This is a genomic window from Paraburkholderia ginsengisoli NBRC 100965, assembly GCF_000739735.1.
GTDB classification, from domain to species: Bacteria; Pseudomonadota; Gammaproteobacteria; order Burkholderiales; family Burkholderiaceae; genus Paraburkholderia; species Paraburkholderia ginsengisoli.
In genome coordinates this window covers 456,188-513,858 of the sequence record NZ_BBJF01000005.1, presented here as the reverse complement: position 1 = coordinate 513,858, position 57,671 = coordinate 456,188, and the positions used below count along the sequence as shown (strand labels likewise).

47 protein-coding genes, 1 pseudogene and 1 riboswitch (1 of these 49 cut by a window edge) are annotated in these 57,671 nt (G+C 63.8%); of the genes and pseudogenes, 22 read left to right on the top strand and 26 right to left on the bottom strand.

What is annotated here, in order from left to right:
* Together BGI01S_RS11525 and BGI01S_RS11520 are read right to left on the bottom strand one after the other, a co-directional pair.
* Positions 1-128, bottom strand: partial view of a hypothetical protein gene (locus BGI01S_RS11525; protein WP_157004155.1) — the beginning only. The gene continues 772 nt to the left of window position 1, outside the view; 128 of the gene's 900 nt are visible here — the first part of the coding sequence; it begins with the start codon at positions 126-128; the stop codon falls past the left edge of the window.
* Positions 129-529: 401 nt separating this feature from the next.
* Positions 530-1,429 (bottom strand): DMT family transporter, encoded by a 900-nt coding sequence (locus tag BGI01S_RS11520; RefSeq protein WP_042325367.1) that lies wholly within the window; start codon positions 1,427-1,429, stop codon positions 530-532.
* 357 nt (positions 1,430-1,786) lie between these two features.
* Here BGI01S_RS11520 and BGI01S_RS11515 point away from each other — a divergent pair, with 357 nt between their 5' ends.
* Complete coding sequence (locus tag BGI01S_RS11515; RefSeq protein ID WP_232624401.1) at positions 1,787-4,099, top strand: PA14 domain-containing protein; 2,313 nt, start codon at positions 1,787-1,789, stop codon at positions 4,097-4,099.
* Positions 4,100-4,205: 106 nt separating this feature from the next.
* Here BGI01S_RS11515 and BGI01S_RS11510 read toward each other — a convergent pair whose 3' ends face one another.
* Both BGI01S_RS11510 and BGI01S_RS11505 read right to left on the bottom strand, forming a co-directional pair.
* Positions 4,206-5,024, bottom strand: coding sequence for a class I SAM-dependent methyltransferase (locus BGI01S_RS11510; protein WP_042325365.1), 819 nt, complete (start codon positions 5,022-5,024; stop codon positions 4,206-4,208).
* Between the two features lie 84 nt (positions 5,025-5,108).
* Complete coding sequence (locus BGI01S_RS11505) at positions 5,109-5,960, bottom strand: alpha/beta fold hydrolase (protein ID WP_042325363.1); 852 nt, start codon at positions 5,958-5,960, stop codon at positions 5,109-5,111.
* Between the two features lie 145 nt (positions 5,961-6,105).
* Between BGI01S_RS11505 and BGI01S_RS11500 the strand changes: the two genes are divergently transcribed.
* The 4 genes from BGI01S_RS11500 to BGI01S_RS11490 all read left to right on the top strand — a co-directional run bounded on the left by BGI01S_RS11500 (position 6,106) and on the right by BGI01S_RS11490 (position 8,946).
* On the top strand, positions 6,106-7,011 hold the full coding sequence (locus BGI01S_RS11500) for a LysR family transcriptional regulator (protein ID WP_042325361.1): 906 nt from the start codon (positions 6,106-6,108) through the stop codon (positions 7,009-7,011).
* 134 nt (positions 7,012-7,145) lie between these two features.
* Positions 7,146-7,535 carry a GFA family protein gene (locus BGI01S_RS29535; RefSeq protein ID WP_084585340.1) on the top strand — a complete coding sequence of 130 codons (390 nt, stop codon included), beginning with the start codon at positions 7,146-7,148 and terminating at the stop codon, positions 7,533-7,535.
* Positions 7,536-7,668: 133 nt separating this feature from the next.
* Positions 7,669-8,232, top strand: a complete 564-nt coding sequence (locus BGI01S_RS11495; RefSeq protein WP_408638623.1) for a cysteine hydrolase family protein — start codon at positions 7,669-7,671, stop codon at positions 8,230-8,232.
* 132 nt (positions 8,233-8,364) lie between these two features.
* Positions 8,365-8,946, top strand: a complete 582-nt coding sequence (locus BGI01S_RS11490; RefSeq protein ID WP_042325358.1) for an alpha-ketoglutarate-dependent dioxygenase AlkB — start codon at positions 8,365-8,367, stop codon at positions 8,944-8,946.
* 94 nt (positions 8,947-9,040) lie between these two features.
* Here the strand turns inward: BGI01S_RS11490 and BGI01S_RS11485 are convergent, their stop codons facing one another.
* The 4 genes from BGI01S_RS11485 to BGI01S_RS11470 all read right to left on the bottom strand — a co-directional run bounded on the left by BGI01S_RS11485 (position 9,041) and on the right by BGI01S_RS11470 (position 12,365).
* Positions 9,041-9,676: a carbonic anhydrase gene (locus BGI01S_RS11485; RefSeq protein WP_042325962.1), complete on the bottom strand. Its 636-nt coding sequence runs from the start codon at positions 9,674-9,676 to the stop codon at positions 9,041-9,043.
* A 469-nt stretch (positions 9,677-10,145) separates the two neighbouring features.
* Positions 10,146-10,454 (bottom strand): DUF4148 domain-containing protein, encoded by a 309-nt coding sequence (locus BGI01S_RS11480; RefSeq protein WP_042325355.1) that lies wholly within the window; start codon positions 10,452-10,454, stop codon positions 10,146-10,148.
* Between the two features lie 183 nt (positions 10,455-10,637).
* Positions 10,638-11,792 (bottom strand): porin, encoded by a 1,155-nt coding sequence (locus BGI01S_RS11475; RefSeq protein WP_042325354.1) that lies wholly within the window; start codon positions 11,790-11,792, stop codon positions 10,638-10,640.
* A 312-nt stretch (positions 11,793-12,104) separates the two neighbouring features.
* Complete coding sequence (locus BGI01S_RS11470; protein WP_042325352.1) at positions 12,105-12,365, bottom strand: DUF1488 family protein; 261 nt, start codon at positions 12,363-12,365, stop codon at positions 12,105-12,107.
* Positions 12,366-12,572: 207 nt separating this feature from the next.
* Between BGI01S_RS11470 and BGI01S_RS11465 the strand changes: the two genes are divergently transcribed.
* The gene (locus tag BGI01S_RS11465) at positions 12,573-14,066 is read left to right on the top strand and encodes an MDR family MFS transporter (RefSeq protein WP_042325351.1); all 1,494 of its coding nucleotides are present in this window, start codon (positions 12,573-12,575) and stop codon (positions 14,064-14,066) included.
* Positions 14,067-14,086: 20 nt separating this feature from the next.
* Here BGI01S_RS11465 and BGI01S_RS11460 read toward each other — a convergent pair whose 3' ends face one another.
* Complete coding sequence (locus BGI01S_RS11460; protein WP_042325350.1) at positions 14,087-15,010, bottom strand: LysR family transcriptional regulator; 924 nt, start codon at positions 15,008-15,010, stop codon at positions 14,087-14,089.
* Positions 15,011-15,164: 154 nt separating this feature from the next.
* Here BGI01S_RS11460 and metE point away from each other — a divergent pair, with 154 nt between their 5' ends.
* On the top strand, positions 15,165-17,456 hold the full coding sequence (metE, locus tag BGI01S_RS11455) for a 5-methyltetrahydropteroyltriglutamate--homocysteine S-methyltransferase (RefSeq protein ID WP_042325349.1): 2,292 nt from the start codon (positions 15,165-15,167) through the stop codon (positions 17,454-17,456).
* Positions 17,457-17,534: 78 nt separating this feature from the next.
* Here the strand turns inward: metE and cobM are convergent, their stop codons facing one another.
* The 4 genes from cobM to BGI01S_RS11435 are packed head-to-tail and all read right to left on the bottom strand — an operon-like array spanning position 17,535 to position 21,373.
* Positions 17,535-18,263 (bottom strand): precorrin-4 C(11)-methyltransferase, encoded by a 729-nt coding sequence (gene cobM, locus BGI01S_RS11450; protein ID WP_042325348.1) that lies wholly within the window; start codon positions 18,261-18,263, stop codon positions 17,535-17,537.
* A gap of 16 nt (positions 18,264-18,279) precedes the next feature.
* The gene (locus BGI01S_RS11445) at positions 18,280-19,047 is read right to left on the bottom strand and encodes a cobalt-precorrin-6A reductase (protein WP_042325347.1); all 768 of its coding nucleotides are present in this window, start codon (positions 19,045-19,047) and stop codon (positions 18,280-18,282) included.
* Positions 19,044-20,141 carry a cobalt-precorrin-5B (C(1))-methyltransferase gene (locus BGI01S_RS11440; protein ID WP_042325346.1) on the bottom strand — a complete coding sequence of 366 codons (1,098 nt, stop codon included), beginning with the start codon at positions 20,139-20,141 and terminating at the stop codon, positions 19,044-19,046. Before BGI01S_RS11440 ends, BGI01S_RS11445 begins: the two co-directional genes overlap by 4 nt.
* Complete coding sequence (locus BGI01S_RS11435; protein ID WP_042325345.1) at positions 20,141-21,373, bottom strand: bifunctional cobalt-precorrin-7 (C(5))-methyltransferase/cobalt-precorrin-6B (C(15))-methyltransferase; 1,233 nt, start codon at positions 21,371-21,373, stop codon at positions 20,141-20,143. Before BGI01S_RS11435 ends, BGI01S_RS11440 begins: the two co-directional genes overlap by 1 nt.
* An 83-nt stretch (positions 21,374-21,456) precedes the next feature.
* Positions 21,457-21,635, top strand: a riboswitch (cobalamin riboswitch).
* An 81-nt stretch (positions 21,636-21,716) separates the two neighbouring features.
* Between BGI01S_RS11435 and BGI01S_RS11430 the strand changes: the two genes are divergently transcribed.
* Genes BGI01S_RS11430 through cobJ form a run of 4 tightly spaced genes read left to right on the top strand, consistent with a single transcriptional unit; the run spans position 21,717 to position 26,411 of the window.
* Positions 21,717-23,291, top strand: coding sequence for an oxidoreductase (locus tag BGI01S_RS11430; protein WP_084585354.1), 1,575 nt, complete (start codon positions 21,717-21,719; stop codon positions 23,289-23,291).
* Positions 23,284-23,910 carry a precorrin-8X methylmutase gene (locus BGI01S_RS30535; RefSeq protein ID WP_042325343.1) on the top strand — a complete coding sequence of 209 codons (627 nt, stop codon included), beginning with the start codon at positions 23,284-23,286 and terminating at the stop codon, positions 23,908-23,910. The genes BGI01S_RS11430 and BGI01S_RS30535 overlap by 8 nt, the downstream gene beginning before the upstream one ends.
* Positions 23,911-24,642 carry a precorrin-2 C(20)-methyltransferase gene (locus BGI01S_RS30530; RefSeq protein WP_042325341.1) on the top strand — a complete coding sequence of 244 codons (732 nt, stop codon included), beginning with the start codon at positions 23,911-23,913 and terminating at the stop codon, positions 24,640-24,642. It begins immediately after the preceding gene.
* The gene (gene cobJ, locus BGI01S_RS11415; protein WP_084585339.1) at positions 24,639-26,411 is read left to right on the top strand and encodes a precorrin-3B C(17)-methyltransferase; all 1,773 of its coding nucleotides are present in this window, start codon (positions 24,639-24,641) and stop codon (positions 26,409-26,411) included. The genes BGI01S_RS30530 and cobJ overlap by 4 nt, the downstream gene beginning before the upstream one ends.
* A 64-nt stretch (positions 26,412-26,475) precedes the next feature.
* Here the strand turns inward: cobJ and BGI01S_RS11410 are convergent, their stop codons facing one another.
* Both BGI01S_RS11410 and BGI01S_RS11405 read right to left on the bottom strand, forming a co-directional pair.
* Positions 26,476-29,103 (bottom strand): AAA family ATPase, encoded by a 2,628-nt coding sequence (locus tag BGI01S_RS11410; RefSeq protein ID WP_042325338.1) that lies wholly within the window; start codon positions 29,101-29,103, stop codon positions 26,476-26,478.
* The gene (locus BGI01S_RS11405) at positions 29,100-30,242 is read right to left on the bottom strand and encodes a metallophosphoesterase family protein (RefSeq protein WP_042325336.1); all 1,143 of its coding nucleotides are present in this window, start codon (positions 30,240-30,242) and stop codon (positions 29,100-29,102) included. Before BGI01S_RS11405 ends, BGI01S_RS11410 begins: the two co-directional genes overlap by 4 nt.
* Before the next feature lie 288 nt (positions 30,243-30,530).
* Between BGI01S_RS11405 and BGI01S_RS11400 the strand changes: the two genes are divergently transcribed.
* The 4 genes from BGI01S_RS11400 to BGI01S_RS11385 all read left to right on the top strand — a co-directional run bounded on the left by BGI01S_RS11400 (position 30,531) and on the right by BGI01S_RS11385 (position 36,208).
* Positions 30,531-31,811, top strand: coding sequence for a DUF445 domain-containing protein (locus BGI01S_RS11400; RefSeq protein ID WP_042325333.1), 1,281 nt, complete (start codon positions 30,531-30,533; stop codon positions 31,809-31,811).
* A gap of 153 nt (positions 31,812-31,964) precedes the next feature.
* Entirely contained in the window at positions 31,965-33,914 is a 1,950-nt protein-coding gene (locus tag BGI01S_RS11395; protein ID WP_042325332.1) for an AI-2E family transporter, read from the top strand.
* 309 nt (positions 33,915-34,223) lie between these two features.
* Positions 34,224-35,963, top strand: a complete 1,740-nt coding sequence (locus BGI01S_RS11390; protein WP_042325330.1) for an FAD-dependent oxidoreductase — start codon at positions 34,224-34,226, stop codon at positions 35,961-35,963.
* Between the two features lie 20 nt (positions 35,964-35,983).
* On the top strand, positions 35,984-36,208 hold the full coding sequence (locus BGI01S_RS11385) for a hypothetical protein (RefSeq protein WP_042325328.1): 225 nt from the start codon (positions 35,984-35,986) through the stop codon (positions 36,206-36,208).
* A 254-nt stretch (positions 36,209-36,462) separates the two neighbouring features.
* On the opposite strand, the gene BGI01S_RS11380 is transcribed toward BGI01S_RS11385, so the two are convergent.
* Positions 36,463-36,846, bottom strand: a complete 384-nt coding sequence (locus BGI01S_RS11380; RefSeq protein WP_042325326.1) for a nuclear transport factor 2 family protein — start codon at positions 36,844-36,846, stop codon at positions 36,463-36,465.
* A 408-nt stretch (positions 36,847-37,254) separates the two neighbouring features.
* Complete coding sequence (locus tag BGI01S_RS11375; RefSeq protein WP_042325958.1) at positions 37,255-38,811, bottom strand: cellulase family glycosylhydrolase; 1,557 nt, start codon at positions 38,809-38,811, stop codon at positions 37,255-37,257.
* 908 nt (positions 38,812-39,719) lie between these two features.
* On the opposite strand from BGI01S_RS11375, the gene BGI01S_RS11370 reads away from it, so the two are divergent.
* A complete protein-coding gene (locus BGI01S_RS11370) occupies positions 39,720-40,139 on the top strand; it encodes an ester cyclase (protein ID WP_042325324.1) in 420 nt (139 codons plus the stop codon).
* 292 nt (positions 40,140-40,431) lie between these two features.
* On the opposite strand, the gene BGI01S_RS29530 is transcribed toward BGI01S_RS11370, so the two are convergent.
* Positions 40,432-40,620: a hypothetical protein gene (locus BGI01S_RS29530; protein ID WP_084585338.1), complete on the bottom strand. Its 189-nt coding sequence runs from the start codon at positions 40,618-40,620 to the stop codon at positions 40,432-40,434.
* A gap of 383 nt (positions 40,621-41,003) precedes the next feature.
* Here BGI01S_RS29530 and BGI01S_RS11365 point away from each other — a divergent pair, with 383 nt between their 5' ends.
* The 4 genes from BGI01S_RS11365 (at position 41,004) to BGI01S_RS11350 (ending at position 47,531) form a co-directional block, all read left to right on the top strand.
* A complete protein-coding gene (locus tag BGI01S_RS11365; RefSeq protein WP_042325322.1) occupies positions 41,004-41,453 on the top strand; it encodes an ester cyclase in 450 nt (149 codons plus the stop codon).
* A gap of 1,324 nt (positions 41,454-42,777) precedes the next feature.
* Positions 42,778-43,845: a glycosyltransferase family 2 protein gene (locus tag BGI01S_RS11360; RefSeq protein WP_042325320.1), complete on the top strand. Its 1,068-nt coding sequence runs from the start codon at positions 42,778-42,780 to the stop codon at positions 43,843-43,845.
* Positions 43,846-44,296: 451 nt separating this feature from the next.
* Positions 44,297-45,916, top strand: a complete 1,620-nt coding sequence (locus BGI01S_RS11355) for a glycoside hydrolase family 43 protein (protein ID WP_042325318.1) — start codon at positions 44,297-44,299, stop codon at positions 45,914-45,916.
* Between the two features lie 310 nt (positions 45,917-46,226).
* Entirely contained in the window at positions 46,227-47,531 is a 1,305-nt protein-coding gene (locus BGI01S_RS11350; RefSeq protein WP_042325317.1) for an MFS transporter, read from the top strand.
* Between the two features lie 153 nt (positions 47,532-47,684).
* On the opposite strand, the gene BGI01S_RS11345 is transcribed toward BGI01S_RS11350, so the two are convergent.
* The 8 genes and pseudogenes from BGI01S_RS11345 to BGI01S_RS11310 form a co-directional block, all read right to left on the bottom strand.
* Positions 47,685-48,008 (bottom strand): RidA family protein, encoded by a 324-nt coding sequence (locus BGI01S_RS11345; RefSeq protein WP_232624402.1) that lies wholly within the window; start codon positions 48,006-48,008, stop codon positions 47,685-47,687.
* Between the two features lie 38 nt (positions 48,009-48,046).
* Positions 48,047-49,480 (bottom strand): FAD-dependent oxidoreductase, encoded by a 1,434-nt coding sequence (locus BGI01S_RS11340; protein WP_042325314.1) that lies wholly within the window; start codon positions 49,478-49,480, stop codon positions 48,047-48,049.
* The gene (locus BGI01S_RS11335; protein ID WP_042325312.1) at positions 49,477-49,785 is read right to left on the bottom strand and encodes a (2Fe-2S)-binding protein; all 309 of its coding nucleotides are present in this window, start codon (positions 49,783-49,785) and stop codon (positions 49,477-49,479) included. Before BGI01S_RS11335 ends, BGI01S_RS11340 begins: the two co-directional genes overlap by 4 nt.
* Positions 49,763-50,866 carry an NAD(P)/FAD-dependent oxidoreductase gene (locus tag BGI01S_RS11330; RefSeq protein WP_157004154.1) on the bottom strand — a complete coding sequence of 368 codons (1,104 nt, stop codon included), beginning with the start codon at positions 50,864-50,866 and terminating at the stop codon, positions 49,763-49,765. The genes BGI01S_RS11335 and BGI01S_RS11330 overlap by 23 nt, the downstream gene beginning before the upstream one ends.
* On the bottom strand, positions 50,863-51,657 hold the full coding sequence (locus BGI01S_RS11325) for an ABC transporter permease (protein WP_042325308.1): 795 nt from the start codon (positions 51,655-51,657) through the stop codon (positions 50,863-50,865). Before BGI01S_RS11325 ends, BGI01S_RS11330 begins: the two co-directional genes overlap by 4 nt.
* A pseudogene (locus BGI01S_RS11320) lies at positions 51,654-52,552 on the bottom strand (ABC transporter permease). The gene BGI01S_RS11325 and the pseudogene BGI01S_RS11320 overlap by 4 nt, the downstream one beginning before the upstream one ends.
* 14 nt (positions 52,553-52,566) lie before the next feature.
* The gene (locus BGI01S_RS11315) at positions 52,567-53,631 is read right to left on the bottom strand and encodes an ABC transporter ATP-binding protein (protein ID WP_042325305.1); all 1,065 of its coding nucleotides are present in this window, start codon (positions 53,629-53,631) and stop codon (positions 52,567-52,569) included.
* A gap of 85 nt (positions 53,632-53,716) precedes the next feature.
* Positions 53,717-54,745 carry an ABC transporter substrate-binding protein gene (locus tag BGI01S_RS11310; protein ID WP_174447399.1) on the bottom strand — a complete coding sequence of 343 codons (1,029 nt, stop codon included), beginning with the start codon at positions 54,743-54,745 and terminating at the stop codon, positions 53,717-53,719.
* A gap of 140 nt (positions 54,746-54,885) precedes the next feature.
* Between BGI01S_RS11310 and BGI01S_RS11305 the strand changes: the two genes are divergently transcribed.
* Positions 54,886-55,785, top strand: coding sequence for a LysR substrate-binding domain-containing protein (locus tag BGI01S_RS11305; protein ID WP_232624403.1), 900 nt, complete (start codon positions 54,886-54,888; stop codon positions 55,783-55,785).
* A gap of 272 nt (positions 55,786-56,057) precedes the next feature.
* Positions 56,058-57,650: an NAD(P)/FAD-dependent oxidoreductase gene (locus tag BGI01S_RS11300; RefSeq protein WP_042325302.1), complete on the top strand. Its 1,593-nt coding sequence runs from the start codon at positions 56,058-56,060 to the stop codon at positions 57,648-57,650.
* Positions 57,651-57,671: the final 21 nt, after the last annotated feature.

Sequence of the window (57,671 nt, the reverse complement as noted above, 5' to 3'; positions counted from 1 at the left end):
CGAGATTCGACGGAGCCCGACGTGATCACGCCACTCATGATGTCGCCGCGCCCGGAACGCGCCGGCTCGTCATGCACGAGGCCGAGTTCGTCGTCCGCGGAGTCGTCGTCGGACTCTGCTACATACACGAAAGCGCCAATCGCAACGGCGCTGAGGACGACGCCCGCAAAAACCACCTTTCTAGGATCGCTAAACAAGACGTGTCCCCTTCCAATCGTGGACAGACGCGTTGCGACGTGCGTGCTGCAACGTGCCCGAATTCATCAGAGGGTTAGCGACGATCGATACGATGGATGCCGCCGAAACGGCCGCAGCTTCCGGCCGATCAACTCACGTACGAAAACGCGCGCGAACTGGATGCACCCAATTCTGGATTTATATTTCGCGAATGTCGAATCGTCGGATTAAGCAGGCCCGTTGGCGGGAAAAGCCAGCCACCGGTTTCTCCTCCGACGATTGAAAATTGACGGTTTGAACTCCGAACTAATTTCCCGCGCACGGTTTATCTCGCCGTTGCGGGCAACGCCAGCTAGACGAGCGGACCTTCTTCCGGCTTCCTGCGCATCGCGACCGCAATCGAACTGCCGACGATCAGCGCGATGCCGAGCAGCGACATCGCGCCGATCGTCTCGCCCCACACCACATAGCCGAATAGCGCGGCCCACACGATGCTCGTGTAGTTGTACGGCGCGAGCGCACCGGCATCGGCCTGACGGAACGCCATCGTCATCAGCAACTGTCCGGCAGTCGCGAACACGCCGAGCAACGCCATCACCGCCAGCGCGTTGAACGACGGCGTGCGCCACGCGAAGAACAGCGACGCGCCCGTGACGAGCGTGCCGACCGCCGTGAAGTACAACACGGTGGTGGCGGAGTCGTCGGTGGCGCGAATGCGTTTGATCTGGATGATCGACAGCGCGCCGAACAACGCGCTCGAAATCAGCAGAACAGGACCGAGCCAACTCGAATGCGAACCGTCCGGGCGCACCACGAACAGCACGCCGACAAAGCCGATCGCGGCCGCGAACGCATCGCGCGGTTTGAGCACTTCCTTCAACAACAACGGCGCCAGCACGATCACCAGCAGAGTCTCCGAATAGACGATCGCGACCGCTTCGCTGAGCGGCATGTACGGCAGGCCCGCGAAGAACAAACCGGACGCGCCGAGCAGCGTCAGCGAGCGCAGGGTCTGCCCGCGCACGTCCATCTGTTTGAGACGCACGGTGAGCGGCTTACCGCGCACGCACATCGCTACCGCCGGAAACAGGCCGAACAGCATGCGGAAGAACGTCACTTCGTTGGCCGGATACGCGAGCGCCACCGATTTGGCCAGCGCGTCGACGACCGCGAAACAGAACATCGACACGAGGATCAGCGCGACGCTGCGCAGCGGCACGGCGGTGTGACGGACGGCGACAGTAGGCGGCATGAGTGGTCCTGAGAAGCGCGCGAAGGGCGCGTCACCGGGTTCGCTATAGCGCGATGGCAGCGCATCGCACAGCGTATGCGAGCGGCGGGAAAACGGATTATGCCCGCTGACGGATGAGCGATCGACAACGACTTATCGCACTTGATCCATTGCGCATTATTTGCCGCGTCTCCCTCGCGCGTATCGCGCCGGCCTTCTTCCGACAATTGCGGGTATGTACTGATACAGCCCGGCCAAACTAATAATATTATTCATATCGATTTCCGCATCGATACGGCCGGCCCCTCAATCTATGGCCGTATGCGGATTTAATAATAATTATGACCATCAATTAAGCGGGGACATCAGGAGATAAAGGTGCGCAATTACTTTGTGCTGGCGACGCTCGCCATGTTGGGCGCTTGCGGCGGCAATGACGGTTCGCCAAACGTGTCCGCGTCGGCGGATAAGCAGGTCAACGCAGTCGATTCCTCGGCGTCGGCGGCGGCCGCCGCCTCCGCCGCCGAGCAGGCCGACGCGGCCAAGGTCCAGAGTGAATTCAAGGCCGCGAAGACCGTTCCGCTCGGGATGAAAACGACCACGCCGCCGCTCGTGATCGCCGACCCCACGCTCGACCTGCCGCCCTACACACCGCCCGCCCCCCCGACGCCGGTTTCCACGACCACCCTTTCGTTCGGCGACTTCACGAACTATCTCGCGCCCGGCTCGACCGAAGGCTGGGGCCCCGGCACGAGCAACTCGAGCATCACGATCCCCGCGCCGGCGACCAATGGCACCGGCGCCGGCGACAAAACCGTCGCGCTGGCGAGCACCTACGCGACCGCGTCGTACGAAGCGGACGTGACGGTCAGCGCGCCGGTCGGCACCGGCGCGGCGAACGCGGGTTTCATCGTTCGCACGACCAACCCAACGGCCGGTGGTCCCGACAGCCTGACCGGCTATTTCATCGGCCTCGACACGGGGACGCACTCGGTCGTCGTCGGCCGCCAGAACAACAACTGGACGAACTTCATCTCGTATCCGGTGAGCACGATCGTCGGCGGCAGCACGCATCATCTGAAGGTGACGACGAGCGGCACGGCGATTACCGTCGACCTCGACAACCAGCGCGTGATCAGCGTCAACGACGCGACCAACGCGCTGCCCGCCGTGTTCAAATCGGGCAGCTTCGGTCTGCGGCGCTTCGGCGTCGGCGCAACGTTCAGCAACATCACGATTCGCGCCTATCCGACCGTGACGTCGCCGAGCTTCGATTTCTCGAAGGTGGTCGGCGCGGTCTACACGCCGTCCAATGCGGTGAACGCGATCGACTTCTGGGAGAACTACGACCCGGAGATCATCAACCGCGAATTGACCTACGCGCAGACCTACGGCATGAATACGATCGCCGTGTACCTGCACTACCTCGTTTGGGCCAACGATCGTGTGGCATTCCTCAGCAAGTTCGAGAACCTGCTGAAGATCGCCGCGCGCCACGGCATCAAGGTTTCGCCGATCTTCTACGACGACTGCTGGAACCCGACGCCGCAATACGGTCCGCAGCCGGCGCCGGTGTGGGGCGTGCATAACAGCCAGTGGGTGCAGTCGCCGGGCACCCCGGTCGAACAGGCTTACTTCCAGCCGAGCGCGTCCAACTCCGCCGTGACGTACAAGCAGAGTCTCGCGAGCTACATCACCGACTTCGTCGCGCCGCATCGCAACGACCCGCGCATCATCTTCTGGGAGCCGATGAACGAGCCCGGTTGCAGCGGCAACGGCGCGTTGCAGAACACCCGCGCGGTGATGATGAACGACGCGCGCATCGCGATCCTGAATGCGGGCGCGACGCAGCCGATCAATTCGCCGCAAGTACAGGAGGATGAAGGCTCGTACTTCTCGGACTTCTACGCGTTCCATCCGTATGGCAACCCGTACGGCGCTCCGGCGAACGGCAGCAATGTCAGCGCGCTGAACTCCGAAACGCTGCAACGCGGCTTCACGGGCACGGCGGGTCAGACCATGCCGGGCATCGTCGCGAACTATGGCGGGACCACGGGCTTCATCGTGTGGGAGCTGATGATCGGCCGCACCAATACGCGCTTCCATTGGGGCCAGGTGCCGAACGCGCCCGCTTCGGTCGAACCGGCAACGCCGTTCCAGGGGACGATCTATCCGGACGGCCATCCGTGGCAGACCTCGGAAACGCAGGCGTTGACGGGCGGCTTCAACGTCAAGCTGCCGGTGTTGCAGGTCGGGTACTACAACGATCCGACCTTCAACAGCGCGCCGGTGAAAACGTCGATTACGCCGATGATCGATTTCGATCTGAACACCGAGCGCGGCACCGATTCGCCTGACGCCTCCGCCGGTGTGAACGCGAGCGGCTATGGCGTGCGGTGGACCGGCGCGATCCAGGCGGCGAAGGAAGGCACCTATACGTTCTCGATCGACAGCGATAACGTCGCGCGTCTGTGGATCAACGGCGTGAAGGTGATCGACAAGAAGAAGTCCGGGCAATCGACGGTCAGCGGCAAGGCCTGGCTCGCCGCAAAGCAACGCGCGTCGATCAAGGTCGAGTACGTGCACGATACGGGACCGGCCAGCATGCATCTGCGCTGGTCGAATCCGGATGCGGACAATCCGGGCGCGCTGAAGATCGTGCCGTCCGATGCGCTAGTGACGTCGAACTGAGCGTGGGTTGAACGTAGGTGGCCGGGGATCGTTCGCGACTGCCGGCCAGATTGCGCGGCGCACCGGGTTCGGTGCGCCGCGTCTTTCGTTTGGACGCGTGGCACGCTCAGCGCTCGACGATAACCACATGCGCCTGAATCTTGCCGTCGATCGGTCCTGTGCCGAACCGCCCGGCGAGTGCAGCCTCGGATGCCGACGTCGCCGCGTCGATACCTGTGCCCGAACGGGCCTCGATCTCGTTGCGCAAAGGCGTGCCCTGGCAATAGGCGACGGCGGCCGCGCGAGCCGAACTCGCGCGGCTGCGCGCCGCCATCGTCTCGATGCGCGGCGTGGCGTTGAAGCCCGCCTTCTCGAGGTCACGCGAAATCACCTGCGCATCGAAATAGCCATGCGGAATGCGCACCATGAAAAGCGGCGGATCCGCTGGGAAGAGACCGGCAAGCGCTGACGTGACGGTGTCGGCGAACTCGTTCTCCTCGATGCGATCCCAGACGTTGAACAACAGCACGCCGCCGCGCCGAAGCACACGCCGGGCTTCGGAAAACGCCCGCGCTTTGTCCGGGAAGAACATCAGTCCGAACTGGCAGACGACGATGTCGAAGCTCGCGTCGTCGAACGGCAAGCGGCTTGCGTCGGCCTGTTGCCACCTCACCGGCCTCGACGTGCCGATGGTCGCGGCACGGTCGAGCATCGGCTGACTCAGATCGGTTGCAATCAGCTCGACATGCGCGGGCAACGCGTGCGCCATCGCACGCGTTACCACGCCCGTGCCGGCGGCGGTTTCGAGCACCCGTGACGGTTGACGCGCAGCCACCCTCTTCGCGAGATCCGCGGCGTACGGTTCGAAGATCAGCGGAACGAGTTGGCTGTCATAGAGCTCGGGGATCGAGCCGGCGAAACGGGTGTCGGAATCCAGACCGGTCATGGCGCCTCCTGCGTGCTCTTGCGAAAAGCTTAGGCGCAGCGAGTCGAAATGAACAGCCGTGGCGCGGATGTGAACCCGTACCGTCTAAGCCGTCGCGCTGCATCCGGCGGCCTGCGTGCTCACTGCAAGCGCGCCGACAGGCGGCGATCGCAAGAACTTCACGACCGCGTCGACGAATTCACGCGGAAACTCGACATTGGTGAGATGCACCGCAGGCAGCACGAGCAACGTCGCGCCCGGAATAGTCTTCGCCATCCGCACGCTGTAACTCGGTGCCGTCACCGTATCGTGCTCGCCCGCGATCACGAGCGTCGGCCGTGTGATGCGCGCAATATCCTCTCGCATGTCGGCTTCCTGCACGGCGCGCCACGAACCGACGAGACCATGACGGTTGGTCGCGAGCAGCGTTGCGCGGAAAGTTTCCACCACCGGATTCGGCGCCTCCAGCATGCTCGCCGGAAACCAGTTGCGCAGGAACGTCCCGGCGGTCGCGGTCATATCGTCGGCCTGAAGAGCCTCGGTGATCGATGCATCGAATCTCTCCGCCGGTCCGAGATAAGGCGCTGTATTGCTGAGCACGAGTCGGTCGATGCGTGTCGGCGCATGTATGCCCAGCCATTGACCAACGATGCCGCCCAGCGAGAGCCCGAGGAAATGCGCTCGCCCGATGCCGAGCATATCCATCAGTTCGAGCACATCCTGGCCCAGCCGCGCGAGAGGATACGGTCCGGCCGGCACGCTGGACGCGCCATGTCCGCGAGCGTCGTAACGCAGCACTGAAAAATGACGGCTCAGCTCGGGCACCTGTCCGTCCCACATGCGCAGCGTCGTGCCGATCGAATTGGACAGCACCAGCACTGGCTGACTGCCGTGACCTTCCATCCGGTAGGCAATGCTCGCGCCATCGGAGGTCGTGAAGTAGGAAAAGTTATCCATAACGTTCTCTCGCAACGAAAGCGCCGGGTCGCGAGGCCCTCGTGGCCTCGCATCGTGACGGCGCGGGTTCATGGCATCGAGTATGGACAACGTCTGCTTCCGATAAAATTACAAAATCCGGATGCTCTCTGTCAGGAAAAATGACATGAACGATTTTTCGCTGCACGACCTGAAATGCTTCGATGCCGTGATTCGCACGGGCAGCTTCCAGGCCGCGGCGGCGGCTCTGCATCGATCCCACCCGGCTGTGTTCGCCGCGGTCGCGCGGCTCGAAAGCGAGGCGGGTCTGAACCTGCTCGATCGCGGCGGCTACCGCGTCAAGCTGAGCGATGCGGGGCGGTCGTTCCATGAACGCATGCAGCCGCTGCTTTCCGAAGCCGAGGGCTTGCGTCAACACGCGGCGCAATTGGCGATGGGCGAAGAGAGCGAATTGCATGTGGTGTTGGGCGACCTGTGCCCACGTCCGGCTGTACTCGGGCTACTCGCGCGCTTCTTCACGACGTGCGTGCATACGCGATTGCATCTGCATTTCGAAACCGTTAGCGGTCCGGTCGAACGTCTGAAGGCGCGCGACGCCGACCTGATGTTCCACCGCGTCGACGCGACGGACCCGCTGCTGGAGTCGATCGCGCTTTGCAAGATCCGGCTGGTGCCGGTGATCGCTCCGAACCTGCTGCCGGCGGCGCTGCCCAAAACTTTGCGCCCGGAACATCTGCGCGACTACACGCAGTGCGTGATGCGCGATTCGGCTCGCGCGCCGCGCGACGAGCATTTCCTGGTGATCGAGGGCGCGCATCAGATCACGGTCGCGGATCAGTTCATGAAGAAGGATGTCATTCTGCAGGGGCTCGCGTGGGGGCATCTGCCGGACTTCCTGATCGACGGCGAAATTCGTCACGGCACGCTCAGGTCGATTGCGGGACGGTACTTTCCCGGCCGCACGGAAACGGTGGTTGCCGCTCGCCGCCGCGACGGCGCACAGGGTCCGGTCGCCGAGCGGCTGTGGGCATATTTGCAGGCGAATGCGCCGATTGTCGCGTCAGGGGCGTGAACGGGTAGCGGCTACTCGTTGTGCGTTCGGCTGGGAGCGAGGCGTGCGTTGAACGCCGAGTCCCAGTTTCAATCGCTCGACAAGCCGCTCCACATTGCCGACAATCTGTCCCGGAACGAAAGCCGAGGGGTTCGATGCTGACAGGTGGATGCTATTGCCGTGCTGTCCGGTATGAAATTCATTCAAGCCCGTTCTACACGACGCTTTGTCACTGCGCGACCTGCCGGAAAGTATCGGCGGCGCCGGCGGTTGCGTGGTTCAGCGTAAGCAGGGGCGGACTGAGTTGGGTACAAGGCACACCGAAGACGTTTGAATCCAGCCCCGGGGTGCTTCGCACCTTCTGCGGCGACTGCGGGACGCCGCTGACGTACGCAAAGGTTGACTCGGCGGATTCGGTCGACGTTTCGACCTGCTCTCTCGACGAGCCCGCCGATGTTCCTCCGGCGAGTCACACGTGGTGCAGGCACCGGCTACCCTGGGACAACACAATGGACGGTCTGCCTGAATATCCCGAAGCCGGCTAGCGCTTCGTTGCTTCAGTTGCACGAAAGGATGGTATCGCCGTCATCGTGACATTCGTGCGCGGACAAGCCATGACATTGATCAACCTCACACCTGCCTCGACCTATGCACCCCCACCTTCCGCCTCCCGGCGCCGTGCTTCTGCTGATCGACCTGCAACGCGCGATAGATCATCCCAGTTGGGGCACGCGAAACAACCCTGATGCAGAGATGAAAATTGGCCGCCTGCTTGCCCACTGGCGCAGCCGCGGCTGGCCGGTGTGGCACGTTCGGCACGACTCGACCGACCCGCGATCCCACTATCGTCCGGGCCAGCCAGGGCACGAATTCAAGCCCGCGGTTGCGCCGATAGCCGGCGAACCCCTCATTCCGAAACAGACGAACAGTGCATTCATCGGCACCGATCTGGAAGCTCGGCTTCGATCTGCAGGCCACGACACATTGGTCGTGGCGGGCGTCATCACCAACAATTCGGTCGAGGCAACGGTGCGCATGGCGGGCAACCTCGGCTTCCATACTTATCTCGTCGCCGACGGTTGCTTCACGTTTGCGCGGACCGACTGGAACGGGACGCCTCGCAGTGCCGAAGACGTTCACGCGATGTCGCTGGCCAATCTGCACGCTGAATACTGCACGGTGGTTACTTCGGATCTGCTTTCCAGCATTTTCAGTTCGGGCGCTAATCCCAACGGCGGTTGAAGATGCAGACCGCCGCAGTCCATTCTTCCGGCCCGACCCCGAAACACTGTATAAAAACACAGTACAATGTGCTACCACTAACCCCTCGGCGTCCGCCCTACCTCGCAGGCGAGAACGCGCCGCCCACCAGCCATGGCTTCGCAACCAAGCCTGTTCGCCCCCGAGCCCGTCCCCCTTCTCCGCGACAAAGAAGGTGGCATGCGCTATCTGCCGGAAGCAATCGCACCCGCAATAGCACAGCGATGGTTTAACGAGGCGCTTCAGAACGTCGGCTGGCTCAGCCAGCAACGCATGATGTACGACCGCGAAGTCGCCGTGCCGCGCCTGCTGGCCACCTTCTCCCGGGAATCCGCGGACTTGCCCGCACCGCTGGGCGAAGCGTTCGAAGCCGTACGCGCGCTCATCGGCGCGCCGTTCAATCGGGTCGGTCTGAATCTGTATCGCGATGAAAACGACAGCGTCGCGCTCCACAGCGACAAGACCGACCGACTGCTAGCCGCGCAGCCGATTGCGATCCTTTCGCTAGGTGCGAGCCGGCGCATGTCGATCCGTCCGAAGACGGGCGCCGGCCGCATCGTCCATGTCGACCTGGAACCAGGGAGTTGTCTCGTGATGAGCTATGCGTCGCAATTCACGCACGAGCATGGCATTCCGAAGCTGGCGGCCATGAGCGGGCCGCGTATCAGCCTGGCGTTTCGTTGCTTCGCCGACTGACGCGAATTGGAGGCGCCCGCGGCGATCGGGCCTGCTAGTCAAAATGAACCGACGGCGCGCTCGCAGCACACGCCGCTCTCCGCATCACTCCGCATCACACGGCGTAAATTTCCGGGTTATCCACCAGAGGCAAAAATTCCCCGGTACGCCCATCGAGCGCGAGCATCACCCCGGATTCGATCTGGAAGATCCAGCCATGCAGCTGCAGCGTTTTGTTCGCGAGCCCCACGGCCACCGACGGATGCGTGCGAATATTGCCGAGTTGTGCGATCACGTTGTCCTTGACCAGGGCGTCGAGGCGTTCCGCATCGGAGTGATAGGTGCGCGACGCGTTGACCGCCTTGGCCGCATCCGCGTGACGCAGCCAGCCCGCCACCGCGGGCAGATGATCCATGTTCATGCAGGTCGAGATCGCCGTCATCGCGCCGCAGTTGGAGTGGCCGCAGATCACGATATCGCGCACGCCCAACACCGCCACCGCGTATTCGACGGTGGCCGAAACCCCGCCCGGCTCCGGGCCATAAGACGGCACGATATTTCCGGCGTTGCGGATCACGAACAGCGCGCCCGGCTCGACCTGCGTGAGCAGCTCGGGCACCACGCGGCTGTCGGAACAGGTCACGAAAAGCGTGCTAGGGCTTTGCGCGGCCGACAAGCGCTTGAACAGCGCGATCTGCTGCGGAAAGACGTCGCGTTGAAAGCGGATAAAACCTTCGATGATTTCCTGCACGATGTTCTCCAGACAATCGAGGACTGCGTTCGCAGTGCATGCGCGGACGAGCCGCGGCATGCGTGTTATCAATTGGCGAGACTATACCGTAGCCGCGCGCGTCGAACGGCGCGAGGCATGCGTGAACGCGCGGCCAGGACCGGCATGACATCGGAGAAGAACGCAGGCCGGCACGCCTTTATCATGACCCATCCGCGCCGGCCAATGCAGCAAATAAAAAAACCCCGGCCGTTTCCAGCCGGGGCCAACTCTCTCGCTCGCACACCGGAAGTCGTGCGTGCATGACTACTGTACCGACGTCGGCAAAGCCGATCTATGCGTCCCGCTGGAAGAGTCCCTTACAGCGCGGCTCGAATCCAGATGCGTTGTGCTGATGCGCGGCATCGCACGCGAACGCGCATCAGCGCAACGCAGCCGGACACCTCGAACCGCCGCGTCCATCGTGCGTCTTCGGCTGGAGGCTGTCGGATCAACGGCTATACATCGCATTCCAGTCCGCCGACGACACCGCCGGCCGCCCGCTTTGCGACGATCCTGCGACGCTGCCACCGTAAGCGCTGACGTTGCTGTTTTGCGCGGCAATGCGGGCTTCCGCTGCCTGAATTGCTTCGGGGTAATGGGCCTGGTCGCCGTCACCGACGTGGTAGCCGGCCTGTGCGAGTTGCACGAGTTCCGCGCGCACCTGTTCGCGCGTGATGCGGGTATTCGATTGCGCAAACACGGTGGCCGAAGCGGCAAGTGAAGCGACGACGACTACAGCCTTGATCAAGGACTTCATGATAAAAACAAGCTCCAGTAATTGAGGATTCGCGGTTCTGCGAGTCAATCTGCGCGACCGCTGGAATCAATATAGGCGCCGTGTCCCCATAGAATAACGGCCGCGGGTCGAAGGGATTGTTGCTGGATCTGGAGAAGTCGCCGGACCGCCGCCGCGCGCGCCCGACACCGGCGACCGTCACGCTCAAAAGCGCGTGCGTAGCCCCACGGTCCCTACCACCTGATTACCGGTCGACGACGCGCCGCCCGCCGTGTTGATAAAGGCCGTATAGCCCTTGCCGCTGACGTGCTGATACATCGCTTCGGCGTACACGTCCGTGCGCAGCGACAGCGCGTACACGGCCTGCAGATTCACCTGATTCCATTTCGGATCGGCGCCGAAGCTCGACGTGCCGCTCACGTGCGCGTCGGTGTACGTGTACGCCGCCGCGAGGCTCAGCGCCGGAGTCATCGCGTACTTGCCGTTGACTTCGTAGTTGTCGAAGCGCATCGACCCATGCGTCGCGCCGAACGACGCCGTGTTCTGGAACTGGCTATGCGTGTAGACGAAGCCGGCTGTCAACGGGCCGAAGCCATAGCTCAGCGCGGCACCGGCGGTGCGTTGCACGTCGGCGCCGAGCCGGAAGCCGCCCGTGCCGTTCGCCGCCGACTCGGCGAGATCGACCGCGCCCGCCGTGTTCGTGGTGGTGTTCGAGCCGTTGATCTGCAGGTAGCCCGCGGCCGCCTTGAAGGGGCCATTGCTATAGCTGACGCCCGCGCTGTACGCGCGATTGACCGCGAAGTCCGTGTTGTTCGAGAACGCGTAGAGGCCGCCGAACTTCAGGCCCGCATAGTTCACGCTGCTGTACTTGACTGCGTTGCTGATCCGCACCGAGTGGTTCAGGTTGTCGTTGTCGAACGGATGCGCGAAGCCGGCGTCGCCGAACGTGCCCGCCGTGCCCGAGAGCGGCGCCACGAAATCGACCAGCGAATCGTACTGACGGCCCAGCGTGAGCGTACCGAACTGCTTGCTGCTCAGGCCCGCGTAAGCCTGCCGCCCGAACAGCCGGTTGTTCTGCCCGAGCTTGCCGTTCTGCACGTTGTAGCCATTTTCGAGCGAGAAGATCGCCTGCAGGCCACCACCCAGGTCCTCGCTGCCGCGCAAGCCGAAGCGGCTGCCGTTGATGTTGCCGCTCGTCGCCTGCACCAGCGCGCCGTGCGAGCCGCCTTTGTCGACGTTGTTGGTGTACATGATGCCGGCGTCGATGAGGCCGTACAGCGTGACCGAACTTTGCGCATGCGCCGCGCTCGCGGCGGCAAGTCCTGCGAACGCCGCGACGGCGACGGAAATCTTTTTCACGTGAAGCTCCTGCGTAGCTGAGTGTGGTGGTGAACAGCGACGCGGAGTATAGAAACGCGGACCTCGAATGCGAATGCGGCGGCCCTGGAGCAGTCCTTTATAGAATCAGGAACAATTTGTCATCGGCGTGCAACGAGTGGAATGTGCGGCACGTGGACGGGGTTTTGACAGGCAACGCATGCGAGACAAAACCGGGATATCGCACCCGGAAGTTGTGCGCACACAACAACAGGGCCCGGCGCATGCACGCCGGGCCCTCGACTATCGGACTGTGCGCAAGCGGCACAGTCCCGATTGGAAGCTCATCGAAACCTAAATGAAATCGCCGGTTTCGAGTTCAACGGAGCGACCGCCGTTTTTTTCGAGCACACGTCGCGTAGCATTTTCAATCCGCGCGCGGTTTGCCTCGAAGGTGCCCACGAGGTCGTGAGCCGATGGGCCGCGGTTGCCGAAGTGGTCGTTCAGCGCATCCAGCGACACGCTGCACCAGACGTCCGCCCCGTCCACATTGGCCTCGTAGGCGACGCGCGCCGCCGCCACCACTTCGCGCCGTCCGGTGAATTCGATCCTCATAATGATCCTCCATGTGTCGAAAGGGAACTTCGAACGCGCAAGCCCTGTGCCAAGCCGCTGAGCCTTAAGCGCCGCGGCCGGCCGGGCACGCATTCTCCGCAAGGTGCATACTCCACATCGGCCGCGATGTGCGGCCCGTCGATGCGTCGCGGCCGAGCCTCCTGCAAGGCCGTCAGACGCGCCCAACACCCCGATACTAACGCCTCCATGTCCCGCAGCCCTCAATCGTCGCGTGCTCCCGTCATAGCCGCCGTCATGGCCTCCATGGCGATGGTCGCCATCGAAGCCACCATCGTCTCCACCGCGATGCCCCAGATCGTCTCGCAACTCGGCGATCTGCATCTGTACAGCTGGGTCTTCTCGTCGTTCCTGCTCACGCAAACCGCGATGACGGTCGTGTTCGGCAAGCTCGCCGATCTATACGGCCGCAAACCGGTGATGCTCGCTGGCATCGCGATCTTCCTGCTCGGTTCGGTGCTCGCCGGATTCGCATGGTCGATGCCGGCCATGATCGTGTTCCGTCTGATACAGGGAGTCGGCGCGGGCGCGATCCAGCCGGTCACGCTGACCATCGTCGCCGATCTCTATCCTGCGCGCGAACGCGGCAAGGTGCAGGGTTATCTCGCCAGCGTGTGGGCGATCTCGGCGGTGGTCGGGCCGATGGTCGGCGGCTTCATCATTCACAACATGTCGTGGGCGTGGATCTTCTGGATGAACGTGCCGATCGGCCTCGCGTCGGCGGCGGGCTTCATCGTCTATCTGCGCGAAACGGAGCGGCACGCGCGGCCGTCGATCGATTTCGGCGGCGCGGCGCTCTTCATGGCGGCGATTGCCGCGTTGATGATGGCGCTCACTTTCGCCGGCGACGACGAGGTCGGCCGCGCATCGCTTGCGGCCGGCGCGTTCGTGCTGTGCGTGCTGTTCTTCGTACTGCAGGAGCGCCGCGCGGCCGAACCGATGATCTCGTTCGCGCTCTGGAGCCGCCGCCCGATTGCCGCGTGCAACGGCTCGACGTTGTTGTCCGGCATGATCCTGATGGGCGCCACCACGTTCCTGCCGATGTACGTGCAGGGCGTGCTGCATCGCTCGCCGGTGGTCGCCGGTCTTGCGCTGACGATGATGATGGTCGGCTGGCCCGCGGGCGCCACGCTCGCGGCGAAATCGTTTCAGCGCCTCGGCTTGCGGCGCATTCTGCTCGGCGGCAGCGCGTTCGTGCCGCTCGGCGCGGCGCTGCTGCTATTCCTGTCGCCCGGCGGGTCGCCGCTGATCGCCGCGTTCGGCTCGCTGATCATCGGCTTCGGGATGGGCACGTCGAGCGTCAGCTCGCTCGTGCTGATTCAGGAAATCGTCAAGGTGGACGAGCGCGGCAGCGCCACCGCGTCGAATATCTTTTCGCGCAATCTCGGCAGCACGCTGGGCGCGACGCTGTTCGGCGCGGTGCTGAACTTCGGGCTCAGTCACTCGCAGGTGGGCACGGCGGTGACGTCGGAGCAGTTGAAAGCGCTGTTGCAGAATCAGGCGGCGAACCTCGTCGATAGCGACATGATCCGGCTGGTACTGCATCAATCGCTGCATCTGACGTTCGTTTCGATCTTCGTGATCGCGATCTTCGTGGTCGCGTTGCTGGCATTCGTGCCGGCCATCCAGATCGGGCCGGAGAAGAAGATGCCGATCGAGGCGTTGTCGCCGCTTGAGGATTGAGCGTGGGGGACGATGATTCCCTACCCCTCGTCCCCGAGCAACTCGATCCCATCCAGCTGCGCCGCGCAGGTATCGCGCACGATCCTGACGAAATCGTCGAAGTAAGGCCGGCTCGCGAAGCCCTTCGCGGCCACCGCGTACAACTCGCTCCACAAGCCCTGCTTGTCGACCCGCTTGGCCTGCACATAGTCGTGGTCGACGTAGTTCTTCACGCCCCAGTTCGGCAGCGCCGCGATGCCGCGGCGGCTCGCCACCAGCTGCATGATCGCGATGGTCAGCTCGGCCGTGCGCCGTTCGAGCTTGATGCCGGCCGGCTCCAGCACCTCGCGGATCAAATCAATGCGCGCCTCAGGCACCGGATAGGTAATCAGCGTTTCTTCGCGCAGATCGTTCGCTGTCACGCGGCGTTTGTTGCGCAGCCGGTGCTCGTTGGCGATCACCACCAGAATCTCGAACCGGAACAGCGGCGCGATATGCAGGCTGCGCCGCGTGGCCGGCTTCGAGCCGATCACCACGTCGGCACGCGCGTCGCTCAGCAAACGCAGTGGGTCCGCATGAAAGCCGGCGACGAGATCCACCTCAACCTCGGGCCAGCGTCGACGGAACTCGTCCATCACCGGCATCAGCCAGTCGAAACAGGTATGGCATTCGAGCACGATGCGCAACTCGCCGCGCGTGTCGCCCTTCAGCCGCACCAGATCGCGCTCGGCCGCGCTCACAGCGGCGATGGTCTCGCGTCCGAGCGCAAGCAGCCGCTCGCCCGCCGCGGTGAAGCGCAGCCCTTGCCGGGTGCGTTCGAACAGCGACACGTCGTAGTGCGCCTCGATATCGCGGATCTGATGCGACAGCGCGGACTGACTCAGATGAACACGTTCGGCGGCGGCGACCAGCTTGCCGGAATCGGCGATCGCAATGAGCGAACGGAGGTGCCGAAGCTCAAGCATGCAAAGGCTCCGTACACGATGAAATTGTCTTGATATGAATATGGCTCATACATTGGTGAAAACATGTCGCTTGATGAATCATAGCGCGACTTTCACACTGGACGCCAATTCATCACGACGCACGACACGTACATCACGCACGAGAGGACTTCACATGGCCCGTACGCACATCTCCGGCTTTCCGCGCATCGGCGCGCAGCGCGAACTGAAATTCGCGCAGGAATCGTTCTGGCGCGGCGACAATGACGAACACGCATTGCGCAGCGTCGCGCGCGAATTGCGAACGCGACATTGGCGCCTGCAACAGGACGCCGGATTGGATTTCATCAGCGTCGGCGACTTCGCCTACTACGACCCGATGCTCACGTTGAGCGCGCTGCTCGGCGCGTTGCCGCCGCGCTTCGGCTTCGATCCGGCGACGCTATCGCTCGCGCAGTACTACGAACTCGCGCGCGGCAACGCCGCGCAACCGGCGATGGAAATGACCAAGTGGTTCGACACGAACTACCACTACCTGGTCCCCGAACTCGGACCGCAAACGTCGTTCGACGGCGGCGTCGAGTGGCTGTTCGACGAACTCGACGAAGCGCTTGCGCTGAACGTGCCGGTCAAGCCGGTGTTGATCGGGCCGGTCACCTACCTGTGGCTGTCGAAGAGCCACGTCGCCGGCTTCGACCGTTTGTCGTTGCTGCCGAAGCTCGTGATCCGCTACAGCCGCATTCTGCAGAAGCTCAAGCAACGTGGCGTCGAATGGGTGCAGCTCGACGAGCCCGCGCTGTGCGCCGATCTGCCCGCTCCGTGGCTCGAAGCGTTCTCCGCGGTGTATGACGTGCTCGGCACGTCGGACGTGAAAGTGCTGCTGGCCACCTACTTCGACAGCGCCGCCGAGCACGCGCAACGCGTGGCCCGGCTGCCCATCGCGGGTGTGCATGTCGATCTCGTGCGCGCGCCGCAACAGCTCGACGCGTGGCGCGCCGCCTTGCCCGCGCATGCGGTGTTGTCGGCGGGGGTGATCGATGGCCGCAACATCTGGCGCGCCGATCTGCGCGCGATCGTCGAATCGTTGCGGGACCTGCACGCGGAACTGGGCGAGCGTCTGTGGATCGCGCCGTCGTGCTCGTTGCAACACGTGCCGGTCTCGCTCGCCACGGAACAGAAGCTCGACGCGGACCTGAAATCCTGGCTCGCGTTCGCCACCGAAAAACTCGACGAAGTCGGCACGCTCGCGCTTGCATTGCACGACCCGGCAACGGCCGAACCGCAGCTCGCCGCCGCCGATCTCGCACTCGAAGCGCGTCGTCACTCCAGCGCGGTCGTGAATGCGCTCGTGCAAAAACGCGTGGCCGCCGTGAGCGATGCGATGGCGGAGCGGCACAGCCCGTTTGCCGAACGCAATCGCTTGCAGCGCGAAACGCTCGACCTGCCGTTGCTGCCGACCACTACGATCGGTTCGTTCCCGCAAACGGCGTCGATCCGCCAGGCGCGCGCCGCGTACAAACGCGGCGAGTTGCGCGCGCTCGACTACCTGCAACGGATGCGCGCCGAAATCGAATTCGCGGTGCGCAAGCAGGAAGCGTTGGGGCTCGACGTGCTCGTGCATGGCGAAGCCGAGCGCAATGACATGGTCGAATATTTCGGCGAGCAGTTGTGGGGCTACGCATTCACCGAAAACGGCTGGGTCCAAAGCTACGGCTCGCGCTGCGTGAAGCCGCCGATCATTTACGGCGACGTCTACCGCCCCGAACCGATCACCGTCGACACGACCCGTTACGCGCAATCGCTCACGCCGCGCGTGATGAAAGGCATGCTCACTGGCCCGGTGACGATGCTGCAATGGTCGTTCGTACGCAACGATCAGCCTCGCTCGACCACCGCGCTGCAGCTCGCGCTGGCGATCCGCGACGAAGTGATGGATCTGGAGAAGGCCGGCATCCGCGTCATCCAGATCGACGAACCGGCGTTCCGCGAAGGGCTGCCGTTGCGCAAGCACGATTGGGCCGCGTACCTCGAATGGGCGACGCGCGTGTTCAGGATTTCGGCGGCCGGCGTCGGCGACCGGACGCAGATTCACACGCACATGTGCTATTCGGAATTCAACGACATTCTGCCGTCGATCGCCGCGATGGACGCGGACGTGATCACCATCGAAACCTCGCGCTCGGCGATGGAGTTGCTCGACGGCTTCGGCGCGTTCGCCTATCCGAACGAAATCGGCCCGGGCGTCTACGACATTCACTCGCCACGCGTGCCCAGCGCGCAAGCGATGCAGCGGCTGCTGGAGCGTGCGTGCGAAGTGATTCCGGCCGAGCGCCTGTGGGTCAATCCGGATTGCGGGTTGAAGACGCGTGGTTGGCCGGAGACCGAAGCGGCGTTGACGAATATGGTGCGCGCCGCGAAGGCGTTGCGTGCGAAGCTGGCCGCACGTCAGCCAGAGTTGACCCGCTGATCCGATTTGCACTGATGCAATGCCTATCCGCGAACGCTCGCTCGCGGATAGGCTCGCATGCAGTCGGTTCGGCTCGGCTCAACCGCCCTTCGCGTACAACGTCGACTCCGCGAAACCTTCGGCGGCCAGCACCTCGCCGACCAGGATCAGCGCGGTCCGCTCGATCGAACTCGACAGCACTTTGCCGACGATATCGTCGAGCGTGCCGGTGATCTTCTCCTCGTCTGGCCAACTCGCACGATAGATCACCGCGATCGGACACTCGCCGCCGTAATGCGGCCGCAATTCATCCACGATGCGCGCAAGGTGCCGCACGCCGAGATGGATCGCCATTGTCGCGCGATGCCGCGCGAGGTCGCCGAGTTGTTCGCCGGCGGGCATCGTCGTTTTGCTCGCGTAACGCGTGAGGATCAGTGTCTGCGACACATCGGGCAGCGTGAGTTCGCAGCCGAGCGTGGCCGCGCACGCGGCCGTGGCGGTCACGCCAGGGACGATCTCGTACGGAATGCGCAACTCGCGCAAACGGCGGATCTGCTCGCCGATCGCGCCGTACAGCGACGGATCGCCGGAATGCACGCGCGCCACGTCCTGCCCTTTGTCATGCGCGGCCTTCAGTAGCGCGACGATCTGATCGAGGTCGAGCTCAGCGGTATTGACAACCTGCTCCGCGCGATGACCGTCGAGCACCGCGGCGGGCACCAGCGAACCCGCGTACAGGATCACCGGGCAACGGCGCACCAGGCGCTGCCCTTTCACTGTGATCAGTTCCGGGTCGCCAGGACCCGCGCCGATAAAAAACACCGTCATTCAAGACTCCAAATATTCATGTCGCCGCCGCGCCTGGTGCGTCCGGCCCGGCGCGAAGCTCGATCTTCTGGCCGCGCAGTGCTTCAAGCAGATCGGCGACGCTGTCGAATTCGCGCTCCACCTCAGGCAACGCAGGACGGCGCAGCATGATGACCGGCAAGCCGCGTTCGCGCGCGACCTGCAGCTTCGCTTCGGTCGCGTTGCCGCCACTGTTCTTGCTGACCAACACGTCGAACGCCTGCAACGCGAACAGCGCCCGCTCGCCTTCGAGCGTGAACGGTCCGCGCGCCGCGATGACGCGTGAACGCGCGGTGTCCGGCTGCGCATCGAGACAACGCACCGTCCAGAACTGCTGCGGCGGAATTTCGTCGAGATGCGCGAGTGGCTCGCGGCCTAGCGTGAAGAGCGGCCGCCTGAACGGCACGAGCGCCGCAGTCAGTTCGTCCCAATCGCCGACCATGCGCCAGTCGTCGCCGACTTGCGGCTGCCAGCCCGGACGGCGCAGCGCCCAGCAGGGCACGCGCGCCGTGCGGCACGCGTTGGCCGCGTTCGCGCTGATGCGCGCGGAGTACGGATGCGTCGCGTCGATCACGAGGCCGATCGCTTCGCTTTGGATGTAGCGCGCCATGCCTTCGGCGCCGCCGAAGCCGCCGACCCGCACCGCGCATGCCAGATCGTCCGGCACCTTGCCGAGGCCTGCGAGACTGTACACGTGTGCGGTGCCGAGTTGCCGCGCGATCTTCAACGCGTCGCCAGTGCCGCCGAGCAACAGGACCCGCATCATTGCGCCACTCCGATAATGTTGCCCTGACGATCGATCGCGAACATCTCCACGTTCACCTGCGGCGGCACGATCTCGCGCGCCACCGTCAATGCATGCTGGCAGACGATATCGCCGAGCGGCACCTGCTGCGCGTGCGCCAGCGCGACCGCCTGCTGACTCGTGTTGGCCGCGCGGATGGCCGCTTGCAACGCTGGGTCGGCGCCGGATTGCGCGGCCCATGTCGCGAGCCGTTCGAGATCGATGCTCGAATTGCGGCTGTGCAGATCGAGATGGCCCGCCGCCAGTTTGCTGAGTTTGCCGAAGCCGCCGCAGATGCTCAGGCGTTCGACGGGTGCGCGTTTCATATGCTTGAGCACCGCGCCGACGAAGTCGCCCATCTCGATCAGCGCGATATCCGGCAGAGCATAACGGGCGCGCATCGCGTCTTCGCTCGCGTTGCCGGTGCAGGCGGCCAGATGCGCGTAGCCGTTGGCGCGCGCGACGTCGATACCCTGATGGATCGACGCGATATACGCCGAGCACGAGAACGGCCGCACGATGCCGGTGGTGCCCAGAATCGACAGGCCGCCGAGTATGCCCAGGCGCGGGTTCATCGTTTTCAGCGCGAGTTCTTCGCCGCCTTCGACGCCGATCGTCACCTCGAAGCCGCCGCGGTACGCGTGTTCGGCGGCGAGTTCGTTCAGATGCTCGGTCATCATTTTGCGCGGGACAGGGTTGATCGCCGGTTCGCCGACCGGCAGCGTGAGGCCCGCGCGCGTCACCGTGCCGACGCCCGGACCCGCGCGGAACACCACGCCCGCTTCGGCGACGAGACGCACCCGCGCGAACACGATTGCGCCGTGAGTCACATCGGGGTCGTCGCCGGCATCCTTGACAGTACCGGCTTCGGCGCCGTTCGCTCCGCCGTCGATCAGGCGGCAGAACACAATCGGCATCGGCACATGCTGGCCCTTCGGCAGCACGATCTCCGCGACTTCGCTGACCACCCCGGCAAGCAGCAGACGCGCCGCCGCGAGCGACGTCGCGGTCGCGCAACTGCCGGTCGTGTAGCCGCTACGCAGCGGCGCGGGTTGTTCGGGGGATTCTTCGCGCATTACGGTTGGTGAGGCGATGCAGCGTTGCCCTCGCCCTTCCTCGCTTCCAGCAACGTGATCGGCAACGCCTGCCGCCAGGTATCGAACCCGCCGAGCGGCTGCGCCTGCGAGAGCGCGATCCGCGTCAGCGTGCCGCCGACCCGCTCGCGCCACGCGACGAGCGCCGCCTCGCCCTGCAACGTCACCGTATTGGCGACCAGCCGGCCGCCGTCGCGCAAACTTGCCCAGCACGCGTCCAGCACACCCGGCACCGTGACGCCGCCGCCGATGAACACCGCATCCGGCGCCGGCAAGCCAGCCAGTGCATCAGGCGCGCGCCCGGCGACGAGTTGCAGCCCCGGCACGCCCAACGCATCGCGATTGTGTTCGATGAAGCGCTGCCGCTGCGCATGCGCTTCGATCGCGATTGCGCGGCAAGCGGGATGCGCGCGCATCCATTCGATGCCGATCGAACCGCTGCCCGCGCCCACGTCCCACAGCAATTCGCCGGGCGTCGGCGCGAGGCGCGCGAGCGTGATCGCACGCACGTCGCGTTTGGTCAACTGGCCGTCGTGACGGAACGCGTCGTCGGGCAAGCCGGAGGTCAGCGGCAAACGCGCCGCGTTCGACGTCGCGTGGCATTCGAGCGCGATCAGATTCAGCGCGGCGACGTCGCCCGCGCTCCACTGGTCCGCGCGACCGTCGATGCGCCGTTCGCGTTCGCCGCCCAGATGTTCGAGCACGCTCATGCGCGTCGCGCCGAAGCCGCACGCGTCGAGCAAGCCGGCAATCGCGGCAGCCGTGTGGCCGTCCGCGCTCAGCACGAACACGCGCGCGCCGTCGTGCAGATGCGCATTGAGCGTCGCGAGCGGTCGCCCGACCAGCGATACCGTCGCGACTTCCTGCAACGGCCAGCCAAGCCGCGCGGCCGCCAGCGATAACGACGACGGCGCGGGCAGCACCCGCAATTCGCCAGCAGGCAACTGCCGCGCCAACGTCGCGCCGACGCCGAACAGCATCGGGTCCCCGCTTGCCAGCACGCATACCGCCGAGCCGCGCTCGGCGAGCAGCGGCGCGAGATCGAACGGACGCGGCCACGCGGCGCGACGCGCGCCGAGACGCGCGGGCAACATCGCCAGATGACGCTCGCCGCCATACACCACCGACGCCGTCAGCAACGCACGCCGCGCGGGCCGCCCCAAACCGGCGAAGCCGTCATCGCCAATGCCCACCACGGTCAGCCACGCCGGCATGCCACCATCCTCATTCTGTGCCTTCGACAATGCGCCGCGCCAAGCTGGTCAAAGCGTCCAGCCTCGTTGCACGGTTCGAAAAAAGGCATAATACAGCCGCCGGTGCCCTTCGGGGCCGAAGAGGGAACACAGTGTGACTGTGGCTGCCCCCGCAACTGTATGCAGCGAGTCCGCCTGCGCTACGCGCCACTGGTTCAACCGGGAAGGCAGCGGCGGACGATGACCTGCCAGCCAGGAGACCTGCCGGCGAGACTGTTCGTGCCAGCCAACATCGGGCGGGGTGTACCGATGCCGCAGCAATCCGCGTCGCGGATTGCTCGGGCCGTCGCGCGACGCTAAACCGGTGTCCGTCTTGACTCAAGCTTCGCCCTCCACTGCTTTGCCCCGCGCGGCTTCGACGCCGCGGCCTTCGGCATGTCCGGGGCTGCTGCGCATCGTCGCCGCGCGCGATGGCGGGATCTGCCGGATCAAGCTGCCGGGCGGCGAGTTGAGCGCGGCCCAGGCGCGAGTCATTGCCGATGCGAGCGCGCGCCACGCGACCGGGATGATCGAGCTGACCAATCGCGCGAATCTGCAGGTGCGTGGGGTGCGTGAGGGGCACGAAGCGGCGTTGATTGCCGCGCTGGTCGATGCGGGGCTCGGGCCGATGACGATGCCTGCGGTAAGCGCGGACGCGTCCAACGCGCCGGACGCAACAAACGCAGCCGACCATTCGAACGCCGCGACAATAGCCGCCGCCGACGATGTGCGCAACGTGATGATCAGCCCCGTGGCCGGACGCGATGCGTTCGCGCTAATCGACACCACGCCGCTATGCGCCGAACTCCTCACGCTGCTGCAAAGCGAATCGCGTTTCGCAGAGCTGTCGCCGAAATTCGCGTTGCTGCTGGACGGTGGCGAGCGTCTGGCGAGAGTCGATCATCCGCATGACGTGTGGCTCGCGGCGACACAAGATCACGATGGCGTGCGATTCGTGTTTGGGTTGGCGGGTTGTCCGCCGGTAAATGCCCCCGCGCGTGCGAATGGGGATGCAGATGGACACGCCCATGCACCCTCGGCGCACCCGGCTACTTCGGCTTCCCATACGACCGCATCCACGCGAAACGCCCGCACCAATGCGCGTGCGCGCGACCAGGGCGCGTTAGCGGCCATCGCCGCGCCACGCGCTGCGCGTCTCGTGCGCGCGCTGCTGCACACGTTCCTCGACCTCGCGCCCGCCGACGCCACCCGCATGCGTCATCTGCTCGCCACGCATTCGGTCGACACGCTGCTGCAACACGCGCAACGCTACGTCGACTTCCCGCTGTCACGCGACGCGACGCTCGGCAATTGGCGCCGCAGCACGCCCGCCGATGCCACCCTTCGTCTCGGGGCCCATGCCCAACGCGAACCCGGCACGTGGCACGCCGGCGGCCAGCCGCCGCTCGGCCGCCTCGACGTGCCCACGCTGCACGCCGTCGCCACGCTCGCCCAACGTTACGGCAATGGCACGCTGCGCGCGACGCCCTGGCAAAGCGTGCTGCTGCCCGACATCACGACGGGCGCACTGCCCGCCGTGCTCGCCGAACTGAACGCGCTCGGCCTCGCCTGCGATCCCGCGCAACCTTTCGCGCGCCTGATCGCGTGCGCCGGTTCGAGCGGCTGCGCGAAGGGCCTCGCCGATACCAAAGCCGACGCGCTGCAACTCGCCGCCGTGCTGCCCGCGAACGTCGACGTGCATCTGAGCGGCTGCACCCGCTCGTGCGCCGCCGCGCATCGCGCGCCGTACACGCTGCTCGCGGTAGCGCCCGGCCTCTACGACCTTTATCGACGCGACGACCACGGCCCCGGCTTCGGCCGCTGCGTCGCGTACCAACTGACGATCGCGCGGGCCGCCGACCTGCTCGACCACCTGTCCCGGAGTGACACCGATGCTTGATTACATTCGCGACGGTCAGGAGATTTATCGCCAATCGTTCGCGACGATCCGCGCGGAAGCCGACCTGTCGCGCGTCCCCGCCGACCTCGAAAAACTCGCGGTGCGCGTGATCCACGCGTGCGGGATGGTCGACGTGATCGACGCGCTGCAGTTCTCCGAGGGCGCCGGCACCGCGGGCCGCGCGGCGCTCGCGCACGGCGCGCCGATCCTGTGCGACGCGGGCATGGTCGCGCAAGGCATCACGCGCGCGCGGCTGCCCGCGCACAACGACGTGATCTGCACGCTCACGCATCCGGATGTGCCGGCGCTCGCGCGCGAACTCGGCAACACGCGCTCGGCCGCCGCGCTCGAATTGTGGCGCCCGCATCTTGCGGGCAGCGTGGTCGTGATCGGCAATGCGCCGACCGCGCTGTTCCATCTGCTCGACATGCTCGATGCCGGCGCTCCGAAGCCCGCGTTGATTCTCGGCTTTCCGGTGGGTTTCGTCGGCGCGGCCGAATCGAAAGCGCTGCTCGCCGACGACAGCCGCGGCGTGCCCTACGTGGTGGTGCACGGTCGGCGCGGCGGCAGCGCGATGGCCGCCGCCGCCGTCAACGCACTGGCCACGGAGATCGAATAAATGAGCGTGCAAGGACGACTGTTCGGAATCGGCGTCGGCCCCGGCGACCCCGAACTCATCACGCTGAAGGCGCTGCGTCTTCTGAAGGCGGCGCCGGTGGTCGCGTACTTCGTCGCGAAGGGCAAAAAGGGCAACGCGTTCAGCATCATCGAGGCGCATTTGCATGAGGCTCAGGCTCACTTGCCGCTGGTCTATCCGGTCACGACCGAAGCGCTCGAACCGCCGCTCTCGTACGAGGCGATCATCGCCGACTTCTACGACACCGCCGCCGGGATCGTCGCCGATCATCTCGATGCGGGCCGCGACGTCGCCGTGATCTGCGAAGGCGATCCGTTCTTCTACGGCTCGTACATGTATCTGCACGACCGGCTCGCGGCGCGCTACGAAAGCGAAGTGGTGCCCGGCGTGTGCTCGATGCTCGGCGGCGCGGCGGTGCTCGGTGCGCCGCTTGTGTATCGCAACCAGAGTTTGTCGGTGCTGTCGGGCGTGCTGCCCGAGGACGAATTGCGCCGCCGTCTCGCCGATGCCGACGCCGCTGTCGTGATGAAGCTCGGCCGCAATTTCGACAAGGTGCGGCGCGTGCTCGGCGAACTCGGTCTCGCAGAGCGCGCGCTGTACGTCGAACGCGCGACGATGGGCAATCAACGCATCGTGCCGCTCGCCGAAGTCGATCCGATGGCGTCGCCGTATTTTTCGCTGCTGGTCGTGCCGGGGGAAAAATGGCAAGGATGAGCGCGCCCGCGATCGTGATTCTCGGCGCGGGCGCGTTGGCGACCGCGCGGCGGATTCAGTCGGTGTATGCCGAGGACCCGGCGCGGCCGGCAGGCGGAATGTGCCAGGTGCATGCGTTGCAGGGACGCGTCGACGCCGACGTCTCATACGCGGACCTCGGCACGCATCTGCGCGAGCTGTACGCGCGCGGCACGCCGATCGTCGCGTTGTGCGCGGCGGGCATCGTGATTCGCTGCCTCGCGCCGTTGCTGTCGAACAAGGGCGTCGAGCCGCCGGTGCTGGTCGTCGCCGAGGATGGTAGCGCGGTCGTGCCGCTGCTCGGCGGGCTGGCCGGCGTCAACGTGATGGCGCGCGAGATCGCCGCCGCGCTGGCGGTGCCGCCCGCGATCACGACGAGCGGCGAGTTGCGCTTCGGCACCTGCGTGCTCAATCCGCCCGAGGGCTACGTGCTGGCCGATCTCGGGCAAGGCAAGCGTTTCGTGTCGGATCTGCTGGCGGGCGAAAGCACGCGTATCGAAGGGGACGCGCCGTGGCTCGACGATGCGCAGTTGCCTCGCTCCTCGTCGGCACGGCTTGCGATTCGCGTGACGCCGCGCGCGTGGGACGGACGCGAGGATGAGTTGGTGATTCATCCGCGTAGCGTGGTTGCGGCCGTGAGCGTTGCGAGTGCGAGTGCGAGTGCGAGTGCGAGTGCGAGTGCAGCGATCGTCTCACGTGTGCAGGGGGCTTTGGCTGCACACGGTCTCTCGCCGATGTCGTTGGCCGCCTTGCTCGCTCCGTCCGACAGCATCGCCGCCCCGTTGCTCGCCGAAGCCGCCGCGCGCCTCGACGTGCCGTTGCGCTTCGCGCCGACCCGCCCCGACGAAGATGACCCCGCACCGACCCACCTGCTGCGCGCCGCGCTGCGCGTCCCCTACGAAACGCTGTCCGACGACACCAGCACCGGCATCGCGCTTGCCGTGTCATCGCTCGCAGTCGACCCGAGCACGATCGGCCGCGCGCGCGGCCGTCTGACGGTCATCGGCCTCGGCCCGGGCCGCGCGGATCTGATGGTGCCCGCCGCCCGCCAGGCGCTCGATGAGGCCACCGACATCCTCGGCTACGACACCTACGTGAAAATGGCCGGCCCGTTGCGCGCCGACCAGCGCGTGCACGGCACCGACAATCGCGAGGAATTGCAGCGCGCACGGCACGCGTTCGAACTGGCGAGCGAAGGACGCTCGGTGGTGATGGTGTCGTCGGGCGATCCGGGCGTGTTCGCGATGGCCGCCGCCGTGCTCGAAGCACTCGAAGCGTCGCAAGACTCGGCGTGGGCCGCCGTCGAACTGTCGATCGTGCCGGGCGTGTCGGCGGCGCTCGCAACCGCCGCGCAGGCTGGCGCACCGCTCGGCCACGACTTCTGCATGCTGTCACTGTCCGATAACCTGAAGCCGTGGACGATCATCGAAAAGCGTCTGCGGCACGCGGCCGAAGCCGATCTGGTGATGGCGTTCTACAACCCGATTTCGCGCGCGCGTCCGTGGCAACTGGACAAGGCGCTGGACATCGTGCGTGAGTATCGCGCGGCCGGAACGCTGGTGGTGCTGGGGCGCGATATCGGCCGGCCGGGCGGCACGCTGCGCACGCTCACGCTGGGCGAGTTGCGTTCGTCTAAGGTGGACATGCGGACGATGGTGATCGTCGGTTCGTCGACGACACGCAAATTCGCGAGCGGCATTGAAGGCGCCGGCGGCACCGAGTGGGTCTACACGCCGCGCTGGTACGAATGAGCCGGCACGCGCCGGCTCTTGCGCTCACCATGACAGCCACGACAACAACGCGGCGCGTCGGGCGCTAGGCCACCACCGCCTTCAGATCGTCGAGCGCCCGCTGCCTCACCCCCAGGTCGTCCCACAACTCCGGGTGACACGTGAACACCAGAATCTGGTGACGCGTCGCCGCATCGATCAACGCACGCTTCAACGCATCGCGCCGCGCGGCATCGGTATGCACGGCCGCGTCGTCGAGCATCAGCAACGTCGGCCTGCCTGACGCCTTCAGCAGGTCCGCATACGCGAGCCGGGTCAGAATGCCGAGCTGTTCGCGCGTGCCGAAGCTCAGCGCATCGAGCGTATCCGCGCGGCCGTAGCGATCCAGCGTCGCGGGACTCAGATCGTCGCCGAGCGCCATGCTCGACTGCGGGAAAATCCGCTTCAGATAGTGCCCGAGCCGCTCGGTCAACGGCGCGCGCAACTGCGCGAGCGCCGCATCGCGTTCGTCGACCAGCACTTCGTCGAGCAGACTCAACGCGCTCGCCCGCAACGCGAGTTCGTCCTTGCGGCGCGTGGCCTGCTCGACCCGCGCGTCGAGCGCGGCCAGCCGTTCGCCGAGCCCCGACGCGCCAACGGTCTCCAACTGGCTGCGCAATTGCGCGATCCGCACCTGCCGCTCGTGCTGCTCGTTGCGCGCAAGTTCCGCCGACGCGCGATAACGCTTTGCCTCCGCGGCCGGATCGTCGAGACGCGCCGCGTCGAGTTCGCGCTCGCGTCCCTCGCGCTGCTTCCGCAGCGCGTCGACCTGCACGCGCTGTTCGACGATTTTCGTCTGCCACTGCGCGCGATGGCGGCGATAGGCGTCGTCGTTCAACTGCGCTTCCTTGCGCTGCAACTGCGCGGCGAGCGATTCGGCGGTTGCGCTGCTGGTCGAGCGCTTTTCGGCGGCTTGCGCCAGCAATTTTCTCGCGGCCTCCAGCGCATCGCGTGCGATGTCCGCGTTGCGGCGCGCTTCGTCGAGCGGCAGCGCGGCGGACACATCGGGCAAGCCCGCGAGCCGTTCGTTCGACGCCTGCAAGCGCGCGGCCGCCGACGCCAGCGCCGCCCGCAACGCGTCAATGCCTTGCGGCGCATGCACGTCGAGGATCTTCGCCTGGCTTTTCTGCTGCGCGATCAGCGTCTTCCACTTGTCGTGACGCGCCTCGGCCTCGCCGAGCGATGCAACGCCCAGCGCCTGCAACAACTGCGCATGCCGCGCTTCGAGCGACGCGAGTTCGGCCAGTTGCGCGGACAGACCGGACACGCCCGGAATCACGCGCAATTCGCCGAGTTCGCCGAGGCCGATCAGCTTTTCGTCGTCGACGCGCAGCACGCCATCACCCGTGATCGGCGCGCCGTCGACGCTCAGCGCGCCGTTCAGCCGATATTCGATGCGCGTCATCGCCGCTTCGGTACGGGCGCGCAACACGGTCAGCTCGCCGTCGAGCGCGGCGAGGCGCTTCAGCTTCGCCTCGTCGATTTCGACCGCCGCCGCGTCGCGCGCGGCTTCGAGCACGGCGTCATTCGCCTTGCCGGCAGCGGCGATCGCCGCGTCGAGCCGCTCGCTCTCGGTGCGGTAAAAGCCGATCTGGTTGCGCAAGTCGGCGGCGGTCACGGCGGCGTTCGCCAGTTCGAGCGCGCGGTTCGCATCGAGCGCGGCCTGCTCGAATTGCGCGACGCCGCCCGATGCTTGCGCATGCGCGGTCTGCGCGGCGGCGACGTCGGCGCGCGCCGCGTCGAGTTGCTGGCGCTCGCGCGCGATCGCCGCTTCGAGTTCGGCCGCGGCCTGCTCGTGTTGCAGCGACAGCGCCAGCTCCGCTTCGCTCACCTGCAACGACTGCGCGAGCCCCTGCAGACTGCGTTCGAGTTCCGCGGCGGCATCGGCGCGCTGCTGCGCGAGCACGGCCTTCTGCTCGTGAAGCTCCCACGGACGCTTGCGCTGCGTGTCGTCGAACGCTTCCTGCTGCGACGCGAGCCGCGCGATGTTTTCCTCGAACTGTTGACGCTGCTGCTCCAACTCGTCGCGCTCGGCGATCAACGCGGCCAAGGTCGTTTCGGCCTCGGCGAGCGGCCCGGTCGACTTCTGCGTGCGCGCCGTCAGCAGTTGCCGCAACTCGCGCTGCACGGCGGCGATCAACGCATCCTCGCCGGCCGACTCGTTGCCGCCCGACAGTTGCGACAGCGCATCGCGCAGATACTGCGCCGCGTGCCCCGTCGAATCGCGCACTTCCTGCGTGCCGCCTTGCTGCACCCACAAGAGTCCCGGCACGCCCGCGTTCTCGGCCTTCAACGGCCCGCGGGCGGCGCGCGAAAATCCGAGCAGCGCCGCGAGCTTGTCCTCGGCTTCGTCCTCGCCGTACACGGCCTGGCCGATCTTCAGCTCGCAGCGCTGACGCGTGACGAACTGCTTCGACAGCCGGCACTGCACACCGTCCAGCTCGAAGCTCACCTCGACCGACGGCTGTCCGCTCGCCTTGCCCCAAGGCAACAGGTCCTTCAGATGCGAAGCCTTGTAGCGTTCGAGAAACACCGCGCGCACCGCTTCGGCGACCGTGCTTTTGCCGGCCTCGTTCGGCCCGGTGAACAGATTGAGCCCCGGCTGCAGATCGTCGATGACGAGTCGCCCGCCGAACTGCTTGAACTCCTGGATCGCGATACTTTGCAGCTTCATGCGGACCTCGCTTCGCGCGGCACTTCACGTTGAAAACGCGCCAACAGTAACAACGCCTCGGCCGCGCGCCTGATTTGCTGCGGGTCGCTTTGCGGGTCTTCCTGCAAGCCGCGCAAACGCGCCACCACTTTCGCGAGATAGCCGCTTTGCGCGCCGAGTTCGGCGAGGTCGTCGGCGGTGGGCAGCACTTGCAGGCCGCTCAGATCGACCCGCAGCGCCCGCACGCGTGCGCGGGTTTCCTCGACTGCGACGTGCAGCGCTTGCGCATCGGCCAGCGCGGCGGTGCCGTCGACGCTTACGCGCAGCACGTCGTGGTTGCCCAATGCGGCGAGCCGCGCCTTGAGCGCGTCCACATCGGTCGGCACCGCGATCGTTTCATCCCAGCGATGCCAGCGATACTGACCGACCCGCACCGCCTCGACTTGCGGCATCGCACCCGGCTCGGCGAGCGTGACGTCCAGCATGAAGCCCGGTTCGTTCGCGCGGAAGCGGTCCTGCTCGTGCGTGCCCGCGTACCACGTGCGTTCGTCGACGCGCAGATGACCGTGCCAGTCGCCGAGCGCGAGATAGTCGAGCCGTGCACTGACCGCACGTGTCGGCGCGATCGGATTCGACGAGTCGATGCCTTCCTGCAGAATCCCGCTGACGCTGCCGTGCGCGAGCCCGATGCGGTGATAGCCCGACGGCGTTTCCGTGGTGTCGAAGAAGCCGGTGGTGTCGTCGTAGGTAATGCGTTGCGTGAGCGGCGCGCACAACAACGCGGCGCGGCACGCTTCGAGCAGCACCACGCCGGGTTCGAGCACGAGCCGCACGTTCGGCGCGATGCAGTTCAGCCGCTGCGCGCGAGTCCACACGCTCTCGACGAGCGCCGCGTCGTGATTGCCCGGCAACATGATCCACGGCCCGGAGAACGCCTGCAACGCGGCGAACAGGCGCCGGATCACCGTGTCCGAGACGGTCTGCAGATCGAACACGTCGCCGGCGACCAGCACCGCGTCGACGTTACGCGCGGCGGCTTCGTCGGCGATGCGGCGCACGGTGTCGAAGCGCGCCTGCGCGAGATGTGCCGCCTCATCCGGCTCGAACTGGCCGAATTGCGTGCCGATCTGCCAGTCCGCGGTATGCAGAAACCTGATCACTGTGCCTCCATTGCGTTCATTCCGTTCCATTGCCGGCTGCGCGCCCCGGCGCGCGCCTCGCAGTCTAACCGCAGATGTTACCGCGCGGACGCGGCAATGCGTGCTGCTCATGCGTGCAGCTCATGCATGTCACTCATGCGCGGCGCACCACGCGCCCGGCGGCGCTACACTCGCGGTTGCCGAACGCGCGCCTTGAGGACCTGAGGTGCCTGAAGTGCCTTATATGCCTGATGCGCCTTGAGCGCGCCGCATCGTTTCAATCGAACCGGACCCGCCGCCCTGCCGCCGATGAACAAGACACTCGAACTGAAGAAGGCCAAGCGCACGCCGTTGTTGCTGCTGCTCGCGGCCGCCTGCGTTTTCGTCGTCACCGCTTTCATGCCGCGCGGCCTCTGGGTCGACGGCATCAAGGCGGTCGCGGAGGCCGCGATGGTCGGCGCGCTCGCCGACTGGTTCGCGGTAGCCGCGCTGTTTCGCCGGGTGCCGATCCCGCTCGTCTCCGCGCACACCGCGATCATTCCGAAGAACAAGCACAAGATCGCCGACAACCTCGCGGTGTTCGTGCAGGACAAATTCCTCGACGTGCCGTCGCTGGTCGGTCTGATCCAGAAGCACGACCCGGCGCGCAGCATCACCGCCTGGCTGAGCGAGCCGGCCAACACCGCGCGGCTCGGCGACTACGTCGTCCGACTGACCGGCGGCATTCTCGATCTGACCGACGACGTGCGCATCCAGGTCTTCATCAAGGACGCGCTGCGCGACGTGCTTGCGAAGGTGGACCTGTCGCAATCGCTCGGCGCGATTCTCGACACCCTCACGCGCGACGGCCGTCATCAGGAGCTGCTCGATGCCGGCATTCATCAGGTGGTGGCGCTGCTGCGCGAGCCGCAGGCGCGCGAATTCATCGCCGAGCGCATCGTCGAGTGGGTGAAGAGCGAGTATCCGAAGATGGAGAAGATCCTGCCCTCCGCGTGGCTCGGCGAGAAAGGCGCCGAAGCGATCGCCGGCGCGGTGAACCGGATGCTCGAACAGATCAGCGAGAACCCTGCGCATCAGCTGCGTCAGAAGTTCGACGAAGCCGCCCAGAAGCTGATCGACAAACTCAAGACCGATCCGGCGTTTCTACAAAAGGGCGAGGAGCTCAAGCGCTATCTGGTGGAAGGCGACGCGTTCAGCGCGTATGTGAAGGACATGTGGGGCGAATTGCGCGCGTGGCTCAAGCGCGACCTGCAGAGCGGCGACTCGGCGTTGCACGCGCGTGTGATGGCGATGGGCCAATGGGTGGGCCGCGAACTCGCGCACGATCCGGCGCTGCGTCAATCGCTGAACGATCACCTCGAAGACGCGGCGCGCAGCCTGGCGCCGGACTTCGCGCAATTCCTCACGCGGCACATCAGCGATACCGTGAAGAACTGGGACTCGCGCGACATGTCCCGGCAGATCGAGCTGAACATCGGCAAGGACCTGCAATACATCCGCATCAATGGAACGATCGTCGGAGGCTTCATCGGCCTGCTGCTCTACGCAAGCTCACGACTGTTCGAGCTGCTGCGCTTACACATCGGCTAGAGAATCGGCTCGCGGCCCGCCAAAACGCCTACAATTCGGGCATGTGTCTTGCTGAAGCGCTTTGCCGCTGCGATGCGACGCGCGTGCTCACGCTCTGCGCACGCTCTCGCGGGCCTCAAAAAAGACAGCGCTTCTCAATCGGAAAGTCTGTTCATGAAAATATCGCTCCCGCCCACTGGGCGGCCGAACCGCGTCTACCCCCCGGGCACGCCAAGTCTGCACGGTCTCGCGTCCGTGATTACCGGCGTCGTCGTGGTGTGCGCGCTGTACTTCGGCCGCGCGGTCCTGATCCCGATCACGCTGTCGGTGCTGCTGAGCTTCCTGCTCGCGCCGCTCGTGCAGACGCTGCGGCGGCTGCACATGGGACAACTGCCGTCGATCTTCATCGCCGTGCTGTTCGCTCTCGCTTCGTTACTCGCGGTCGGCGCGTTGATCGGCGCGCAACTCGTTCAATTGGCTGGCGACCTGCCGCAGTATCAGGAAGCGATCGAGCAGAAGATCGAAACGGTGCAGCAGAAAACGGTCGGCCGCGCGGACTCGCTGATGAGCCGCGCCGCCGCGACGCTGCAGCGGGTCGCGCCGTCCAAGCCGAACCCGCCGCGTCCGACCGGGCGCGCCGCGCGCAACGCGCCCGCCGTACCGCAACCGGTCGAGGTGCACGAGCCGTCACCCACGCCGATGCAGCTCGCGCAGCGCGCGTTGTCGCCGGCCATCGCGCCGATCGAGACCACCTTCATCGTGCTGGTGGTGACGATCTTCATTCTGCTGCAGCGCGAGGACCTGCGCGACCGCCTGATCAGTCTGTTCGGCTCGCGCGATCTGCACCGCACCACCACCGCGATCAACGACGCGGCCGTGCGGCTGAGCCGTTACTTCGTCGCGCAACTGGGCGTGAATCTCAGTGCGGGCGGCGTCATCGCGATCGGGCTCGCGATCATCGGCGTACCGGGCGCGCTGCTGTTCGGCGTGATCGCCGCGTTGCTGCGCTTCGTGCCGTATATCGGCATCTGGATCGCGGCGATTCTCGCGTTCTTCCTCGCTGCCGCGATCCAGCCGCAATGGACGATGGCCGTCTATACGCTGATTCTTTTCATCGTCGTCGACGTGGTGGCCGGGCAAATTGCCGAGCCGCTGCTGTACGGTCATCGCTCGGGTCTGTCGCCGCTCGCGGTGGTGGTCGCGGCGATCTTCTGGAGCTGGCTGTGGGGGCCGATCGGCCTCGTGCTGTCGACGCCGCTCACGTTGTGCGTCGTCACGCTCGGGCGCTACGCCGACCGTCTGAACTTCCTGACGGTGCTGCTCGGCGACCAGCCCGCGCTCACGCCCGCACAGACTTTCTATCAGCGGCTGCTCGCCGACGATCCGCACGAGGCGATCGTGCAGGCCGAGCGTCTGCTGCGCGAGATGTCGCTGATCGACTACTACGACAAGGTCGCGCTCGAGGGCCTGAAGCTCGCGCGCAACGATGCGATGCGCGGCGTGCTGATGCCGGACCAGTTGCAGCGGGTCAACGAGGCGCTGGTCGACATCGTCGAGAACCTCGAAATCGCGGACGGTCTGCCCGACCGCCTGTCGCGCACCGAAACCGCCGATAGCGCCGCCGCGTTGCTGGCGTCGGCGTCGGCGGATCTGTCGCCACGTCATGACAACCCCGTGTCGGCGCGCCCGCAGGAGACCTCCGAGCTCGAACGGACGTCGGTGCTGTGCGTCCCCGGACGCGGCGCGTTCGACGAAGTGACGACCGCAATCGTCGTGCAACTGCTCGGCCGCCAGGGCTTCGCGCCGATGATGGCCACGCACTCGGGATACCGCAGCGCGCGCGCCGACGAACCGAGCTTCAAGGACGCGCCGATCATCTGCATCGTCTCGCTCGACGCGCCGGAGTCGCCGCCGTATCTGCGCAATATGTTGCGGCGCACGCGCGAATGGCGACCGCGCGCGACGCTGGTGGTGGGTGTCGGCGGCGTGGCGGAGAATGGTGTGGAGTTGGGCGCGACCGGCGCGTCGCATGCATCGCCGACCTTTCGCGCGATGATCGAGGAATGCCTGGCGGCGTTGGGCACGCATGTGCGGCACGCTTCGCAGGTGGCAGGGGCCGAGTGATCGCTTGCGGCCAGGTGGAGTAAGCGCGCGAGTGCATAGGCTCGCGGGCGTACGGACCAATGAATGAACGAAGCCGCGGGGTGCGTGAGTGCCTCGCGGCTTTTTCATCGCGCGGGGTTTTCGTCGTGCCGGTTCGCCGCGCAGCAATGCGGTCGACCGCTCTCCCCTTGTACCCAAAATGAGGACAGCGGCGCGCGCGCCCTCCTGCATACTTCATCACCGATTCGCACCGCCTTTGCAGAGCTAACCAGCCGTGGCGGGCAATCGCACGACATTGAATACCGGCAATCAGCCTGGAAGGAGACACGCATGACCCGCCCCTTCACGCCCTACCCGTTTTCGCCTCGCCACTATCCAGGCGAAGTGCCCCCGCTCGTCGACGGACGCGACCCCGTGACGAGACCCGTGGCGATCGTCGGCGGCGGGCCGGTCGGCATGACGCTGGCCCTCGCGCTCGCGCGCCAGGGTGTGCGCTCGGTGCTGATCGAAGCCGACGACAGCGTCTGCACCGGCAGCCGCGCGATCTGCATCTCGCGGCGCAGCCTGGAGATCTTCAAGCGGCTTGGCGTCGTCGACGGCTTCCTGCAAAAAGGCTTGCCGTGGACCGGCGGCCGCAGCTTCTACCGCGACGCCGAAGTGTTCCGCTTCGCAATGCACCAGGACGACGAGCAGTCGTTGCCGCCGATGATCAACATCGCGCAATATCAGATCGAACAGTTCCTGCTCGACGAAGTGGAACGGCATGCCGACCTGATCGAGGTGCGCTGGCAAACCCGCGTGACCGGCATCGAGCAGCGCCCCGAAGGCGGCGCCATGCTCACGCTTCGCACGGCCGGCTCCGACGATAGCGCGTGGCGAATGCGCGCCGATTGGGTGGTCGCGTGCGACGGCGGGCGCAGCACGATTCGCGATGCGCTCGGCCTCAAGCTCACCGGCACGACGTACGAAGGCCGCTACGTGATCGTCGATATCGAACTGGACAGCGCGCGCGCCACCGAACGGCTCGCTTACTTCGACCCACCGTCCAATCCGGGTTCGACGGTGCTCGTGCACAAGCAGCCGGATAACGTGTGGCGCATCGACTACCAGTTGCGCGACGACGAAGACCCGGACGCTGCCGTGAAGCCGGAGAACGTGATGCCGCGCGTGCAAAGCGTGCTCGACTCGATGGGCGAAACGGGCGCGTGGTCGCCGATCTGGATCACCGTCTACAAGGCCAACGCGCTGACGCTCGAACGCTATCGACACGGCTCGGTGCTGTTCGCCGGCGACGCTGCGCACCTGGTGCCGATCTTCGGCGTGCGCGGTGCCAACTCCGGTATCGACGACGCGGACAATCTCGGCTGGAAACTCGGCTGCGTGGTCAACGGCATTGCGTCGCCGGGTCTGCTCGACAGCTATAGCGACGAGCGCGTATTCGCGGCGCGCGAGAATCTCAGCTATGGGATGAAGAGCACTGAGTTCATGGCGCCGCCGTCGTTCGCATTCGATCTGATGCGCACCGCCGTGCTCGGACTCGCGGAGAAACACGCGGCGGTGCGTCCGCTGATCAATCCACGGCAGACGCATGCGATCGCGTATGTGAAATCGCCGCTGGGTGAGGCTGTGGGCCGTGCGGTGGGCAACGCCGATGACGACGCGTTCAGCCGGGGCCCTGCTCCCGGCACGGTGCTACCCGAATGCCGGCTGCGCGAACCCGCCGGCGACGGCACGAGCAAGGCGATCCATCTGACCGATCTGCTCGCACCGGGCTTCACCGCGCTGCGTTTCGGCGCGGACCTGGCGCAAGACGACGCGTGGCGGCAACTGCAAAGGACACTGGACCAACAACGCATTCCGTTCAGAGCGATCACGCTGGTCAGCGGTGATGCGTCGGGCGCAAGCACTGCTCCGTGTGTCGTAGACCCAGGCGGCCATCTGCACGGCATGCTCGACGCGAAACCCGGCACCGTCTATCTGATCCGCCCCGATGGTCACGTGCTTGCGCGTTGGTGCAATGGCAGCGCGGCGGCCACCCAGCGCGCGTTGAACGCGGCGTTGACGATCTAACGAAGCAGGAGCCCACTACCATGACCGATAGCGATCTCGATCTCGTCTACACGACGCTCTGCAAGACCCTCACGAACGAAGGCGAAACGCAGACTCCACTTTATCTCGCGCGCCTCGTGTTGCTGTGCATGACCGAACTCGACGACCCGCAGCGCGCGTTGTCGCTGATCGAAGCGGCGCGGCTACCGGCGGCGTCCGAGGTGGCTATTGCATTGACTGCCAGAGAACCGAATTCGTTGGACTAACGTCCAGAGCGGCCATACAGATGGGCGACAAAGTATGCGCAGTGCGCTTTGAGCAGAGCCCGACCGACCCGCCACTCGTTCTAGGTGATGGCCAGTACTGTCATAGTCCACTGTTGGCCTTTGAAGCGTCGATCATTGACGCGTTCTGATTCGACACGCATTCCAAACGTTTTGCAGACCCTTCTCGCCGCCTTGTTCTCCGACGTTCCCGCAAGGATTCGCTGAACTGCGAATTATCTGGCCGCCATCCGTTGTCACGCGATCTTCTGAACCCATTGACTCCGCCAACCCGGCGCTTCAAAGGGATCCGAAAAGTACTGTGTTTCGTGAACGACCTTGCCGTTGCAGAATTCCATAATGCTCACCGTGTAAGCCGGTCGCCCGTTATAGGTGATGGAGTATTCCGTAATCCATAGATTACCTTCTCCTTGAATTCGCCTGACATCGAAACCTGCTGGCTTGCCCGGATGATGACTCCGCAGTGCCTGCAAATTCATTCGCCCAAGGATTCGCTCACCTGACTGGGGATAGTCACAGATGGCATCGTCATCGTAAATATCGTGTTCTGCATCGAGATCGCCGGCCGCCGACGCTTGCCAGTGCGCATTCAGCGCTTCACGTATTTTCTCTTCCTGCATGGGGTGCCTCCGGATACCGTGTACGTTCATCGATTGCGTGCGTCGTGGAATAAACCCGGGGCATCTACTCTCGCGGCAGGAACACTCGTCGAGCACCTGCCTGGTGGAGTCCCGAAGTCGTCAAGACGGGCATGGCGATGGTTGTCAGCCCTACGCGACGTACCCCCCTATCCGCGATACAAATTTGCTTCTCATCTTGGCGCCGTCTGGTGCCCAAGCCCGCAGATGCGAATTCGGCTCGTCCGCCGCAATCCGGCTTCGCGAAGGCACTCTGACGGTTTGCTCCCGGCCAAATAGCCGTCGTGAACGTTTGGCCTACGGGCGTGATGCGGTTTAGGCGTGCGCTGCTGGAATCTGTAGTGCAACGCTCGGCCGAAACCGATCAACATGAATGACCCATCGCGGCAGCTACTTGCCCTGCGCGTTGAACCAGCCCGGACCTATCGGTGCGTATCCGCCTGTACCGGCAGCGGCAGCCGCTGCAATCGCACCGAAATTAGGCCATGTCGGATAGTACTGACTCGACGTCGCCTGAGCAGTACCCGCGATCTTCGCCGCACCCGGGTTGCCCGTCGAGCCGGTCGTCAAACCCAGCGTCACGATGCCGAAGTACGGTTCGTAGACGTTCGTGCTACCCGGCAAGGAAAATGCCTGATCCGAATAGGCGTACGCGTACACCGGACCGTACGCACCCTTCGCCTGCTGCCCGACCCAGGCCATCAGCGCGCTGTATTCGCGCGCCTGGTTAGCCTGTGTGTAGTACGGAGCATCAGCCAGGGTCTGGAAATTGGCGTTCGCGTACGTGGAGGGGTCGCCGCCTAAATAACCCGTGTAATTTGTCGCGCCATCCGAACCCGTGGTCGGCACACCGAACTCGGTAAGGACGATCGCCTTCGCTCCGTCGCCGTGCGCATTCATCTGGTCACGCAGGCTCGTGCCTGTGTAGCTCACGAATGTATTTCCTCCGTCATCTGCCGGCCAACCATACGATGGCGACGAAAAGGTATGCCACATCATGTTGAACGCATTCGAGTATTGCGGGAACGCCGAGTTGAGCGTCGAGCTCGGGCACTGATCGGGCGCCGACTGCCAGTCGTCGGCATAACAGTAGGGATGGTGGGCAAGGGCATCGAAATAGCCTTTGGCACCGTCCGAATACATCACTGCCAACCAGTCGCGCGGGTCCCACTGCGTAGGCGCCGGGTAGCTGGAGTTGGTCGAATTGACGAGGCCCGCGATGCCATTCGACGGCAGAGCGCCGGTCGTGTTATTCGGCCACGTCGTACAGCCTGAACTACCGCCCGCATACACATAGGCGCCTGGATTTGCCTGCTTGATAGCCGGATAGACGCTTTTCAGGATCGTCGTGTAGAGAGCGGGATCGTGAGGCATGAAATCAATGCCGCAGTTGGGCTCGTTCCAGATCTCCCATGCGTCGACCTGACCGCCGTAACTATCGCTGCTGTAATGCTGGGCAGCGGCCCGCGCAAAGTTGGTATAGAGAGTGGGATCCGGCGCGCACAGCCAGAATGGAACCCCGTTTGTTTGCTGATAGCTGCTGGAACACTCTGAACTGGCTGCCCACGGAGGAGTCAGCAAAATCAGGCCCAGCACCCTTAATCCGTTATTGCGGGCGGCACGGATGATCGTGTCCGCCACTCCCCAGGTCAGTCCGCTGCTTGCGCCGGGATTAGGATCGCTGGCATTGATCGTCGTTTGCGACGGCTGGGTTTGCGCCCAGTTGATGCCGATCCGGACCCAGTGGGACTTCGTCGCCGCCAGGCCTGCCATGTAGTTGTTGATTGCCTGCGTCGGGTCGTTGGGATTCTGGTTGATGATGTCGCCGATTTCGCTGCCCAGGTTGATGCCGGGCACCGGTGTATTGGTCTGGCCGATCGCAGCCTGGCAGCCGAACAGCGCCATGATCAGCAAACTCCAGCCAAACCTGGATCTAGCTGAATTCAGTTGATTGAGCCGGAGCTTTTCCGTGAGAGACCGCATCTGACCGAACAGGAATTTCATTGCATCTCCAATCACTATGCCTTCCGCGTTTATCTCTTTCCAAGGTCAATCTTTTCGCGGGGTGAAATTTCATGGTAGTTTTTATGTGGCGCGTGAAAAATGTCATTAAGCTTCTCGCTTTCCGCCGATTCTCTTTCAATCGAACTCCAGATCGCCAGGTGAGATTTATTGAGTTGCGATACGCCGTTTCAGGAATAGCACCTGATTGCACCGCTTCTGCGAGGCGTGCGACATTGTCAAGATCGTTGGCGCCATGACTGCTGTGTAGCACCAGGCGGGCGGTCGTCCATAGTCAATCGCTGTCTTGATTCTGCAATACAACGCGACCAGACACGCCCTAATTCCCTCTGCGGCGCCACTTTCAGCACGGTCGTATCTTTGGAAGTCGGTGAGCCGGCCGCTTCCGCCGGCTCGTCTGATCGCTATCTGTGCACCCATCGCAACTCTTGGTCGCGAAGTCGCGAAACCTCATGCAGTCTGGTCGGACGGCGCCTGGCTGGCTCGAGCAGTTAGACAAACGATGGGATAAATCATAGGAGACGGGTCAGAATAGCAGCGTGCGAGATTGTCCACTATGTGTGGGCGCGCACATACGGACATCAACAGTTGCTCGGCTCATCGATTACGGTGGCACACGCTTCGCTACACTGAGCAGCCCGAGGTGGTCCGCCGAAGCATCCCCAATTCAGCCCTCGGCCCCGCGTAGCCTTAACGACGATTCGGCTTTAACGGACACTATTTTGAAAGGTGTTTGCCCAGTCCCGGGGCAGTTTCCGTTAGCCTTACGCAGCGTTTTTTCCTGTGAATGCCGTCACGTTTAGCGCCCAACCTACTGCCAGGAGAGCCGCCCCATGGATGAAATCAGTGGTGTCGTTCGCGGATTTATCGACGAGGTTCTGAATCAGGGGCGTATTGACGCTACTGACAGGTTCTTCTGGGAGGACATGGTCGAGCAGGTCCCGTTCCCTGGTCAGGGCCCCGGTGTCGAAGGCCTCAAGGAAGTTCTGCGGGGCATGCGCGCAGCGTTTCCGGATATGCATTGGCGCATTGAGGAGCAACTTTCCGATGCAGACCGGGTGCTGACCCGTTTCGAATGGACGGGCACGCACAATGGAGAGTTTCTAGGCGTGCCCGCCACCGGGCGTGCTGTGCGCGTCTGGGGTATGGTCATCGATCGCGTTCAGGAGGGCAGGATCAAGGAGAGCCGAATCATCATGGACACGCTCGGGCTGATGGTGCAACTCGGTGTGGCGGAGCCGCCGGGCCAGTAAGGTCGTCGACGCGCTTGACCTTCCCTCGCAGTGGCCTACGTCCGCAACAGTATCATGCCGTGCCATCGCTGCACTTCCCTGCAATATGCGAAGCCGTTCGTTAGGACGACGGTGTAATCGACGCGGTCCGTCCGTTGTCCGTGCGCAGTCGCCGATCAAATGTCTGCGTGAATGCGTGGGCATCGTCCGCGGCTGGGCGTACTGAGACCGACGCGACTGAGTCGCTCGGGACTCGTGACCTGCTGTCCGCTCCAACGGAAACCCGAGACGTTCGCCGACGCCTCATCGTACGTCACTCCTTCACAGGACCATTGGAGACGGCGCCTCCGACCTGGGAAAGTGACTCTGTTTCGACAGGTTCGATGATGGCAGCGAGACCGGTCTCTGATCGCGCATAGCGTTCAAATAAGGCTAGAAGTTCAGGGCGCAGTCCATCGCCGCGTTGGGCTGCAAGCGCGTGAAACGAGAGAAATGGCAACATGGTTGACTCCTTTCAATGAAGGACAGGCGAGCGCTACGCCGATGACGGAATTGGCGCTCCGGGCGCCCGTAAGATGCACGCGTTTCGAGCGCACTGCCCTTCGTCCGCCGGCCTCGGTTACCGTGCGATCGCATGGACAGGTTATGGCAGCAGGTTGGCACAGGCACCCCGATTCTTGCTGTCTATTTCACGTCGCTCCGCCTCCTCGCGCCATCGCTTACGAACCGACGCGCGTAGTGACGTCGCAAACACAAGATGCGTGTCGATTTATTGACTATTGCAGCAAGAAACGGGGGGCGGCTGACTGCTGGCGCCAATATTGTTCAGCCAGAGGGAGGCGATTGCGTTTCCCTTTTTCAACCACAGTCAATGAGGAATTCACCATGTCCAGGGAAAATGACAACAAGGCCGTCGTGGGCCGCTGGTTTACTGATTTCTGGGGCAAGACATGCAACCTCGATGTCGTCGACGAACTGGCTGCTCCTGACATGCTTCTTCAATACTCGCTGCACGAGGCGCGCCGTGGCCGCGAGGACATCAAGGCGTTCATGACTGATTTCCGCCGAGCGTTTCCGGATCTCAACTTTTGGGGCGCCGCTGATCTCATCGCCGAGGGGGACTATGTAGTCGGCCGCTGGGAGGGTGGAGGCACACACTCCGGTCCGGCATTCAGCGATTTCCTGATTGGATCGTTGCCGGCCGCGACCGGACGGAAAATGCGCTTCACTGGCACGACCGTGCTACGGCTCAATGGTGGCAAGATCGTCGAAGAGATCGGGTTGGACGACGGCGTGACGGCGCTGCAACAACTTGGACTCCTCAAGGCAGCTTGATCGAACGCACAGCGCTTCCGCAGTTTTTCAGCAACGCTGTGCGTGTCTGACGCCACGATGGGCCGGGAGCACACCGGCCCATCGTGGCGTTATCCGTCCACTGGGCGACCGGCTTGAACCACTCGACAGCGGCCGCTCGGTCGCAGACGATAGGCGACCGAAACTGGCCGCGTCAAGCGGATCATAGAGCAACATATCTCCGACCGGCAGCGAGCCCCGCCCCGGTCCTTAGATGCTCCCGGAAGGAGGCATTGGAATCCGCCGTATCGATGTTTTCCCGCTTAGCGTGCTCGGCCCGGGAGGCAAGCCGCTATCTGCAGTCACGCATGCAACGTCGTTCGAGGCCTCATTCGGGGGCGCATTGCGCTGAGAGATCGGGAAGGAAAAAGAGCCACTTCAGCTGTGTCTTCGCTGCCTTGTGTCTCGGAACCTCACTGGCACACGCGCCGGCTTTCAATTTATTGAGGTTCCAGGCAATGGATCAATTCAGCCTCTCAAAGTAGCCATCTCCGTCCACATCACAGAGGTGGATACATGGTTCTGCGGTCTAGCGCACAAAAGACAGATCTCTGAACTCATTCCTGATCCACCCATTCAACGCGGCAGTGATCGCTAGCATTGCGCCCTAGCCCAGCCCACCTGAAGTAATGAATAGATAAGCGCGGACATTCAACCAACGGCGTGGCGTATTGCCAGTGAACAATGCGCCAAATGGTAGCCTCCGCCGCCTCAAGTTGGTTCGCTCCTGCACGCGTTATGTGCAAATGTAACTTTTTTGTAGCCGATTCGAAAACTTTATATTTCCAAAAATTTCCTGGGGCCTAATTCACTGGCCTGTAGCGTATGCTGCGACCAGCGTGCGCGAGCGTGCGGACGGTGCCCGACGGTGCGTCACTCATGCAGCCGCAGTGCCTCTGTGTGAATCCCGCGCGCGAAATGAACAACGAGCGGCACTAATGAGTACGCAGATGTTTCTCTGTCGCTATGGAAAGTAAGTGCAATTCGCTCGGATTACTGCGGGTGTGGTCATCGATAGCGGTCGACTGGCTCGGTCAGCGCGCGTCGGACCTTACCTGTCGTGAACGTCCATCGCTTTTTAGCGCGATCTAAAGCTCACAAAAAAGTACTCGGCCAGCGCGTCGAAAAACGCGTCGCTCGCCCAAGCCATAACGTTTCAGTTTTCGACAAACCTCTTCGCTGCTGTACCGGAAGAGCGGGTGCATGCGGCTCTCTCAAGAACGTTGCGACCTGCTTCTAAAGTATTAATTCCCGCGCCCGACGGTCGTCCAACGATGGCGCTTCATCAAGCAAGCACCACCCCGGTATGTCGATCGATACGCACACCCCACGTTACGAAGCCCCACTCCTGACTATCGTTGTAGCGGCCTACAACGTCGAAGGCTACATTGAAGAGGCGCTCGCGTCAGTACTTGGGCAACCCTATGGGGAAGCGATCCGGCTGGTCGTAGTCGACGATGGCTCCACTGATGACACCTACGCCGCCGTGCAGGCTGCAATGAAGCGCGATGGGCGCAAGCACGTGGAATTGATCCGGCAAGAAAACGCGGGCGTGAGCGCTGCGCGCAACAGAGGCCTCGCTGCGGTCAATACCCCGTACGTCGGATTCCTGGATGGCGATGACATTTATCTCGCCGGATTCTCAACGGCGGTTGTTCCGAAGTTAGCCGATCTTGCGTGGGACATCATCGAATACAACGTGACTATTATTGACGACGACGGACGGCGACTGGAAGACATCGAGGTCGTTCCTGCGGGCAGCGAGGGCGGGACGCGCATGGACGATGCCGGGCGCAGACAGTTCGTCGATCTCTTCCATACATTCGTATGGGCGCGTGTGTTCCGGACGTCGTTATTCGGCATTGCGTCGTTCCCCGTGGCGAGGCATTACGAAGACATGGCAGTGATGCCGTCGATTTATATGCGAGCGCATAGCGTGTTTCGCATTAGCTCGCCGCTGCTCGGCTATCGACGCCGCTTTGGCAGTATTACGCAACAGGCGTCGTTACGTGACATCAAAGATCTGCGCACGAACGGACTCGAAGCGCTCGCGCACTGCAGGCACGGCGAGGCTGCCGACTTCTGGCTTCGTGTGTTCAACAAAAATTTCGAGCGTGCATGCCATGTGGGCGCCCGCGTAGACAGTGGCTCCTTTCGCGAGGCCCTGGATACCCTCTTTGCAATGGCTGCCGATCGTCGCAAGGCTTGTTCTGACCAGGCACGGGCGACTCGACGGCACAACGCGGAGCTCGGCCGTTTGCACCTTAAAGTCGGTATGGACAGATTGGTCTATCTGATCAAACGTATGGTGAAGAAGGCGTTGCGCCGCAGGCTCGATCGCCAGGCTCGACCGCGCCGCCACTCGATCAACTAGAGTCCGGCGGCGGCGCCCGGGTGCTTTCCTGATTGAACGGATCGACTTGCTTCGCCGCGGCAAGCAGCGTTCCCTCGGACTTCGGTGCGGCTTGGTGCACCGACGCACGTATTCAAATTGTTCGCGAACCAGAGCTGACTTGTGACCCGTCCAGCCGCCCTTGGCGACCGTCCGTTCATGACAGTCACTCCCTTACGCCTGGAGCCTATCGCGGCCCACAACGTCCTTCACGCTCCACCCTGCTCGCGAACTCCCCCCGGAACTCGACCACCGCAAGCGAGGGAATACCCTCCCATCATCTCACTTGAACGACCGCAAAGTCGTGTGCTAAATTCGGATTGTTACCGGTAACCATGCCCGGCAATCAAAGGTCCCATCCGTCTTCCGGTCAATGAAGATGGGCCGAGGCGATCGGACCGCACTCCCCGAACACCCCGAATCTCCCTCTCTGATGAGCATTATTCAAAACCCTGTTCTGCGCGGCTTCAATCCAGACCCCTGTGTATGTCGCGGTAAAGACGCGTGGTACATCGCCGTATCGACGTTCGAATGGTATCCGGGCGTTCTTATTTACGAATCGAAAGACTTCGTTAACTGGGAGCTCAAGGCCACGCCACTGGACCGCCTTTCGCAACTGAACCTCATTGGAGAACAACCTTCGGGCGGCATCTGGGCGCCAGCCTTGTCGTATCACGACGGCCTCTACTGGCTCGTCTACACCGACACGAAGGCATGGAAAGGCGAACAGAAGATTTCGCCGCTGCGCGACATGCACAACTATCTCGTGACGGCCCCTGACATTACCGGCCCGTGGTCGGAGCCAGTGCATCTCGTATCCGGCGGATACGACCCGTCGCTGTTCCACGACGAAACAGGCAGGAAGTGGCTGGCGTACATTCGCCGCGATTTCAGGGGTATCCACGCCGACCTTTTCGCGGGCATCATTCTGCGCGAGTACTCGGTAGAGGAGCAAAGGCTGATCGGCGAAGAGCGTGTCATCTATAAAGGCGCGAATCTGAAGACCGATTACTTCATGAAGTGCCAGATCTACGAAGCTCCGCATTTGATGAAGAAGGGAGACTGGTACTACCTCATCACTGCGGAAGGCGGGACGGGCTATACGCATGCGACCTGCGTGTCCAGGTCGCGCGATATTTTTGGGCCCTACGAGTTTCATCCAGAAACGCCTATGCTGACCTCACGCGACGCAAGCGGACGGATCCAGCGGACCGGCCATGGCAATCTGGTCGAAGGTCCGCGCGGCCAATGGTATATGACGTACCTCGGTTCCCGGCCGATCGGCGCGCAAACGAAGCGCTCACCGCTAGGCCGCGAGACCTGTCTTGCGGCCATTGAATGGCGCAACGACTGGCCTTGTCTCAGCGGGCCGGGTGTGACTCCATCGGAGTCCTTCACGGTCGATTCCGACGTCGAGCAGAACCTCGATAGCAGCTGGCACGTCGATTTCAGCCACTGCCCTACGCTGCCTCTGGAGCTGCAAAGTCTGCGAGCGCCGAAGAGCGACACCTGGTGCAATCTGAACGAGCGCCCGGGCTACCTGCGCATACGTGGCCAGGAGTCGCCGACGTCGCGCTTTCATCAAAGCCTGTTGGCGTGCCGCGTGCGCGACTGGCAATTCGAAGTCGAAACGACGCTGGAGTTCTCGCCCAGTTCGTATCTGCACATGGCCGGACTGATGGCGCGGTACGACGAGAGCACGTTCTACTACCTGTTCATCACCCGCGACGACGACGGCACGAAAATCCTCTCCTACATGGAGATGGACGCGGGCAGTTTCGCCTATGACAATCGGCTCGCCGTCCTGCCGGAAGACTGCGAGACCGGCTTGCGGGTGCGCGTGGAGGACACGAAACTGCGTTTCTCCTATCGCTCGGACGGCGGCGCCTGGACAGAGGTCGGCCTGGAAAAAGATTTCACCAAGCTGAGCGACGAATATGCGACTCCCATTGGTTTCACGGGAGCGTTCGTGGGGATCACGGTCAACGACATGCTCGGCTTCCGTGAGCCGGCTGACTTTAGACTTTTCTCGTATCGCCAGTTGCCCGGCTAGGGCTTCAATCCTCACAAGTCAGTAATGAACCGTGAACCTCGCATCGGCGGCTTCGTGTCGATCTGCGAGGCCACATTTCAGGGACGACCGCGCGGGCAACTCATAGCAAGGCGTCCACGAACTCTCCATTGCCTGCCGCTGTCCGCTCGTGCGCTACTGCCGTGCCGGGCGGCATCTGCGCAGTGCGTCCGTGCCTGTTCATCTCACCGGAGCCTTCGCACCATCACCGTTTGTCCGCGGGCCGTGGAAGGCTTCGTTATTTTTTCAGCGATCACGCATTAGCGTTCAAAAAAGCAATCAAGGAGACGAAGTGAAACACAAGATCATCGGTCTGAGATGGTGGATCATCGGAACCATCATGCTCGCTTCATGCCTGAATTTCCTGACCCGAAGCACGCTTGCGGTCACCGCTCCAACGCTCACCACGCAGTTGCATTTAACCGCGCAGCAATACTCGTATGTGCTGAGCGCTTTTACTGTCACGAACGCGCTACAGCCAATCACCGGTTATGTCATCGATGTCATTGGGCTGAAGGCGGGCTTTGCGCTGTTCTGCTTCGCGTGGTCGGTCATCACCATGTCTCATGGTCTGGTCCACTCCTGGCAGGGCCTGGCGCTGGCGCGAGGGCTTCTGGGATTGCCCGAGGGGGCGGTCCATCCTGCGGGCATGAAGGCCACGTCGCATTGGTTCCCCGCGAAGGAACGGGGTCTCGCGGGCGGCATCTACAACATTGGTGCGTCGTTGGGTTCGATGCTCGCGCCGCCGCTCGTCGTCTGGGCAACGCTGTTCTACAACTGGCAGTTCGCCTTCGTGTTCACGGGTGGACTCGGCTTCATATGGCTGGCCCTCTGGCTATGGCTCTATGACTCGCCAGAGAAGCACCGCGCCATTTCCTCTCGCGAGAAGGAATACATCCTTTCCGGCCAGGAAAAGCATTTGCAGGCGAGCGCCGCGCGACCGTCCATCTCCTCGATCATCGGCCAACGCAATTTCTGGGGCATCGCCTTGCCGCGATTTCTCGCTGATCCGACGTGGATCACGCTCAGCTTCTGGTTGCCGCTCTATCTGAGTACCGTGCGACATATGGATCTGAAGCAGATTGCTTTGTTTGCATGGCTACCGTTCCTCGCAGCGGATATCGGCAGCGTGTTTGGCGGTGCGCTCGTCGGAGCACTGCTTAAATATACCCGGCTGAGTGTGGTCAATGCCCGACGATGCGTCTTTACCTTCGGTGCCGTGATGATGTTGCCCGTGCCCCTCGTGGGATTTGTTGAACACCCGCTGACAGCGATCGCGCTGCTATGTTTGGGCGGCTTCGCTCACCAGACGTTATCGGTGACGGTTATCACCATGTCAAGCGACCTGTTTCGCAAAAACGAGGTTGCAACTGTGACGGGTTGTGTGGGGACCGTCAGCGCCATTGGTCAATTCTGCTTTACCTTGGTCGTTGGAGCAGTGGTCAGTCAGGTTGGCTACAAGCCGATCTTCATTCTTCTGGCCGCATTTGATCTGCTTGGCGCGGCTGTGCTGTGGACGTTTGTTCGCGTCAAGCTAGATGAAATAATTGCTCCAGCGCACGTGTCGGAGACTTCGACGGCGCTCCTGGAGCAGTAAGCGTAGTCGACCGGTGAGAGCCTGGCGTAGCAACCATTCCGTTGCAGTGCGGGTTCATGGAGAGCGGCTATATAGATGAGCTTGACGAGGGCGATCCGGCGCTAACCTTTGGGAAGCTCGCGAGCGCGTCGTCGCAAAGAGATCGCCAGTAATTCATGAGGCCGCCGCTGTCACACTGAACTCGACAAGCAACTCCGGCAGTCCCAACCTCGCCTGAACAGTGCAGCGCGCAGGCAAGTGCTCCGGATCTACCCAGTCCTGCCAGACGACGTTCATACGATCGAACAGCGCCATATCCTTCAGGTAGATCGTTACAGACAGCAGGTGTCGCCTGCTGCTGCCCGCCTGCTCAAGCAAGGTATCGATGCGCCCGAGCGCTTCGGTGGCCTGCTCCTCGATGGTGTGCGCATGCGGCGCGCCAGACGACGTCTGTCCCGCGAGAAAGAGAAGATTGCCTGCGCGCACCATCTTGCTCATGCGTGCATTACCCGCGGTTCTTACGATAGGGACCACATTCATTTGGGTACAAACTCCGTCGGTTGTGCTGCGTCGAGGTCAGGGACGTGAGACACGGCAAGATCGCCGAGGCTCACCGGTTTGATGGGCGGCCGAATGCGGTAGTACCCCACGTCGGCCACGGGTTTCGCATGCGCCTCGGCGAGCAGTTCGGCCACGGTCAGGCCACATAGCCGTCCCTGGCACGGTCCCATGCCACAGCGGGAGAACGACTTGCTCTGGTTCGGCCCGGTGCAGCCCAGACGGGCCATCGCCCTGATCTCGCCTGCGCTGACTTCCTCGCAACGGCAAACGATGGTTTCGTCGGCGGGACGGCGAAATGCGTCCGCCGGACGATAAAGCGTGTCGAGGAAAGGTCGCACGGCGCGGTGCCGCTCGAGTTGTCGCTGCAACGGAGCAGCCTGTTCGTCACGGGCGTCAACGCTCAGCGCGCCGAGCCGATTCGATACGGCCAGCGCGGTCAGCGCGCCCGCCGTCTCGGCAGCGATGGCGCCGTGAATACCGCCCCCGTCGCCGGCAATGAAGAGATTCGGCACTGTTGTCTCACCCCATGCGTCGGCGCGCGGATGCCAGCAAAGTTGGGCCTCGTCCCAGCGATGCTCGCAGCCGATCGAGCGAGTCAGTTGCACATTGGGCACCACCCCTTGATGCAGCAAAACGATGCTCGCTGCGAGCGTCGACGTACGCCCGTTCGCGGTGTATTGCACGGCTTCCGCACGGCCGTCGCCCTCCACCGAGAGGCGTGCCACATGTCGAATGTGTGGAATGCCGCTGCGCCGGACCGCACTCAGCAGACGCTTGCCCTTGAGCAGATATGCCGGGGTACGCAATGCGCCGGGCAGTTCGGCAAGCGCGCGCCAGTAGTTGCGTGAAGGCGTCGTATCGAGGATCGCCGCCGGCGCCCTGCCCGCCTGGATGAGCTGCCATGCAAACAGATACATTAACGGCCCACTCCCCGCCAGCACCACGGGCCCATCGGGCAGCATCGCCGACGACTTGAGCAGCGTCTGCGCGGCGCCCACCCCCATGACGCCGGGCAGCGTCCAGCCCGGAACCGGGCAAGGCCGTTCGTACGCGCCGTTGGCGATCACCACGGCTTTCGCGCGGATCTGTCCGCTCTTCGCAGCGCCGCCGCGACGCGTCAAGCTGATTTCCAGCGAACGCGTGATCTGCCACACGAGCGTGTCGGGCCAGTAGCGCAGCGAGGCCCGAGCGAAGCGCGTGACGAGGTCCTCACCATAGGTGTAGTCGTCGCCGAGCAGAGCCGCATCGGGCAGTGGCGAGCACCCGGCGTTGCGATAGATTTGTCCGCCCGGCAGCGGGTTCTCGTCGAGCACCACCACGTCGAGGCCGGCACGCGACGCGTCGAGCGCGCACGCCATGCCGGCCGGGCCTGCGCCGATGATCACAAGGTCCACCGTCTCGATCGTCATACCAAGGCCCTCGCGCCAGCCATGGCTTTCACTTCCATCCCGTCGCGCACGCGCACCATGCAGGCCTGCTGGTTCGGCAAGCCGTCGATTTCCACCAGACAATCGAAGCACACACCCATCATGCAATACGGCGCGCGCGGCGCGGCGCCCACCGGGGTATGCCGGAAAACGCCGACTCCGGCATGCAGCAGTGCTGCCGCTACGTTGGCGTATTCCGGCACATCCACCGGACGACCATCGACGACGATCCGCACCGTGCGGGGCGAGGCGCCGTCGATCTGACTAAACAGCGAAACGTTTGGCATAGAAGTAGTCCAGAAGAGAAGGTCGCTGGCCGCCGAGCAACCAGGCAGTCAGCACCTCGCAATGCGCGGCGGCGAGCGTCACGCCGCTGTGGCAGGTGGCGATGAACGCACCGGGATGCGTCGCGGATTCCTCGTAGACAGGCATGCTGTCCGGTGTCATCACGCGTAGTGCGCCCCAGGCGCGCACCACGCGCACGTTTTTCAGCAGAGGGAACTGCGTCACGGCCTTGCGTGCGATGTGCGCGACGATCTCAGGTGTCACGCCGTCGTTCATGCCGACGTCCTCCGCTGATTCACCGAGCAATATCGACCCTTCCTCGGTCTGTCTCACCGAGAGCGTCGGGTACTTGAGGAATGGACGCACGCGTTCCGTCACGAGGATCTGACCGCGCAGCGGAACGACGGGTGCGCTCAGTCCGACCATCGGCGCGAGGTCGCGGTTGCCGAGACCCGCGCATAGCACGACGCGCCCGGCTTCGAGCGTGCGCTTGCCGGTGTCGATACGAAAGCCGCCGTTCGCGCGTTCAATCGACTTCACGGGAGCCTCCGGCACGTATTCACCGCACGCGCGCTCGAATGCGAGGAACAGGGCCCGCAGCGTATAGAGCGGGCTCACGTGACCGTCGTTTTCGGAGTAGACCGCACCGGCCACGTTCTGGCCGATCTCCGGGATGCGTTCAGTCAGTTGCTGGCGGTCGAGGATGTCGTAGGTGAGGCGTGCATCGCGGGCGTGTAACTGACGCAGCGTATCCACACTGCCCGCAAGCGCGTCGTCGGTAAGGGCAATGCTGATGCCGCCCGGGCGCGAGTAGCCGAGACTGAGCGACGACGCTTCTTCGAGCTCCGTCGCGAACGCTGGCCAAAGCAACGCCGATTCGAGCGACCAGCGACCGTAATCGACCTGCTTCCTGCCTTTGCCCGATACCCAGATCAGGCCGAAGTTTCCGCGTGCAGCACGTACGCTTGAATCCTCTCCATCGAGCACGATCGTTTTCTGGCCGCGTTTGGCGAGCCCGTAAGCGATCGCCATCCCGACCAGCCCCCCGCCGACGATCGCAAAGTCATATTCCTGTTTCATCAATGCTTCCCCATCAGAACCTTGTCGAGCCCGACGAGCCTGTCGAGTGCGAACATCAGGCCGAGCGTGACGGCCATGATCACCGTGGCGACTGCCGCGACCATCGGATCGACGGTTTCAGTCATGCTCATGTAGATGCGCACCGGCAATGTGATCGTGGTCGGCGCAGCGATAAAGATCGTTGCGGTCAACTCGTCGAAGCTGCTTGCGAAACCCAGCACCCAGCCGGCGGCAATACCCGGCACCAGCGCGGGCAACGTGATGCGCCGAAAGGTGGTCCATGCATTCGCCCCGAGCGAGACGGCGGCGTGCTCGGCATCGCGCGTGGCCGCGACCAGCGACGCCATGATGAGCCGCAGGCAGTACGGGAACACCAGCATTACGTGCGCCATCACGAGCGAGACGAACGACCCGGACACACCAACGCGCGTGAACAGCTGCAACAGCGCGACACCCAGCACGACGGGTGGAATCATCAGTGGCGAGAGCAGCAGCGAAGTGATCGTGTCGCGACCGGCAAAGCGATAGCGCGTCAGACCCAGAGCGGCTGGCACGCCTAGCATCGCCGCTAGCGTCGCGGAGAGTGTCGCGAGCCACAGACTGTTCGAAAACGCCTGCGTGAAATCCGGATTGCCAATGAGCGCCCTGAACCAGCGGGTCGAAAAATGAATGGTCGGCACGCTGAGCAGATTGCCCGGCGTGAAGGCGACGAGACAGACGATCGCAAGCGGCGCGATCAGAAACACGGTGAACGCGGCATGAAAGCCAAGCGCAAACGGACCGTTTCGATTCATGATGCGGCCTCCCCAAGACGACGCTTGAGGCGTCGCTCGACAACGCGGCTGTAGAGCGCGACGGTGCCGAGATTCAGCACGAGCAGGCATACCGCGATCGCTGCGCCCATCGGCCAGTTCATGCTGTGCAGGAACTCGTCGTAGGCCGCCGTTGCGACCACCTTGAGGCGCCGCCCGCCGATCAGCGCAGGCGTCGCGAACGCACTCGCACTCAGTGCGAACACGATCAGGCTCCCGGACAGAATGCGGGCGCGGTCTGCGGCAGGACGATGCGCCGCCATACCGTGAGCGGGCCGGCGCCGAGCGAGATGGCGGCGTTGGCGATCTGCGGATCGATGCTTTGCAACGAGGTCCAGACGGACAGCACCATCAACGGCACCAGCGCATGCACCAGCACGACCACCACTGCCGTAAACGAGAACAGCATCTGCGGCGGCGCGTCGACCAGATGAAGGCGGACGAGCAGTTGCGCGACGACGCCCTGTCCGTCGAGCAGAATCGACCAGCCGAGCGTGCGCACGACGGCCGAGATGAACAGCGGCCCGAGCGTGAGAATCAGAAAGAACGCGCGCCAGCGAGCCGACATGCGAAAGATGAAATACGCCTCGGGTACGCCCAGCACGATCGTTCCCAGCGTCACGCTGATCGCGAGTCCGAAAGTGCGCAGGAATATCGCGTGGTAGTACGGGTCGGTGACGATCTGTACGTAGTTATGCCAGGAGTAGACGTCGAGCACCCCGCCCGACGCCGCGTCGAAGCCTTGCAGGCTCAGCACGCCGACGAGCGCCATCGGAACGATGAGCAGCAACGCGAAGAGCAGCGTGACGGGCGTGACGAGGAGCGGACCGTTCAGCCGCCTGCGGCGCGTTGCGTCCGGTTGCAGCGGCCGGATCATGGGGCGGGCGGCGCTCATCGCGTGGCCCCCACGGTACGCGGTGCGAGCGGACGCAGCGCGCCGCCGGGCCAATTGAGCCCGACCGCGTCTCCCACCTTCGCCACGTGGCCGCCACCATTCGCAAGCTGGACCTGCAGCTCGCCGATATCGGTACTCACGTTGACCGACCAGCAGTTGCCGTGAAACGCGCACGCTTTGACCAGCCCGTCCACGTGTCCTGCCCCGCTTGCGACCAGCTCGATGCGCTCGGGACGTAGCGAGAACGCGTATTCGCCGCACGCGTGCGGCGCGTCGAGCGGCAGACTCGCGGGCCCTACTTTGAGCACCCGCGCCACGCCGTCGTGCGTCACCTGTCCGTGCAGCACATTGGCGCGGCCGATAAAGTCCGCGGCGAAGAGACTGCGGGGATCGTCATAGATGCCGGTCGGCGTATCGAAGCGGACCACGGCGCCCTGATCCAGTAGCGCGACGCGATCGCTGATTGCCAATGCTTCAGCCTGGTCGTGCGTGACCATGATGGTGGTGGTGCCGACCTTCTGCTGGATTGCGCGTAACTCGGCCTGCATGTCGTGACGCAGTTTCGCGTCGAGGTTGGACAGCGGCTCGTCGAGCAGCAGCAATGGCGGCTCGATGACCAACGCGCGTGCGAGCGCGACTCGCTGACGTTGCCCTCCCGACAGTTCGCGCGGGTATTTCGCGGCATGGCGGCCGAGTTGAACCAGGTCGAGCGCGGCGACGCACCGGCGCTTGCGCGCTGCCCGATCGACGCGCCTCATCTGCAGCCCGAACTCGACGTTCTCCGCAATCGTCATGTGAGCAAACAACGCGTAACTCTGGAACACGATGCCGAGCCCGCGCCTGGCAGGCGGTGTGCCGAGAAGCGATCGGCCTTCGAGGCTGATATCGCCCGATGTAGGTTCGACGAAACCGGCGATCATCTGCAGGGTCGTCGTCTTGCCGCAACCCGATGGTCCAAGCAGGGAGACGAACTCGCCGCGCGCGACGTCGATGCTGAGACCGTCGACCACGACAGTCTCGCCGTACTGCTTGTTCAGGCGTTCGATCCGTAAATAAGTCATGACTGGGTGGACCCTGCGATTCCTCTGGCGACAACGGAAAGGCACCTGGCGGCGTCGCCCGCCGCTTTCAGGTGCCGATGACCAATCAGCGTTCTACGTCACGATTCCATTGCTGGGTCCACGTCGCGCGCTTGTCGTTGACCACGTCCCAGTCGACCTTGAGCATCTTCGCGACGGCACCGGGAGCCGAGACACGCGCGGCGACCGCCGGCGTCAACTGGGTGAGCTTGTTGACCGGCGCGACACCCTCTTCTTCCGCGTACATCGCCTGGATTTCCGGTGACAACGAGAACTGCACGAACTTCTGGGCGAGATCGTTCGGCGCGTCGTGTTTGACCGGGCACATGCTCAGACCCAGCACCACCGCGCCTTCTTTTGGCGCGACGAACTTGACCGGCACGCCCTGGTTGCGCAACGCCTGCGTGCGGCCATCGCCCCATGCCGCAAGCGCAATGGTGTCCGTCTGGAACAGTTCGGAGATTTTTCCCGGCGACGGATCGAACGACAGCACGTTCGGTGCGATCGATGTCTTCACCGTGTCGAAACCAGGCTGGATGTTCTGCTCGCTGCCGCCGTTCAGACGGGCGAGCACGATCAGCGCCTGCAAGCCGTAGCCGTTGCTGATCGTGGGAAATTCGACCTTGCCTTTGTAGCGCGGGTCGGCGAGGTCGTGCCATGAGGTCGGCGGCGCCCACCCCTTCGCGGCAAACAGGCGCTCGTTGTAGACGAGGCCGGTGGCGTTCAGCCCGATCGTCACCGCCTTGTTGCTCTTGAAACGGGCGACGTCGTACAGGTTCCTGTAGACCGGCGCGTCGGTGGGGGTGTCGCAAAAGCCGAGCTGGATCGCCTGATACATCGGACCGTCGTCGAGAAACACGACGTCGAGGCTCTGTCTGCCTTTTTGCGCCTGAAGCCGCGCCATAGTTGTCGTGGAATCGCCCGGAACGACGACTACCTTGACGTTGTTGGCCTTCTCGAACGGCGGAATGATCTTTTCCCGCAGGAGTTGTTCGAAGGATCCGCCGAAGGCGCCGACGTAGAGCGTCGGCTCGGCGTGGGCCTGCGTGGCAGCAAGAGCGCTGGCGAGCATGATCGGGACGATACGTTTGCGCATTGAGTTCTCCATCGATGTTGGAATGTTATGCTGATGTTTATCCTGCCCATTTCGGCGACGAAGACAGTTTTGTGCGCCAAATCAACACCGTCAAATTAGAAATTTGTGCTTATCGATGCCTAAATGTTATGGAGCAAGGAATGAAGAGCCGGCAGCTTGAAGCTTTCCGGGCCGTGATCCTGCGGCAGTCGATTACGCGGGCAGCCGAGATGCTGCACATCACGCAACCGGCCGTGACACGCCTGATCCTCGATCTGGAGACGGAAATCGGCTTCAGCCTGTTCACACGTGAAAAAGGCCGACTGTTCCCCACGTCGGACGCGCTGCTGCTCTATCAGGAAGTGGAGCGCTCATTTGTCGGCGTCGAGCGCATCGCCCATGCGGCACAGCAGATTCGCTCGCTCACACGGGGATCGCTGAACATCGCGGCGGCGCCCGCATTGGCGTTGAACCTGCTACCGGAGTGGATTACCGATTTCACACAGGCACACGATGGCGTGACCGTGTCGCTACTCGTTCACGGCACGAAGATGGTTGGAGAGCTTGTGGCAAGCGAGCAATGCGACATCGGATTCGTGACGTACACGACATGGCAGCCCGGCGTACGACTCGAGACGTTGTTCAGCGCTGATATGAAATGCATCTTGCCCAAGGGACACCGGCTTTCGCGCAAGCGGGTCATTACCCCCGAAGACCTGGCCGGCGAGAAGTTCATTTCGTTTCCGCGGGAGTACGATACGCGGCGCATTGTCGACGATATCTTCGCCGAGCGGCAAATTGAACGCGTGATGAGCGCGGAGTGCCAGTTGTCAGCGGCGATAGCAACGTTTGTCGCGCGCGGCGCGGGCGTTTCGGTCATCGATCCGGTATCGACCGATTACTTGAGCGAGGGAGTGTCGGTCCATGGCTTTGCGCCCGCCATTCCGTTTGAATACGGTGCCGTCACATCCGACAGGCAGCCGTTGTCGCGTCTCACGAGCGCGTTCGTGGAGTTCGTTCGGGAGAAGGTGAAGGAGAGAACCGCTCAACGTCGTGCCTGATTTGCAATGGGCGAGTTCAGCGGAAGTGGGCAACTTCCTGACGTCCGCGCCACAACTGGAGGCGCCACCACCCACATCGTTCTCTCACCGCCGGCATTTCTCGCGTTCGATCCACGACGCCCAACGGGTGATCGCATAAAATGACTGGTCCGTTGCGGTACGCCCAGACGCGATCCCCAACCATGCAAATCCAGATGACTTGGGCCGTGGCAATCCGCGACGCCATCTGGTTCGTTCGCCATCGTTTCTCTCCAGTCGGGCACCACGTCCTTATGTCGAGAATGACCGCAAATGCGATGAGTCGCCGGCACCTGCTGACGCTGATCGGCAAGAACCTCGGCGCGGCCGCCATGATGCAAGGCATGAGCACGCTCGGTTTTGCCGCTACCTCGACCTACGCCGGACCGATCAGACTCGACGGCGCGCCCAAAGGAACGCGCATTCTCGTGCTCGGCGCGGGCATGGCTGGCCTCGTCGCGGCCTTCGAGTTGAGGAACGCGGGCTACCACGTGCAGGTGCTCGAGTACAACGACCGCGCCGGTGGTCGGGCCTGGACTGTCAGGGGTGGTGATCGTTATACCGAACTGGGCGGCGCCACCCAGTACTGCGATTTCGCCGACGGGCTTTATCTGAACCCGGGGCCGTGGCGCATTCCGTATCATCACCAGGGCGTACTCGACTACGCCAGGCGCCTGAAGGTGCCGCTCGAGCCGTTCATCCAGGTCAATTACAACGCGTACCTGCATTCGACGGAGGCTTTCGGTGGCAAGCCGCAGCGATTCCGGGCGGTGCAGACCGACTATCAAGGCTATGTCGCCGAACTGCTTTCCAAAGCAATCCGCAAGGACGCACTCGATGAGGCGTTGTCGGCCGAAGATGCGCATCTGCTACTCGAATCCCTGCGCCAATGGGGTGCGCTCGGTCGGGAAGGTCGCTATGAGGCAAGCCGGCGAAGCAGTGAACGCCGTGGTTTCGCGATCGCGCATGGCGGTGGGCTGATGCCCAGGGCCGTGCCGTCGGATCTGCTCCCGCGCGACGCCTTGCTTGCATCGCATTTGTGGCAATGGCTCTCGTCCGGGAACGAGCAGGACTACCAGAGCGCGATTTTCCAGCCCGTCGGCGGCATGGACAGGATTGCCCATGCGCTTTATTCGCAGGTCGCGAGCGCCGTCGTGCTCAACGCCAGAGTCACGGCCATCTTGCAGCACGAGCAAGGCGTCACGGTGCGCTATACCGATACGACCACCCGAACGGAACGGAACGAGCACGCGGACTGGCTGGTGTGCACCATTCCGCTGTCGATTCTGAGTGAGATCGACATCGCGGTCGGCCCGGCCATGCGTGCGGCGATCGATGCGGTGCCCTACGAGACATCGGTGAAAATCGGGTTGCAATTCGGCCGGCGATTCTGGGAAGAAGACGAACAGATCTACGGCGGCATTACGCATACCGACCTGCCGGTCTCGACGATCGGCTATCCGGCAACAGGGTACGGATCGAGCGGTCCCGCAGTGCTGCTCGGCGCCTACATGTGGGGGCCCGCCAGCTATGAGATCGGTGCGCTGCCTCCTGCCGAACGGATCGCGGTGGCATTGAGCCAGGGCAGCCAGATTCATCCGCAGTACGCGCGCGAGTACCAGAACGGCTTCGCGATGAGCTGGAGCCGATCGCCGTTTACGAATGGCTGCTTCGCCGCGTGGACGGATGAGTTGAGACAGGCGCATTACGCGAATCTCTGTCAGATCGATGGACGAATCGTCCTTGCCGGCGAGCACGCCTCCCATATCCCGGCATGGCAGGAAGGCGCCGTGCTGTCGTCGCTGGATGCGATCACTCGCCTGCATCGGAGAATCGTCAATGGATAGGTCGACGTGGATCTTCAGCGT

Excerpts from the sequence above, each read along its gene's own strand:
- BGI01S_RS11520 (WP_042325367.1), bottom strand. The coding sequence starts at position 1,429 with ATGCCGCCTACTGTCGCCGTCCGTCACACCGCCGTGCCGCTGCGCAGC.
- BGI01S_RS11510 (WP_042325365.1), bottom strand. The coding sequence starts at position 5,024 with ATGACCGGTCTGGATTCCGACACCCGTTTCGCCGGCTCGATCCCCGAG.
- BGI01S_RS11505 (WP_042325363.1), bottom strand. The coding sequence starts at position 5,960 with ATGGATAACTTTTCCTACTTCACGACCTCCGATGGCGCGAGCATTGCC.
- BGI01S_RS11500 (WP_042325361.1), top strand. The coding sequence starts at position 6,106 with ATGAACGATTTTTCGCTGCACGACCTGAAATGCTTCGATGCCGTGATT.
- BGI01S_RS29535 (WP_084585340.1), top strand. The coding sequence starts at position 7,146 with ATGCTGACAGGTGGATGCTATTGCCGTGCTGTCCGGTATGAAATTCAT.
- BGI01S_RS11490 (WP_042325358.1), top strand. The coding sequence starts at position 8,365 with ATGGCTTCGCAACCAAGCCTGTTCGCCCCCGAGCCCGTCCCCCTTCTC.
- BGI01S_RS11480 (WP_042325355.1), bottom strand. The coding sequence starts at position 10,454 with ATGAAGTCCTTGATCAAGGCTGTAGTCGTCGTCGCTTCACTTGCCGCT.
- BGI01S_RS11470 (WP_042325352.1), bottom strand. The coding sequence starts at position 12,365 with ATGAGGATCGAATTCACCGGACGGCGCGAAGTGGTGGCGGCGGCGCGC.
- BGI01S_RS11465 (WP_042325351.1), top strand. The coding sequence starts at position 12,573 with ATGTCCCGCAGCCCTCAATCGTCGCGTGCTCCCGTCATAGCCGCCGTC.
- BGI01S_RS11460 (WP_042325350.1), bottom strand. The coding sequence starts at position 15,010 with ATGCTTGAGCTTCGGCACCTCCGTTCGCTCATTGCGATCGCCGATTCC.
- metE (WP_042325349.1), top strand. The coding sequence starts at position 15,165 with ATGGCCCGTACGCACATCTCCGGCTTTCCGCGCATCGGCGCGCAGCGC.
- cobM (WP_042325348.1), bottom strand. The coding sequence starts at position 18,263 with ATGACGGTGTTTTTTATCGGCGCGGGTCCTGGCGACCCGGAACTGATC.
- BGI01S_RS11445 (WP_042325347.1), bottom strand. The coding sequence starts at position 19,047 with ATGATGCGGGTCCTGTTGCTCGGCGGCACTGGCGACGCGTTGAAGATC.
- BGI01S_RS11440 (WP_042325346.1), bottom strand. The coding sequence starts at position 20,141 with ATGCGCGAAGAATCCCCCGAACAACCCGCGCCGCTGCGTAGCGGCTAC.
- BGI01S_RS11435 (WP_042325345.1), bottom strand. The coding sequence starts at position 21,373 with ATGCCGGCGTGGCTGACCGTGGTGGGCATTGGCGATGACGGCTTCGCC.
- BGI01S_RS30535 (WP_042325343.1), top strand. The coding sequence starts at position 23,284 with ATGCTTGATTACATTCGCGACGGTCAGGAGATTTATCGCCAATCGTTC.
- BGI01S_RS30530 (WP_042325341.1), top strand. The coding sequence starts at position 23,911 with ATGAGCGTGCAAGGACGACTGTTCGGAATCGGCGTCGGCCCCGGCGAC.
- cobJ (WP_084585339.1), top strand. The coding sequence starts at position 24,639 with ATGAGCGCGCCCGCGATCGTGATTCTCGGCGCGGGCGCGTTGGCGACC.
- BGI01S_RS11410 (WP_042325338.1), bottom strand. The coding sequence starts at position 29,103 with ATGAAGCTGCAAAGTATCGCGATCCAGGAGTTCAAGCAGTTCGGCGGG.
- BGI01S_RS11400 (WP_042325333.1), top strand. The coding sequence starts at position 30,531 with ATGAACAAGACACTCGAACTGAAGAAGGCCAAGCGCACGCCGTTGTTG.
- BGI01S_RS11395 (WP_042325332.1), top strand. The coding sequence starts at position 31,965 with ATGAAAATATCGCTCCCGCCCACTGGGCGGCCGAACCGCGTCTACCCC.
- BGI01S_RS11390 (WP_042325330.1), top strand. The coding sequence starts at position 34,224 with ATGACCCGCCCCTTCACGCCCTACCCGTTTTCGCCTCGCCACTATCCA.
- BGI01S_RS11385 (WP_042325328.1), top strand. The coding sequence starts at position 35,984 with ATGACCGATAGCGATCTCGATCTCGTCTACACGACGCTCTGCAAGACC.
- BGI01S_RS11380 (WP_042325326.1), bottom strand. The coding sequence starts at position 36,846 with ATGCAGGAAGAGAAAATACGTGAAGCGCTGAATGCGCACTGGCAAGCG.
- BGI01S_RS11370 (WP_042325324.1), top strand. The coding sequence starts at position 39,720 with ATGGATGAAATCAGTGGTGTCGTTCGCGGATTTATCGACGAGGTTCTG.
- BGI01S_RS29530 (WP_084585338.1), bottom strand. The coding sequence starts at position 40,620 with ATGTTGCCATTTCTCTCGTTTCACGCGCTTGCAGCCCAACGCGGCGAT.
- BGI01S_RS11365 (WP_042325322.1), top strand. The coding sequence starts at position 41,004 with ATGTCCAGGGAAAATGACAACAAGGCCGTCGTGGGCCGCTGGTTTACT.
- BGI01S_RS11360 (WP_042325320.1), top strand. The coding sequence starts at position 42,778 with ATGTCGATCGATACGCACACCCCACGTTACGAAGCCCCACTCCTGACT.
- BGI01S_RS11355 (WP_042325318.1), top strand. The coding sequence starts at position 44,297 with ATGAGCATTATTCAAAACCCTGTTCTGCGCGGCTTCAATCCAGACCCC.
- BGI01S_RS11345 (WP_232624402.1), bottom strand. The coding sequence starts at position 48,008 with ATGAGCAAGATGGTGCGCGCAGGCAATCTTCTCTTTCTCGCGGGACAG.
- BGI01S_RS11340 (WP_042325314.1), bottom strand. The coding sequence starts at position 49,480 with ATGACGATCGAGACGGTGGACCTTGTGATCATCGGCGCAGGCCCGGCC.
- BGI01S_RS11335 (WP_042325312.1), bottom strand. The coding sequence starts at position 49,785 with ATGCCAAACGTTTCGCTGTTTAGTCAGATCGACGGCGCCTCGCCCCGC.
- BGI01S_RS11325 (WP_042325308.1), bottom strand. The coding sequence starts at position 51,657 with ATGAATCGAAACGGTCCGTTTGCGCTTGGCTTTCATGCCGCGTTCACC.
- BGI01S_RS11315 (WP_042325305.1), bottom strand. The coding sequence starts at position 53,631 with ATGACTTATTTACGGATCGAACGCCTGAACAAGCAGTACGGCGAGACT.
- BGI01S_RS11310 (WP_174447399.1), bottom strand. The coding sequence starts at position 54,745 with ATGCGCAAACGTATCGTCCCGATCATGCTCGCCAGCGCTCTTGCTGCC.
- BGI01S_RS11305 (WP_232624403.1), top strand. The coding sequence starts at position 54,886 with ATGAAGAGCCGGCAGCTTGAAGCTTTCCGGGCCGTGATCCTGCGGCAG.
- BGI01S_RS11300 (WP_042325302.1), top strand. The coding sequence starts at position 56,058 with ATGTCGAGAATGACCGCAAATGCGATGAGTCGCCGGCACCTGCTGACG.